Raw genomic sequence first — 56,042 nt, forward strand, 5'->3', positions numbered from 1 at the left:
GAGCAGCTCGTCGGTGTGGAGCGCCCCCTTCATGATGGCGTCGACATGGCGGCCGGCGGCGAGCTCGGCGGCCCTGGCGGCGGCGGCATGGCTGTGCTCGGTGTCGACGACCTCCCAGCCGGCGATGTCGATTTCCGCCGCGGCCGCCGCCTCGGCGATCCGCGCGGCCGGGCCGACGAGGACGGGGACGATCAGCCCTCCGCGGGCCGCCTCCTGCGCGGCCTCGATCACGTTCGCCCTCACCGGATGGACGATGGCCGTGCGCGCCGGCGGCAGCGTCCGGCAGAGGTCGAGAATGGCGTCGGTCTGTCGGCTCATCGGATCACCCTCGCCCGGCCGGAGGCGCGCTGCGTTTCGGAATCGGCCCGCCCGCAACTTACAGGCGGCGCGCCGCCGGCGCGACAGGAAATTCGCCCGGAGCGACGGCGCCGCACGGCAGGAATGGCACGGACGCGGACGTTGATATATCGTTCCGCGAGAGGCCAGCCCGAGGACGACAAAGAGAGGTTCCCTTGACAGACACGGCAATCGCCGCGCCGACGACGCGCCCGGTCCCGCGCCGGTGGCTGCCGCTGGCGGAGGCGGGCTATCTCCTGCTCGTCTTCGCCTCGCTCGTCTCCTTCGGCGCCGTCTATCCGCTGCCGCTCGCCTCCTGCATCCTGCTTGCCGCCCTGCTCTCGATGGCGGGGCTTGCCGAGAGCGGCCGGCCGGTGCGGACGCGGGCGATCTTCAACGCGGCCGTCGCCCTCCTTCTCGCGCTGACGCTGTGGATCGGGCTGCAGACGCTGCCGATGCCGGTCGCCGATCTCGCCGCGCCGATCTGGCGGGAGCTGCCGGCCTTCGGCATCGCGGACGGGCGCAACAGCATTTCCGTCGCGCCCGCCGAGACGGTGGCCGGATGGCTGCGGCTCGTGCTGCCGTTCCTGGCCTTCCTCGCCGGCCTCCTGATCTTCCGCACGGACGAGCGGGCGCGCGCGGCCTTCGCCCTGTTCGCGCTCGGCGGCGGGCTTCTCGCGACCCTCTGCCTTGCGGAGTTCCTCCTGCTGCCAGGGAGCCTGCTGCTCTCCGAGCGGCAATACGACCAGGGCGGCTTCACCCTCACCTTCGTCAACCGCAACACGGCGGCGACCTGCCTCGGCCTCATCGTGCTGATGCTGCTGGTGCGGACGGGTGAGGAATGGGCGAAGCTCGACCGCAACCGCCTGCTCGCCTGGATCATGAACGGCACCCCGCTCGGGCGGTCCGTGCGGCCATGGCCCCTCCTCCTCCAGCCCGCCCTGCTCGCCGTCGTCCTCGCCGCCCTCGCGCTCACGCGGTCGCGGGCGGGCATCGCCTCCACGGCGGCGGGCGCGGCGGTGCTCGTGGTGCTCCTCGCCTGGTCCGGCGGCGGACCGGCGCCGGCCGGCTTCACGCGGCGGCGGCGCGGCCGCGCCGGCAAGGCGCTGCGCACAATCCTCGCGCTTGCCGCCGTCCTCCTCGCCGTCGCCTTCCTCGCGCCGCAGACGATTTTCCGGGCGGAGGTGCAGGGCGGCGACGACGGGCGCTTCTGCATCCTGGATGGGCTGTTCGCCGCCGCACGCGACAATCTCCTCACCGGCGGCGGCTTCGGCGCCTTCGCCTTCGTCTTCAGCCCCTACCGCGACCCGGTCTGCGGCACCGCCAATGTCTGGGACAAGGCGCACAATCTCTATCTCGAGGGGCTCATCGGGCTCGGCATCCCGTTCGTTCCCCTGCTCCTCGCCGCCCTCTGGGCGCTGGCATGGGCCTACGGCACGGGCCTTCGGCAGCGGCGCAGCCTGCGCGCCTATCCGGCGGCAGGCCTTGCCGGTCTCGTGCTGGTGCTCTCGCACAGCGCGCTGGACTTCCCGCTCCAGGTGCCGGGCATGGCCGTCTTCTACGCGATGTTCGCCGCACTGACGGTGACGCTCTCGCTCGGCCGGCGACAGCTGCCGGAGGCGCCCGGCCCGATCCGGCGGGTCCCCGCCTCGGGGGCGGCTCTCGTCGCGATCGCGCTGCTCGGCACGGTGCTTGCCGCCTTCGACGCCCGGGATGCCGCGGCCGGTGCCGCCGTGCGCCGCTTCGCCCGCGCGCTCGATGCCGGCCGCCAGGTCGACGATGCGGCGCTCGCCGCGCTCATCGCCGGGCACATGCCGGCCGACCGGCTGACGGGCTGCAAGGCCGCGGTGCTGCGTCCGTCGCTCACGGTGCTGCTGGCGGCCCTCGACCGGACCGACCGCGACCGGGCCTACGAGGACTGGGCGGCGCGGCTCGCAGCGGCGGAGGAACAGGTGCGCCACGGGCTTTCCTGCATGCCGGCGGACGGCAATCTCTGGCTGCGCCTGGCGATGCTGCGGCAGGCCGGCGGCGAAGTGGCCGCCGAGCAGGCGCGCCTGATGGCGCTTTCCCAGCAGCTCAATCCGTCCGAGGGCCGCCTGCTCACCGGCCGTCTCGCCCATTGGAACCGGCTGTCGGCCGCGACCGTGGCGCTGGCGCGGGAAGAGGCGGCGGCGGACCTGCGCAACGGGCTCGTCTACCTTCCGCCGCCGGAGCTGCAGGCCGTCCTGGCTACACAATCGCAGGCGATGGCCGATCTCCTCCGGGAAACGCTGCCGCTCATTCCCGAGGAACGCCGCAAGGCGCTCGGTCCGCTCGGCGGATAGGGGTCAAGTCCCGGTCCCGCCGGTCATCTCGTTGAGGATCGTGCGCGCGATGATGCGGGCGTCGAGGGCAAGCGAGAAGGTGCGGATGTACTCGACGTCGCAGGCGATGCGGCGGGCGGCCTTCCATGGATTGTCGGTCGGGCCGCGCAGCCCGCGGCACTGGGCGAGGCCCGTGAGGCCGGGGCGCATCAGATGGCGGTAGCCGTAGCCGACGACGAGATCCTCATAGGGCCGCCCGGCCGCGAGCATGTGGGGCACGTGAGGCCGCGGGCCGACCAGCGACAGGTCGCCCCGCAACACGTTCCAGAGCTGCGGCAGCTCGTCGAGATTGGTCTTGCGCAGGATGCGGCCAAGCCCGGTGACGCGGCTGTCGGCATCGACGGTCTGGACGAGGCCGCTCGGATCGCAGCGGTCCACATACATCGTGCGGAACTTCAGGATGTCGAAGGGAACGCCGCCGCGGCCGATGCGGCGCTGGCGGAAGAGCGCCGGCCCGTCGCTTCCGATGCGGACCAGCACAGCGACGACGAAGAGGAACGGCAGCAGCAGGGTGAGCCCCGTCCCCGCAACGGCGATGTCGAACGCCCGCTTGACGGCGCGCTGAACCCGGCGCGGCGCGCCGGCGGGCGGCGAGATGACGAAGGCGCGCGCCGGCGCCGGTTCCTTGCCGGCGACCGATCCTGCGGCATCCGGCAGCCGCCGGGCGCGCGCGCCGGGGCGCCATCCTTCCGGTTCCAACGGTCCGGGATCGGAAAGAATGTCTTCCATGACGACGGCTGCCTCAAGTACTGCAAACAAAAGATCGGCGACGTTTTACTGGATCTGACAAGAGTCAAGGATATCTATATTTTGCCCGCGCATCCGGCTGCGGGCTTCAGTCGTTAAACCTTTATTAGCCATAATAGGGGAAACTGCAAGCAGGACGGAAGAAATTCGCGCTTTGGGGGCGAAATTGCAGCCTCTGCGGGATTTTTCGCGGCTCTCCGGAATTGAGGCAGGAACCGTTCAGCAAAGAGGCCGTTTTGTGGCGAAGATTCCTCGTCATGAAACCGATATAAAAATCCGTATTGCGTCGCGTGTTTATTCCGCATTTTGCTGGCTGGATTCACCAGTTCAGGAACTTCTCATGCGTCATGGTCTTTGAGTTCTTGCTTGGCAAACGGATTCTTGCCATATTTCATGAGCGGTGACCTGCTCTCCGGCGACTGTTAATTCATTCGTAGTTTAAGGTTTGGCGGGGACGTTTTTATGTTTACGAATTTGAAGTTAGGGCTTGGATTTACGCTCGTCGCCGCGATATTGTCGGGATGTGCGGCGACGCCGCGTGCGGGACCCGACGACCGGGCAATAGAAGCCAACGCCTATGTCAAGGTGAGCGCCAAGGACCGCCAGGTCGGCATCGACTATGCGCTCGTCGACATCAACGCGAGCGTGCTTGCCTATTTCGGCAAGGAGGAGGCCGCAAGCTTCGGCGGTTTCGGCGGCGGCCGCGGCGGCCCGCCGACCCTGCCGCTCGGCGTCGGCGACGTCGTGGCGATCTCCGTCTTCGAGGCGCAGTCGGGCGGCCTGTTCATTCCGGCCGACGCCGGCAGCCGCCCCGGCAACTTCATCACGCTTCCCGAGCAGACGATCGACCGGGCCGGCACGATCAGCGTTCCCTATGCGGGCCGCGTGCGCGCCGCCGGCCGCTCGGTCGACGAGGTGCAGCAGGAGATCGAGGATCTCCTCGCCAACCGCGCCATCGAGCCGCAGGTGGTCATCACCACGGTCAAGAGCCGGTCGAGCCAGGTGGCGGTGCTCGGCGACGTCCGCGCGCCGGCGAAGTTCGAGCTGAGCCCCGCCGGCGACCGCATCCTCGACATGATCTCGCAGGCCGGCGGCCTGAGCGCGCCCGGCATCGAGACCTATGTGACGCTGCAGCGGCGCGGCAAGACCGCGACGGTGCTCTACGACCACCTCGCCAACACGCCGGCGGAAAACATCTACGTGGCGCCGGGCGACACGATCTTCGTCAATCGCGAGCGCCGCACCTATCTCGCCTTCGGCGCGACGGGCCTCAGCGGCCGCTTCGACTTCGAGGAGTCCGGCCTGACGCTCGGCGAGGCGCTCGGCAAGGCGGGCGGCCTGCTCGACGGCCGCGCCGATCCGGCGCAGGTCATGCTCTACCGCACCGTCTCCAGGGACGCGCTCGCCAAGCTCGGCGTCGATACGCGGAAGTTCGCGTCGAACGAGGTGCCGGTGATCTTCAGGGCGAACCTGCGCGACCCGGCGACCTTCTTCGCGGTGCAGAAGTTCGCGATGCACGACAAGGACATCATCTACGTCTCGAACTCGGACTCGGTCGAGCTGCTGAAGTTTCTGAACCTGGTCAATTCCGTCTCCTCGACGGCGGCCGGCGTCAGCGGAGACGTGGTGGACACGCGCAACGCGCTGAGGGCGCTGTGAGGACAACGGCGGCGGGGCCTCCCCCGCCGCCTCCTGCATGAAGAACAACGAAGAACGCGAAACAGGAGACGAAACATGTCTGACGGAATGTTCGCAGTAAAACTCGGAAGATTCGTCGCCGGCGTTGCCGGTGCAACCGTCGTGATGTCCGGCATCGCCATCGCGCAGGACGATCCGGCGGCAGCAACGCCCCCCGCAAGCGCCGCCGAGACGGCCTGCTTCAGCGGCCCGGCCAGGTTGTCCGACGCGGAGATACAGGCGTTCCTCGCCACGCCCGCCTCGCTGCTTGCCGAATTCCCGAGCGGCGGCCTGCCGCTCTCCACCCGCGTGCGCTCGCTCGCCGGCTCCGACGCGGCCGCGCTCGACCCGATCCTCGGCCTCGTCGCCACCGCGACGTCGAGCCAGGTCTCGGCGATCGGCGCGGGCCTCGCGCGGGCCGCGCGCGCCTGCCAGACCGTGAACCCGGAATATGCCGCGACGATCCAGGAGAAGGTCGCCTCGCTCGGCATCGACGCGCTCGAGGTCGCCTTCGAGGCGGCGCTGAAGGAGGTCCAGACCGCGGCGATCGGCGCCGTGGCGGGTGCCGGCGGCGGCGCCATCGGCGGCGGCGGGGCGATCGGCGGCGGCGGCTCGGCAGGCGGCGGCTCCGGCGGCGCCGGCGGCAGCACGTCGGCCGGCAATTCCAGCGGCAGCTTCTCCGTCGGCGGCGGTGGCGGCAGCTATACGGAAACGGAAAGCGTCAGCCCGAGCGAATAGCCGCGGCGCGTTGCTCTCCTCGCGTCCTTTTCAGCGTTCCGGTGGGGGTGCAATGTTGCAGATGCAGAACCGGTCCGGCGCCATCCGCGCCCAGGACGAATGGCCGGAGGACGACGTTCCCGGCCCATCGATCGACGTCGACCATCTCCTTGCCGCCGCCAGGCGGCAATGGCGGGTGGTGGCGGCCGGCCTGCTTGCCGGCCTCGTGCTCGCCATCCTCTACGTCCTGACGGCGGTTCCCCTCTACACCGCCAGCACGAGCGTGCTCATCGACCGCGAGAACCGCGCGATCGCCGACCAGCTCTCGACGCTCGGGGGCGTCGTCGACGACGAGGCGACGGTGCTGAGCCAGGTCGAGCTCCTGAAATCCGACACGATCAGCCTCGCCGTCGTCGACAGGCTCAAGCTCACCGGGGACGCCGCCTTCAACGCCTCCGGCGGATCGCTCTTCGGCAGCGCCGTCTCGGCGCTCCGCACCCTTGCCGACGCGTCGTCCTGGTTCTCCGCCGAGGCCGAGCCCGCGGGCGAGGACGAGGCCCGGCGGCAGGCGGCCTCCGCCCGCGTGCAGGCCGGCATGACGGTCAGCCGCGTCGGCCGCACCTACGTGCTGGAGATCGCCTACGTCTCGCCCTCGCCGGAGCTTTCCGCGCGCATCGCCCGCGCCATCGCCGACGCCTATCTCACCGACAAGCTCGATTCCAAGTACCAGGCGACGCGCCGGGCCGGCGCCTGGCTGCAGGAGCGCATCGAGGAGCTCCGGCAGAAGTCGCTGGAGACGGACCTCGCCGTCCAGAAGTTCCGCACGGCCAACGGGCTCGTCTCGACCGGCGGCGGCCGGCTCGTCACCGACCAGCAGCTCGCCGAGCTCAACAGCGCCCTCATCGTCGCCCAGGCCGACACGGCCAAGGCACAGGCCAATCTCGACCGCATCCGCGACATCATCGGCAAGGGCCAGACGGACGCGATCGTGACGGACGTGCTCGACAGCTCCGTGTCGAACAAGCTGCGGGAGAAGTATCTCGACGCCTCCAAGCGCGAGGCGGAGATCGCCGACCGGCTCGGGCCGAACCACACGCAGGCGGTCCGCCTGCGCGGCGAGATGCGCGAGTACCAGCGGCTGATGTTCGAGGAGCTCGGCCGCATCGCCGAGAGCTACCAGAGCAATCTCGACGTGGCCAAGAGCCGAGAGAGGAGCCTGACGGAGAGCGTGGCGCAGGCGACGGGCATCAGCGCGTCGGCCAACGAGACGCAGGTGCAGCTGCGCGAGCTGGAGCGCGAGGCGGAGACCTACAAGAACCTCTACCAGACCTTCCTGCAACGCTATCAGGAGGCGATCCAGCAGCAGTCGTTCCCCGTCACGGAGGCCCGCATCATCTCGCATGCCGCCACGCCGACCCGGCCGAGCCATCCGCGCAAGGCGCTGGTGCTGGCCTTCTCGCTCGTGCTGGGCTGCTGCGCCGGCGTCGGCCTCGCCGCCTTCCGCGAGTTCCGCGACCGCTTCTTCCGCACGGGCGACCAGGTGCGCGACGTGCTCGGCCAGGAGTTCCTGGGGATCGCGCCGCTGGTCGACGGCGGAGGCCTCCGCCGCGTCGAGGACGTGGAGGCGGACGGCTTCCACCCGCGCGCCGTGCGCAAGCCGAACGCGATCGTCAACCACGTGATCGACCATCCGCTCTCGGCCTTCGCCGAAACGATGCGCAGCGCCAAGATCGCCGCCGACCTCAGCCTTTCCGACAGGCCGTCCCGGGTGATCGGCGTCGTCTCGGTGCTGCCGGGCGAAGGCAAGTCGACGGTGGCTATCAACTTCGCCGAGCTGCTGGCGAGCCAGGGGGCGAAGGCCCTCCTGATCGACGCGGACCTGCGCAATCCCGGCACGACGCGCGCGATCGGCCGCCATGCCGATGCGGGCCTCGTCGAGGCCGTGATGGAGGGGCGCCCGGTCAGGGATCTCCTGCTGGTGAACCAGAAGACGAAGCTCGCCTTCCTGCCCGCCGTCGTAAAGCGGCGCATCCCGCATTCGTCCGAGCTGCTCGCCTCGATGGGCATGGCGCAGGTGCTGTCGGCGGCCACGCAGCATTTCGACTACGTGATCCTCGACCTGCCGCCGCTCGGCCCGGTCGTCGACGCGCGGGCGATCGCCTCCAAGGTCGACGGGTTCATCTTCGTCGTGGAATGGGGCAAGACCGCCCGCCACGTCGTCCGGCAGACGCTGCGCAACGAGCCGACGATCGCCGAGAAATGCCTCGGCGTCGTCCTCAACAAGGTCGATATCGAAAAGATGAGGCTCTACCGGGAATACGGATCGTCGGAATACTACTATTCCCGCTACTCGGCCTACTACCGGGAGGGTTGAGCCGGGCCGGCAGGGCCGTTCACGACGCGACCGCCACAGCAGCCCTGGCGACGGCCCTGACGACGGGACCGAGCCACAGCGTGGCGCCGACGTGCGAGAACGCGACGGCCCAGGGCAGGAGCCCGATGCCGACGAGGACGGGCAGCGGCCACGACCGGGCGCCTTCCGGCGCCAGGCCGCGGGCGCGCAGGACCAGCAGCAGATAGACGGCCCCCGTCATGTGGAAGGATATCCAGCGTCCCCAGTCGATCGCGACCGGATAGAGGGCGGCGAAGGGAAGGCCGACGGCGGCGAGCAGGAGCGGCAACCGCCGGTCCGTGTCGCGACCGTCGGCGACGTAGACGGCGAAGGGAAGAAGGCACAGGCCGTAGGCGAGGAGCACCTGCGCGAGCCCGCCGGCCGTGACCATCTCCGCGGCCGCGGCCATCTCCTCCCCGAGCCGATGGGTCAGCGCCTCGATCGCGCCGTCGCAGAAATCGGCGGTGAGGCCGCGGTCGAGCAGCGGCCGGCAGACCGGGTCGACCGTCTCCAGCCGCGGCTGGACGATGTTGGACAGGAAGGCGGCAGCGACCGCGAGCAGGAACAGTGCGACGAGGCCCCGCCTTTCCCGCGTGAGCAGGTTGCCCCAGGCGAAATGCAGCGCGACGAGATAGAGCGGCAGGAAGAAGATCAGGCCCTCGTGGGCGGCGATGCCGGCGACGAAGACGAGCGCGGAAGCGATGCGCTGCCACCGCGGCAGGGCCGGGAAGGTGGCGCCGTAGGCGAGGATCGCCAGCGACAGGAAGACGAAGAGCTCCTTGCGCCATGCGCCCTGCCGGTCGGCGTTCCAGAAGACCAGGAAGAAGCCGGCGGAGGCGACGACGAGGAGCAGCTTCGCCGTCACGGTCTGGCGGATGCAGGCCTTCCAGGTGAGCCAGGTCGTCGCGGCGGCAAGGGCGGCCTGCAGCGCGACGGTTGCGAGGAGCGGGCCGACGGCAAGGAGGTCCGCGCCGCGGATGAGGAGCGAGCCGAGCAGGCCGCGCCGGACGAAAATCTGCTCGTCGTTGATCAGCCAGTCCGCCTGTTTCCAGTCGTTGCCGCCGTTCAGGAAATCCCGCGCCAGGACGGCGAGCGCGCCCGCAAGCGTGAACGCGAGCAGCGCGCCCAGCCAGAAAGATGGTGTCGTCACGCGGGAGTGCGGCATGGCGCCCTTCTACAGTTTCGTCTTCTTGAAGATGGGTTCGGGAATGGCGCGGATGATCGCCATGACGAGCCGCCAGACCGGGCGGACATAGATGACGTCCCGCCCCCTGGCGACCGCCCTGAAGATCGCCTCGCCCAGTTCCTGCGGCTCGGCCGTCAGCGCTCCCGGCAGTTTCATCCCTTCGGTCATGCGGGTGCGCACGAAGCCGGGCTTGACCGTCAGCACCTGCACGCCCCTGCCGGCCAGCCGGTTGCGCAGTCCCGAGAGGAACGCGGTGAAGCCGGCCTTGGCGGCGCCGTAGACGTAGTTGGAGGCCCGGCCGCGCTCGCCGGCGACCGACGAGATGCCGACGATCGTTCCAGCACCGCGCGCCTCGAAGCGCTCGGCGACGAGCCCTAGGAAGAGGCCCGGCCCCTCGAAGTTCGAGCGCAGGATGCGTTCCGCATGGGCGGGATCGCGCTCGGCCTGCGTCTGGTCGCCGAGCAGGCCGACGGCCGAGAGCACCACGTCCGGTAGGACGGGCAGCGCGTCGAGGAAGGGCGCGAAGGCGGCGGTATCGAGGATGTCGAGCCGGGCGGCGGCGACCGTGCTGCCGGGCGCGCGCAGTTCGAGGTCCGCGGCCGAAGCCGTCAGCACGTCGAGGTCGCGGCCGACGAGCGTGACGTTCCAGCCGTTGCGGGCGAAGGCGAGCGCCGTCGCCCGGGCGATGTCGGAGCTGCCGCCGACGACGAGGAGGGACTTCTTTTGCATGGGCATGGGCGTTGGTTCCATCGTCTTTGCCCCTAGAGGCCGAGCCGTTCCGATTGCAGGGAGGCGAAGCGGTCCGCGGCGGCCGTCTCCCGGCGCATCCGGCGGAAGGCGGCCGTGCGCGGGTCGGAGGCCTCCAGCGTCGCCGCGCGCATGCGCGAGTCCTTGGCGAGGTAGAAGCGGCCGCCGTGGGCAAGCGTGATGGCGTCGAGCCGATCCAGCAGCGACAGGCTCGCCGCGCCGACGGGAAAATCGAGCGCCAGCGTATAGCCCTCCATCGGGAAGGAGAAGCGGCTTTGCTGCGGGCCCATGCGCTTCAGCACGGCGAGGAAGGAGCCCTGCCCCGCCGCCGAGATCGCCTCCAGCAGCAGGCGCAGCCCCGCCTTCGCGCTGTCGAGCGGCAGCACGCACTGGAACTGCGCGAAGCCGCGCCGGCCGTAGATGCGGTTCCAGCCGAGGACGGCGTCGAGCGGGTAGAAATAGCCGTCCCAGTCGACGAGGCTCTCGCCGGCGCCCCTGCGGCCCTTCGCGTAGTAGAGCGCGTTGAAGGCGCGGACCGAGAAGCGGTTGAGCGCGAGGGCCGGCGCATCGAAGGGCACGCGCCGCTTGCGCTTTTCCGGTACCGTATAGGGCGCGGCGCGGCGCCCGTCGTCGAGCTCGTCGCGCCGGGCGTGTTCGCCAAGCATGACGAGCGAGCGGCCGAGGGCAGGCCCCTTGGCGAGGCAGTCGATCCAGGCGACGGAATAGGTCCAGCCGGCCGATCGCTCGAAGGTGTCGACGGCCTCGTCGAGGCTGCCGGCGGCGATCGTCCGCTGGCGGATCCAGCCGCTTTCCACCGGTGTCAGGCGGAACGCCGCGCGCAGGACGACGCCCGTCAGCCCCATGCCGCCGAGGGTGAAGGCGAAGAGGTCGGGATTTTCCGCGCGCGAGCAGCGCAGCACGCGGCCGTCGGCGACCATCAGGTCGATCCATTCGACGAAGGCGCCGAAGGAGCCGTGCGCGTGGTGGTTCTTACCGTGCACGTCGGCGGCGATCATGCCGCCGACCGTGACGAACTTCGTGCCCGGCGTGACGGCGGGAAACCAGCCGCGCGGCAGGAAGGCCGCGACGATGTCGCCGAGCAGCACGCCCGCCTCGACGGTCAGCAGGCCGGCCGCCGCGTCGAAGGCGATCATCCGGTCGAAGGCGGTCATGTCGACGGTGAGGTGCGGATTGAGCGCGCTGTCGCCATAGGCGCGACCGTTGCCGCGGGCGATCGCACGGCCGGACAGGACGAGCGCGCGCACCGCCGCCTCGTCGCGCGGGCGGCGTACCGTGCAGTCGGCCCTGGGAAAGCGTCCCCAGCCGGATATCTCCATGGCTCAGGCCTCCGCCGCTCTCGGGCCGAACACGAAGCGCCGGTCGAGATTGTACTTGACGACATAGCCGACGGCGAGGCCGAGGACGGCGCCTGCCTCGCGGGCGAGCTCCGTGCCCCAGGCGAGCCAGAAGGCCGTCTCCGTGCCCCAGAAGATCAACGTCGTGACGATGCCCATGGCGGTATAGAGGCCGAACTTGCGCCCGTGTGTCGCAAGCCCTGTCGAGCGGTCGTGGAAGATCCACTTCCTGTCGAGGACGTATTTGACCACGAGGCCCGTCGCGGTGCCGCAGAAGACGGCGAGCGCGAAGCCTGGACCGCCGTCGATCGCGGCGAGCACGAGGCGCTGGGTCAGGAGATTGACGAGGGTCGCGAGGACGGCGAAGGCGGTGTAGCGAAGGACGAGGTCGAGCATCAGACCGTTCCGACGAGGATGACGAACAGCACCAGCGCGCCGCAATAGCGGCTGGTCCTGTCCTTCACCGCGAAGACGATCGGATCGTCGTCCATGCGGCCGCGATGGGCGATCATCACCATGCGGCTCACCCAGTAGAGCAGGATCGGGCAGATGCCCCAGAGATAGACCGGGTGGGCATAGAGCTCGCGGACGTTCGGCGTGTCGAGATAGAGCGCCATGACCAGGACCGCGACATAGCCCGAACCGATCGCCATCATCGACAGGATCAGGTGGTCGTTGCCCTCGTAGCCGCGCCCGGCCGGCTTGCCGCGCCCGGACTTGACGACGTCGACCAGCTCGCCCTGCCGTTTGACCGCGGCGAGCGAGAAGAAGAAGAAGATCGAGAAGGCGAGCAGCCATTCGGAGATCGGCAGGCCGGTCGCCGCCCCGCCGGCGAAGATGCGCAGCGTGTAGAGGCCGGCGAGCGTGCAGATGTCGACCACCGGCTTGCGCTTCAGGCCGAGCGAGTAGGCCAGGGTGACGACGACGTAGAGCGCCATCACGGCGAGGAATTCCAGCCGCCAGACGAACAGCGCGAGGACGAGGCCGCCGCCGAGGAGCCCCGGCACCATCAGCGTGCCGTGATCGAGCGGCAGCGCGCCCGAGGCGAGCGGCCGGTAGCGCTTGCGCGGGTGGCTGCGATCGGCCGACAGGTCGAGCAGGTCGTTCAGCACGTAGACGCCGGAGGCGACGAGGCTGAAGCAGAGGAAGGCGAAGATCGCCGCGATCCAGCTCGAGGGCGACCCTTCGTGCGCGGCGATCAGCGGCAGGAAGACGAGGATGTTCTTCGACCACTGGTGCGGCCGCAGCGCCTCGACATAGGGGCGCAGGCCGCCGCGCGGCACGTCGAGATGCAGCACCTCGCCGCCCTGCGAGCGCACCCGGTCGCGCTCCCTCGGCGACAGCCCGGCAGTGATCGCGCGGCGCGCCGAGCTCCAGACGGGGATGTCGGCGTCGGCATCGCCGATATAGTCGTAGTTGCCGGCGCCGTAGCGCTCGACGAGGAAGCCGGCCTTCTCGCGGCCCTTGAGGTTGCGCACGCCGTCCGAGCCGTAGACCTCGTCGAAGAGACCGAGATGGTCGGCGATGCCCCGCGCCACATGCTGGTCGGTGGCCGTGACGAGGACGGTGCGGCCGCCCTTCTCCCGCCATTTGCGGATATAGTCGAGAACGTCGTGGTTGTAGGTGAGCCTGGCCGGATCGATGGTGACGTAGCGGCTCAGCTGCGCCTTGAACTGCGCCTTGCCCTTCTTGAGGCAGGCAAGCGCCCGCGACAGGTTGCCGAGGTCGCGCGAGGCGCAATCCCAGAAGGATTCATAGAGAACGTCGCTTCGCACGAGGGTCTTGTCGAGATCGACCGCGAGAACGGGAAGACCAGTCATGAAACGCTCCGGCTGCCGCCCCGGCGGCATGCGTGAATTGCATCCTCCTTCAATACATCGCAATCCGTGCAGAAACGTTAATGGTGGCGCCGCAGGCCCCGGAAATCCGTGTCTTTGCGGCTCGGGGGGCTTCGGTCATCGTGCGGGGGATATCAAAGACCATCCCGACCGGGCGGCCGGCGGCAAAGGGCACCCGTCTTCAGCGGGCCAGCTCGAAATGCATGCCGTCGATGCGGTTGCCGCCGAAATGGCCGCCCCAGTAGAAACCCGCCGCATTGGCGGAGGCGACCAGCTCGCGCACGGACCCCTTGCGGCCGCAGAACGCCGGCACCTCGCTGATCCAGTTCCAGGTGGTGTTGATGTCGAAGGCCGACCCGAAGGCATGGTTGGAGAGCTTGCCGGTCTCGGCGCTGCGCCGTTCCGGCTGCGCACCGTTGCCGGGGTTCTCGCCGTAGATGTAGCGCGGGTCGAAGGCGCCGGCGAAGCTGATCACCAGATGCAGGAGGTCGAGGCTCCTCCACTGGTGCAGCAGTTCCTCCAGCGCCTCCTTCGCGTTCCTGTGGATCCGGAAATAGCCGCGATATCCGTCGGCATGGGAGAAGGCGCTGCTCGGGAAGTCGATGATGTTGGCCGTCGTCCAGTCCGCGATCCTGCCGTCGCAGCTTCCCCTGATGACGATCCGCTCCGGGCGGTCGCGATAGGCATTCTGCTTCTGCACGAAGCGGAAGCAGGAGAACCGGGTGTTGCGCCAGTCCGAGCCCGGCGAACCGAGGCCGTCCGGGCGCGCGGGCCATCCCGCGCCCGCCCGTTCGGCATAATAGCCGTCGGCAAGCACGGTGTAGCCCTGCTGCCGCGCGGCCTCCAGCGTCGCCGCGTTCACCTTGCCGTTCGGCGCAAGCTGCTGCTGCAGCTGGAATATCCGGGTCGCCTCCTCCGTCTTCGCGCCGAAGTCCGCATCGATGCGGCCGACCTGGGAAACGCCCCGCCGCAGCAGGAAATACTGCCAGCGCTGCACCTCGGCCGGAATGTTGTTGCCACCGCGAGACAGGGTAAACGGCATCTCTCCCTCCGACCGAAAGCCATACCGGAAGTAGAATACGAATTACGCGGCTTTGCAACTAAAAATACTTTTACCTTGCACACGCAATCAAAGATTGATTGTCCTCTCGGGACGGATCTCCGCTGCGGGATCGGAGCGGCGCGGCGAATGCGGAAAAGATGCGCCGGATCAGAGCGGCGGCTGGACGAAGGCCGGCATGGCGGCGCCTTGCGCCCTGCGGGCAAGATAGAGCCGGGCGGTGTCGAGGGCCTCGCGGATCGTCAGGTCCATGTCGAGATAGCGGTAGGTGCCGAGCCGGCCGACGAAGGTGACCGCCCTCTCCTGCTCCGCGCGCGCGACATAGCGGGCGAGCTGCTCCTTCTCCCGCACCAGGCGGATCGGATAGTAGGGCGTGTCGTCGGGGCCGCATTCGCGCGAGAACTCGCGGTAGCAGACCGACCCCTCGTGCTCCTCCCACGGGGAGAAGTGCTTGTGCTCGGTGATGCGCGTGTAGGGCACGGCGAAGTCGCCGTAGTTCATCACCGCGCAGCCCTGGTAGTCGCCCTCGTAGGTGAAGCGCTCGAAATCGAGCGTGCGGTAGCCGAGGCGGCCGAGCGCGTAGTCGAAATAGCCGTCGAGCGGGCCGGAGTAGAAGACGTGGGCGTAGCCGTCGCCGTCGGCGCGGTGGAAGCGCGTGGCGAGCCGCACGGTGACGTTGGCGTGGTCGAGGATGCGCGCGACCATGTCGGTGTAGCCGTTTTCCGGCATGCCCTGGTATTTGTGGAAGAAATAGTTGTCGTCGTAGTTGAAGCGCACGGGCAGGCGCTTCAGGATGGAGGCCGGCAGCTCCGTCGGCGAGCAGCCCCACTGCTTCTGTGTATAGCCCTTGAAGAAGGCCTCGTAGAGCGCCCTGCCGACGAAGCGGAGCGCCTGCTCCTCGAAGGTCTGCGGATCGGCGATCGACCGGTCGGCCTGCGCCTCGATGAAGGCGCGCGCCTCGTCCGGCCGGAACGCCTTGCCGAAGAACTGGTTGATCGTGTGCAGGTTGACCGGCAGCGAATAGACCTGGCCGCCGCTGGTCGTCTTGACGCGGTTCTTGTAGGGCTGGAACGTCTGGAAACGGTTCACGTAGTCCCAGACTTCCGTGTCGTCGGTGTGGAAGATATGGGGGCCGTAGACATGGACCATGACGCCGGTCTCGGCGTCGCGCTCCGTGTGGCAGTTGCCGGCGACGTGGCCGCGGGCGTCGAGGATCTCGACCCTGTGGCCCGCCTCCGCCAGCGCGCGCCCGATGACGGCGCCGGAAAGCCCCGCGCCGACGATGCCGATCCTGTCCGACGATGCCATGATGCCGGCTACCGTACGCCGGCGGCCGGGGCCGGCCACAGGCGCGTGTCGTGCGGAAGCGGCGAGAAGTCGTGCCACTGGGCGAGCTTCTCGACGTAGCGGCGCCGGTAGGCCGCATCGTCCTCGAACTCGACGTTCGCCTGGATCAGCTCGGCGCCGATCTCGTAGTAGACGTCGAGGTTGCGGAGGTCCGGCACCGGGGTCTCGCCGCGCTCGGCCTCGCCCTGCATCTGCCAGAACAGCTCCTCCAGCCGGCGGGCAAGGCCCGGCATGTCGCGCAGGACGCAGGTCTCGCGCTGGCGCGCGAGCGATTCACGGACGGCCTCAAGGCTCTTGCGGTCGGCCGCGAAGGCGACGGCGCGCTCGACATATTCCTCCGGCGTGGCGCAGATCATCTCCGGAATGCCGGCGGAGACGACGATGCTGGCGCAGAAGCGCGCCGCGAAGCTCTTGCCGGGAACCGTCAGCACCGGCAGGCCCATGGTGATCGCGTCGGCGGCCGTCGAATGCGCACCGTAGGGGAACGTGTCCAGGAACAGGTCGGCGAGCGCGATGCGCGCGAGATGCTTCGGGTTCGGCACCTTGGGCGCGAAGATGATGCGCTCGGGGGCGACGCCGCTCCTGGCCGCCAGCTCGCGCAGCCGCCGGTTGGCCGTCTCGCTCTCGGTCAGCAGCCAGAGCACGCTGCCGGGTGCGCCCGCCAGGATTCGCATCCAGCGCGCAAAGCAGTTCTCGGTGATCTTCTGCATGCCGTTGAAGCAGGCATAGACGAAGGCGCCCTCGGGCAGCCCGGCCTCCGCCCGGCTCGGCCGGGGCGCGATCTCGCGCTTGCGGTCGACCGGCTGGTCGCAGGCGATGCGCAGCACCTTCTCGGTGTAGTAGACCTCGTTTTCCGGCGGCACGATGTAGCCGTCCGTGATCATGTACTGGTGGTAGGGGCTGCACATCGAGCCCGGATAGCCGCAGAAATTGACGACGACCGGCGCCGGGCGATAGGCGAAGATCGCCGTGCGGGCATGCTTGGTGTAGCCGTTGACGTCGACGAGGACGTCGATCCCGTCGTCGAGGATCAGCTTCGCGGCTTCCGCGTCGCCGAACGCGGCGATGTCGCGCCAGCAGTCCACGGCGTTGCGGATGCGCTCCTGGGTCGGGTCGCCGGTGCGCGGCTCGCCGCAGTAGTAGGCGTAGATCTCCACGCTCTTCCTGTCGTGCAGCTCGAGGACCTCGCTGAGCGCGAAGCCGACGGCGTGCTGGCGCAGGTCCGAGGAGACGTATCCGACCCTCAGCCGCTCGCCGGTGCCGGACTTGTGCCGCGCGGGCCGGCGCGGGAAGCCGCCGACGTCGGGCCGGCCCACCAGCGTCCTGTTGTAGCGGTGGGCCTTGGCGAGCTGGAAGATCGGATCGTCGGCATAGCAGCCGAGCGTCAGCGGCGACATCGCGTCGATCAGCTGGCGGGCGGTGACGTGATGCGACGGCGTGACGATCGGCCATTTGCACAGGTGCTGGCGGACAGACAGCCAGTGCTGCGCCGCCTCGGGCTTGGACGGCTGCAATTCAATCGCCTGCCACAGGGCGATCTCCGCCTCCTCCAGCCGGCCGGCGCTTTCCAGCACGCGACCCGTGTGCTGGAGCGCCATCAGGCGATGGCCGAGCTTGTCGGGCGTGATCTCGGCCGTCGCCTCGGTGAACAGCAACCATTGCCGCACGGCCTGGTCGATCTGGCCGCAATCCTCGAAGGCGCGGCCGAGATTGATATGCGCCGGGCCGAAGCCGGCGTCCAGCTTCAGGCAGGCCCGCAGCGCATGGATGGCGCCGACGGCATCGCCCGCCTGGCGCAGCGCGACCGCGTAGTTGAAGCAGGCCATGTGCAGGAGGGGATTGCCCTCGTTGAAGGCGATCCAGGTCTTGTAGAGATCCACGGCCTGCGCAAGCAGCCCGGCGCCCGTCAGGGTCTCGGCGGATTGCAGCAGCTCCGCCAGCGACAGTTTCTGGTTCCGCGCCCGCTGGAACACGTCGACAAGCGGCGACACCTCATCCGAAGCGAATGTGGTCTTTACATTCATGACATCCCTCCGACGCGCGGCACGGGACCGCGATTGCAGGCGCAGCAAAACACCGTCCGCTTATTGCCGGCCTGGCTTGTGCGGGGCTGGCCGCCGCCGGGGATCCGAAACGGGAACGGGCGGTGCCTGCGCACCGCCCGTTCCCGTTGCCGCGGAAGATTGCGGCGCGGCCGGAGCCGCGCCGTTCGTCATCACACGGTGGTGTCGTTGTAGGCCGCGACGACCCAGTTCGTCTGGTCGTCCGTGAGCGACGGGACCCGGCCATTCGTCAGTTCGTCGATCTGGGCGTCGGTCAGGGCCATGAAGTCGTTTTCCTGCAGGCCCTTCAGGGCGGCCGTGCTGATGGCCGCGAACTCGCCGGTCGCGAAGAGGGCGATATCGCCGTCCTCGAGGGCCGCGATCTGGCTCGACGACAGGACGCCGATCTGGGCGCTGGTCAGTGCCGTGACCTGGTCGTCGGTCAGGGCCACGATCTGGGCGGACGTCAGCACCTTGACGAGGTCGGTGCTCAGGCCGCCGACGACGTCCTCGTCCAGCGCCGCGAGGTGCGTGGTGGACAGGGCGGCGAAGGCCTTCGAGTTCAGGGCGTTGACGTCGCCCGTCTCGAGCGTGCCCGCCTGAGCGGCGGTCAGGCCGGCAATGCCGGCCGCGCTGATGGCGGCGAGCTTGTCGGTGGACCAGGCGCCGAAGGCCGTGTCGCTGATGGCGCCGATCTGGGTGCTGCTCAGGACCGCGATCTGGGCCGACGTCAGCGCGCCGGCCTGCGTGTTGTCGAGTGCGGCGACGTTCAGGGCCTGGATCTGCTTGGACGACAGGGCGGCGACCTTGTCGGTGCCCCAGCCGCTGACCTCGTCGGCGGTCAGGATGGCGACCTGGTCGGTGGTGAGCGACTTGATCTGGTCGATCGTCAGCGCACCGCCGCCGGTAGCGTCGAGTGCTGCGATGTTGGCGGTGGACAGGCTGGCGACGGCCTTGCTGTTGAGCGCGCCGAGGTTGGCGGCACCGCTCGTCGAGTCGTTGAAGAGCGCGACGATGTCCTGCGTCTGGAGGCCGGCGGCGCCCGCGGCGGAGAGGCCGGCGATCTGGGCGGAGCTCAGGGCGGCAGCGGCGGCGTCGCCGAGAGCCGTGACCTGCGCCGAGGTCAGCTTGCCGACCTGTGCCGCGTCGAGATGGGCGATGGAGGCGGCGCTGAGCTGCGAAGCGTCCAGTGCCGAAATCTGCTTGGATGTCAGGGCCTTGATCTGGTCCGTCTTGAAGGCGTCCAGTTCGGTGGAGGTGAGCTGGCTGATCAGGCCGGTCGACAGGCCCGAGATCTGACCGGAGGCGAGAGCGACGCCCGCTTCCGTGCTGGTGTTGATCTTCTGGAGCTGACCGAGCGTGAGACCGGCAAGGGCGCCCGTCGACAGGCTGCTGAGCTTCAGCGATTCGATTTCGTCGTTGTCGATCACGGCGAGCTGGCTGGAGGAGAGCGCGGCGACGTGTTCGGTCTTCAGGGCGGCGACGGCGGCGGTGTCGAGATTCTTGACCGACGTGGTGGAAAGCCCCTTGATCTGCGAAACGGACAGGTTCGAGACAAACGTAGCGAGTGACATGAATGTACCCCAAGGTTGAAGTTGGCAGATGTGATCACCCGCCGCTCGTCCGTGAACGCAAGGAGCCTCACCGCAAGAGCCGACAGACCCGTGCGCATGATGCGGCGTCGCCGTCCTCCGTGCCGCAAACGGCATCCTGAGGCCCGGCACCGCCCTTGACCGGCGATAGTGCTAGGTGAAACATGGCTCGCGCGAGCCAGCGCATCGGAATGGCATCATGCATCCAGAGCAACGAACGTCTCTGATCCCCACGCCCTTGAAAGCAATCGTCCCCGCGCCCGGTGCCATCCCGCCTGCATCGGCGTGAAAGCACCCGTGCGCCCATATTTCGCGCGGGACTTTCGCATTCACGAGAAAATTATTCGGGAGCCTTTAATTTAGCGTTAATGCTGCGCCAAATTCTTGTTTTCGTTGCAACAACACGCGCGTGTCCGAACGCGCGAAACGGACGGCACGCAAGCATGCCGTCCGCTCCCGTTTCTCGTCCGAATGCGATGGCGGTCAGGTGCCGAATTCGACGTAGGCCGCGACCACCGCATCGATCTGGCCCCTGCTCATCGCCTGCGCCTGGGCCGTCGTGAGGCTGTTGAGCTGCGCCGAGCTCAGGCCGGCGATGTTGGCCGTCGACAGTCCCGACACGGCCCGCGTGTTGATCGCCGCGATCTCCTCGGTCTTGAAGGTCTGGATGTCCTCCAGCAGCATCGCCGCGATCTGGCGGCTCGTCAGCGCGCCGATCTGCGTCGAATCGAGGAGGTCGATCTGGTCGCTCGTCAGCGCGACGATCTGGTCGCTCGTCAGGGCGGCGATCTGCCCGGTCTTCAGCGCGGCGATCTGGCCGCTCGTCAGGGCGGCGACCGCATCGGCGGAGAGCCGCGACAGCGCCCGCGCATTGATCAGCGCCACCTCGTCGGCCGTGAAGGTCTCCAGGTCCTCGGCCTCCAGGCCGGCGATGCCGGCGGCGGAGAGCGCGGCGACCTGGCTGCTCGTCAGCGCGGCCGCCTGGGCGGTCGAAAGCGCCGCGACCTGGCCGCTCTTCAGCCCGGCGACGAGGCCGGTGGAGAGCGCGGCCGTCTGGGCGGTGGAAAGCGCCGTCACGTCGAGGCCCGCGGCCTGGCGCCCGGTCAGCGCGCCGACCTGGGCCGTGCTCAACGCGCCGACCTGCCCCGGCGCGAGCGCGGCGAGCTGGGCGGTGGAAAGCACCGCGATCTGCGCATCGGTGAGCGCCGCGATCTGCGCGGTGGAGAGGGCGCCGAGAGCGGCGGTGGACAGGCGCGACAGCGCCTGCGTCCTGATGAGCGCGATCTCCGCCGTCGTGAAGGTCCCGATGTCCTCGGCCTCGAGGCCGGCGATGGCGCCTGCCGACAGGGCCACGACCTGGTCGCTCGTCAGCGCGGCCGCCTGGCCGGTGGAAAGGGCGGCGATCTGGTCGCTCTTCAGGCCGGCGATCAGGGCGGTCGACAGGGCGGCCGTCTGCCCGGTGGAAAGCAGGGTGATGTCCAGCCCCGCGGCCTGGCGCGCGGCCAGCGCGCCGATCTGCGCAGTGCTCAGCGCGCCGACCTGCTCCGGCGTCATCGCGGCAAGCTGGGCGGTGGAGAGTGCTGCCACCTGGCCTTCGCTCAGGGCGCCGATCTGGCCCGTGGACAGGGCGACGAGCGCGCCGGTCGACAGACGCGGCAGCGCCTGCGTCTTGATGAGCGCGATCTCCGCCGTCGTGAAGGTCGCGATATCCTCGCCCTCCAGGCCGGCGAGCGCCGTTGCCGAGAGCGCGGCGACCTGGCCGCTCGTCAGCGCCGAGGCCTGGTCGGTCGAGAGCGCTGCGAGCTGATCGCTCTTCAGCGCGGCGACGAAGGCCGTCGACAGGGCCGCCGTCTGCGCCGTCGACAGGACGGCCACGTCGAAGCCCGCGACCTGCCGCGGGCCCAGCGCGGCGACCTGCGCCGTGTCGAACGACCCGAACTGCTCGGGCGTGAGCGCCCCAAGCTGCAGGGTCGAGAGCGCGGCGACCTGCGCCGTCGTCAGCGCGGCGAGCTGTGCGCTGGAAAGCGCCGCGACGGCGTTCGCCGACAGCCGCGACAGCGACTGCGTCTTGATGAGGGCGATCTCCGCCGTCGTGAAGGTCTCGATGTCCTCGGCCTCCAGGCCGGCGATGGCGCCTGCCGACAGGGCCGCGACCTGGCTGCTCGTGAGCGCCGCGGCCTGGTCGGTCGAGAGTGCGGCGAGCTGGTCGCTCTTCAACGCGGCGACGAAGGCGGTCGACAGGGCCGCCGTCTGGGCGGCCGAAAGCGCCGTCACGTCGAAGCCGGCCACCTGCCGGGCGGTCAGTGCGGCGACCTGCGACGTGTTCAGCGCACCGACCTGCTCGGGCGACAGCGCGGCGAGCTGGGCGGTGGAGAGGGAGGCGACCTGCTCGGTGGTGAACGCCGCCACCTGGGCGGTGGAAAGCGCGCCGAGCGTTTCCGGGGTGAGGCCGGTCAGCGACCTCGTGGCGATCGCCGCGATCTCGGCGGCCGTGAAGGTCGCGACATTCTCCGGCGCCATCGCCCGCAGCGCCACCGCCGACAGGGCGGCGATCTGGCCACTCGTGAGCGCGGCGGCCTGCTCGGCCGAGAGTGCCGCGGCCTGGCCGCTCTTGAGCGCGCCGACGAGGCTCGTCGAGAGCGCGGCGGTCTGGGCGGTCGAAAGCAGGGTCACGTCGAGGCCGGAGGCCTGGCGCACGCCGAGCGCGCCGACCTGCGCGGTGTTCATCGCGGCGAAGTGATCGGCCGAGAGGGCGGCGGTCTGGCCGGGCGACAGGGCGGCGATCTGGGCGGTGGAAAGCGCGCCCACCTGGCCGGCGGAAAGGGCGGCGACCGCATCGGTCGACAGGCCCGGCAGCGCATCGGGACGGATCGCCGCGATCTCGTCGGTGGTGAAGGTCGCGATGTCCTCGGGCGAGAGCGCCCGGAGCTCGTTGAGGCCGAGAACGGCGATCTGCCCGCTCGTGAAGGCGGCGATCTGGTCGGATTCGAGCGCGCCGATCTGCTTCGAATAGAGCGCGGCCACCTGCCCGGTGGACAGCACCTGGATCTGCTGCGAGGACAGGACGGCGAGCTGGTCGGCCGTCAGGCCGACGATCGCGCTCGGCGAGACGGCGCCGATCTGCTGTGCGTTCAGCGAATTGACATATTGCGCGCCGATGGCGGCGACCTGGCGCGCGTTCAGCGCGCCAATCTGCTCCGCGCTGAGGGCGGCCACGTCCTGCGCGGTCCAGTCCTGGATCGAGGCCGGCGAGAGGGCCCGGATCTGGCTGACGGACAGCGTGGGAACGATCGATGTCATGGGCCTACCTTCCAATTCGCAAAGTCATTTCCTGACACCGGGAACGCATAAGGCTAAGGGCCTCTTCGTTCCCCGCAATGCCATGTCGGCGGCAATACGCGAGCACAGGTCGGAAAAGATTGAAAATACATGGCTCTGGCGAGCCGGCGCGCTGGAAGGACATCATGCATCCGGAGCCGGCGGGCGGCTTCGGATTCCTGCGCCGAGGCGAGGCCCGTCCTGGAACAGGATCGCCGGTGTCGCTCCGGCGCGGCATGTCCTTCGGCAGGGTTCTCCCGATGGGCAAAGAGTTAGTCAGGGGTCGTTAATTTTCGGTTAAAGCCGGCGCTCCGCACCGCCCCTGCCCTCGCCCTGCGGCCCTCACTCGAACAGCTCGGGATGGGCCGCCTCGATCTGCGGCAGGTCGGCGAGGATGCCGTTGAGATGGCCGCGCATGGCGCCGGCCGCGGCCTCGGCGTCCCTGGCGTCGATCGCCGCGATGATCGCCTCGTGCTCGCCGATCAGCTTCGTCATCGAATCCGGGTGGCGGAGCTGCAGGTTGCAGACCCGGTCCATGTGCGCCTTGATGTCGGATATGGCGTTCCAGGCGAGCCCGCAGCCCGCCCCCTCGGCGATGGCGATGTGGAACTGCTCATCCTCGCGGCGGAAGGCGTTGTGGTCGTGCGCCTCCATCGCCGCCTTCTGCCGGGTGAGGATCGCGTCGATGCGCCGCCGCGTCCAGGAATCGAAGCTCTCGCTCGCCCGCCGCGCCACCGCCACCTCGATCGCCTCGCGCACGAAGCGCGCCTCCGTCATCTGCCGCGCCGAGATGCGCACCACCACCGTGCCGCGGTTCGGGCGGATTTCGACCAGCTTCGACTTGCCGAGCGCGATCAGCGCCTCGCGCACCGGCTGGCGCGACACGCCCATGCGGGTGGCGATCTCCTGCTCGGAGAGGCGCGTGCCGGGGGCGAGCTCCAGCCGGATGATCTGCTCGCGAAGGTCACGCTCGACCTGTGCCGCCGCCGTCTCGCCGGTGTCCATCTTCAGGGATTCAAGGTTCATCTCTTTCGCCGCCGTCATGCGTTGACATCCGCTTCGAACCACCATACAGTACCATACATCTTAAGCGCAACAGAAATCCGGCGGCCCGAAAAGCCGGATGAACGACAGGGAGGGGCCGGCACCCGCGTGCCCGGCCGAGGAAAGATATTGCTGCCAAACTTCATCGCACCCGATTCCAACGATCCCCGGCTCGGCATTAAATCCCGCTACCGGATGCTTGTCGATGGCAAGTCCGTCGATGCGGCCTCCGGCAGGACGATCGACCGCGTCAGCCCCGGCCATGCCGGCATGGTGGTGGGCACCTGGCCGGACGCCTCGGCCGACGACGTGCGCGCCGCCGTCGCCGCCGCGCGCCGCGCCTTCGACACCGGCCCGTGGCCGCGCATGTCGGGGGCGGAGCGCTCCCGCCTGATGTTCAAGGTGGCGGACCTCATCCTTTCCCATCAGGAGGAGCTGGCGCTCGCCGAGAGCCTGGAAGTCGGCAAGCCGATCGCGCAGGCGCGCGGCGAGATCGGCTTCTGCGCCGACCTCTGGTCCTATGCGGCCGGGCAGGCCCGCGCGCTGGAAGGCCAGAGCCACAACAATATCGGCGACGACCGCCTCGGCCTCGTGCTGCGCGAGCCGGTCGGCGTCGTCGGCATCATCACGCCGTGGAACTTCCCCTTCATCATCGCCTCCGAGCGCGTGCCGTGGGCGATCGGCGCCGGCTGCACCGTGGTGCTGAAGCCCTCCGAGTTCACCTCCGGCACCTCGATCCGCATGGCCGAGCTCGCCCGCGAGGCCGGCATTCCCGACGGCGTCTTCAACGTCGTCACCGGCTACGGCGATCCGGCCGGCCAGGTGCTGGCCGAGGACCCGGGCACGGACATGGTCGCCTTCACCGGTTCCGTGCGCGTCGGCACGAAGCTCGGCGAGATCGCCGCGCGCAGCGTCAAGCGCGTCGGGCTGGAGCTCGGCGGCAAGGGCCCGCAGATCGTCTTCGCCGACGCCGACCTCGACGCGGCCGCCGACGGCATCGCCTACGGCGTCTACCACAATGCCGGCCAGTGCTGCATCTCCGGCAGCCGCCTCCTGGTCGAGGAGAGCATCCGCGACGCGCTGATGGAGCGCCTTCTCGACATCTCGCGCAGGGTAACCTTCGGCGACCCGCTGAACGAACGCACCAAGATCGGCGCGATGATCTCGGAAGCCCATGCCGAGAAGGTGCATTCCTACGTGGAAGCCGGTGTCGCCGCAGGCGCGAAGCTGCTTCTCGGCGGCGAGCGGATCGGCCGCGACGCCGGCCTCTACTATGCGCCGACGGTCTTTGCCGGCGTGACGCCGGACATGTCCATCGCTCGCGAGGAGATCTTCGGGCCGGTGCTGTCGACGCTGACCTTCAGGACGGCGGACGAGGCGGTCGCGCTCGCCAATGCCAGCGAATACGGGCTTTCGGCCTGCGTCTGGTCCACCAATCTCGAAAACGCGCTGCAGAGCATCCGCCGCATCCGCGCCGGCCGCTGCTGGATCAACAGCGTCATCGACGGCACGCCGGAGCTGCCGATCGGCGGCTACAAGAAGAGCGGGCTGGGCCGGGAGCTCGGCCGCTACGGCTTCGACGAATATTCGCAGTTCAAGGGCGTCCACGTGACGCTCGGGCGCCCGGCGCCCTGGTTCGCATAAGGAAGGCCGCGTCCCGCGGCGCTTCAAGGAGGGAAATCCCGGCTGGCGCGATCTTTGGTCGGAGCCCGCCAGCCGGGACCTGGGTCTTTCGACCCGCATTGCACATCCAAAGGGAGGATACGCAAATGAAGTTGACCAGGTTGAGAACCGCGGCTGTCGCCGCGGGCCTTGCCACCATGCTCGGCTCGACGGCGCTCGCCGCCGACGTCAAGGCGACGATGATCATCTACCTGGACCCCAGTGTCCAGTTCTTTAATCCGGTGGTGAAGGGGGCGCAAGACGCCGCCGCGCAGTTCGGCGTCGATCTCGACGTGCAATATGCCAACAACGACCCGGTGCGCCAGAACGACCTGATCGAGAGCGCGACGGCCAGCGGCGTCGACGGCATCGCCGTCGCCATCTCCTCGTCCGACGCCTTCGACGACAGCATCTGCGCCGCCGTCAAGGCCGGCATCGTCGTCATCGGCTTCAACAACGACGACCTGGAAGGCGCCAAGGGCAATTGCCGCCAGGCCTATGTCGGCATGGACGAGTTCGCCTCCGGCTACGAGCTTGGCAACCGCATGATCAAGGAGTTCGGGCTGAAGGAAGGCGACGTCGTCTTCAATCCGCGCGAGATCCCCGAGGCGAGCTTCGCCGTCGCCCGCGGCGGCGGCATCGAGAAGGCGATGGGCGAGAACGGCATCAAGGTCGAGACGGTGCGTGCCGGCCTCGATCCGGCCGAGGCACAGAACATCATCGCCCAGTTCCTGATCGCCAATCCGGGCGTCAAGGCCCTGTTCGGCACCGGCTCGGTCACGTCGACCGTCGGCGCGGGCGCGATCAAGGACGCCGGCGTCGACATCCCGTTCGGCGGCTTCGACCTCGCGGTCGAGATCGTCAACGCGGTCGAGTCCGGCGCGATGTTCGCCACCATGGACCAGCAGCCCTACCTGCAGGGCTACTACCCCATCGCCCAGATCGCGCTGGCCAAGAAATACGGCCTGACCCCCACCGACATCGACACGGGACAGGGCGCCTTCCTCGACAAGTCGCGCATCGGCACGCTGAAGCCGCTGATCGGCACCTATCGCTAACCGCCTCCGGCGGGGAACCGGCCGCACATGTCGGTTCCCCTCCCCCAACGATCGAGTGCCAGACCGTGACCCCCATCCCCGCAGACACCGCCGCGCCGCGCTCGCGGACGCAAAAGCAATCGCTCCCGAGGCAGATCATGGCGATGCCCGCCGGCGCGATCTTCCTCGTCTTCATGGCGCTGCAGATCGCCTGCATCGCCGGCGCCCTCATCTACCCCAACGAATTCCGCTATCTCTCGCCGCAGAACCTGACGATCCTGATGAAGGCGATCCCCGTGCTCGGCTGCCTGGCGCTCGGCGCCGGCGTCTTGATGATCGCCGGCGAGTTCGATCTCTCCATCGGCTCCGTCTACACCTTCACGGCCGTGCTGATGGCGAGCCTCGTCAATGCCGGCATGAGCGCCTTCCTCGCGGCCCCGCTCGGCATCCTCGCCGGCATCCTGATCGGCCTCCTCAACGGCACGATCACGCTGCGCTTCGGCCTGCCCTCCTTCATCGTCACGCTCGGCGGGCTCCTGTTCTGGCGCGGCGCGGTGCTGCTCTACAACGGCGCGGTGCAGGTGCGCTTCGATCCGGAACCCGCCTTCTCCGCCCTTTTCTCGGGCACGGTCCTCGGCATCAACGCCGCCTTCCTCTGGATCATCCTCTTCGTCGTCGGCTTCCATTTCCTGCTGCACGGCCACCGCTTCGGCAACCACGTCTTCGCCACCGGCGGCAACCGGGGGGCCGCGACCGCGATCGGCATCAACACCGACCGGGTGAAGCTCACCGCCTTCGCGATCGCCGGCGGCATGGCGGCCATGGCCGGGATCCTCGCCACCGCCCGCGTCGGCAGCGTGCAGCCGGGCCAAGGCGCCGGCCTCGAGCTGCAGGCGATCGCCGCCTGCGTCATCGGCGGACTGTCGCTGCGCGGCGGGCGCGGCTCGATCGTCGGCATCTTCCTCGGCGTGCTGCTCATCCACACCATCACCGACGTGCTGCTGCTCCTGCGCGCCCCCGGCTTCTACCTCGACATGTTCATCGCCACGCTGATCGTGCTCGCGGCCATCTTCAACCATCTCATCGAACGGCGGGGGATCGCGTGATGGCGCCGCTTCTCGAACTGCACAACGTCTCCAAGAGCTTCGGCGCCCTCACCGCCCTGCGCGACCTCAGCTTCCATATCGGCGAGGGCGAGGTGGTGGGCCTGCTCGGCGACAACGGCGCCGGCAAGTCGACGACCGTCAACCTGATCTCCGGCATCCACAAGCCGACGCAAGGCCACCTCAGCATCGACGGCCGCAAGACCACCTTCACTTGCCGCTCGGATTCCGCCGAGGCCGGCATCGAGACGATCTACCAGCACACTGCGCTGGTCGATTCCCTCTCCATCACCCGCAACATCTTCATGGGGCGGGAGCTGACGGACGCCTTCGGGTTCCTGCGCCAGCGCGAGATGCGCGAGATCGCCATGGAGGTGCTGCAGAACGCCGTGCACATCTCCGGCATCGACTCACCCGACACGCTGGTCGGCAACCTCTCCGGCGGGCAGAAGCAGGCGGTCGCCATCGCCCGCGCCGTCTATTTCAAGAAGCGCATCCTGCTGCTCGACGAGCCGACCTCGGCGCTGTCCGTGCGCGAGACGGAGGCGCTCTTGAACCAGGTGCTCAAGCTCAAGGCGGAGAACGTCTCCAGCGTGCTGGTGACGCACAATCTCTACCACGCCTACCAGGTCTGCGACCGGTTCGTGATCATGAGCCACGGCACCAAGGTCTTCGACGTCGACAAGGCCGACACGACGATCAGCCAGCTCACCGAATATGTCGTGCTGACGTGACCCATTCCAGAAAGAGGCAAATACCGTGACCATTTCCGTGACAACCCGCCAGGTCGTCGGGCCGCAGGACGCCGCAAGGCGCGACACCCAGGGCCTGCGCGACGGCTTCCTGATCGAGGACCTGTTCCGCCCGGGCGCAATCAACCTCACCTACAGCCATCTCGACCGGATGATCGTCGGCGGCATCGCCCCGGTCTCCGGGACGCTGATCATCGACCGCGTCGCCGAGACCGGCACCGACCGCTTCCTCGAACGGCGCGAGGCGGCGATCGTCAATATCGGCGGGCCGGGCACCGTCACCGCCGGCGGCACGGACCATCCGCTCGGCTACGAGGAGGCGCTCTATGTCGGCATGGGCGAAGGCGCGCTCGGCTTTTCGAGCGCCGATCCGGCCGAGCCCGCCCTCTTCTATCTCCTCAGCGCCCCCGCGCACCGGTCCTGCCCGACCGTGCGCATCACCCGCGACATGGCGAAGAAGGTCCGCACCGGCTCGGCGGAGGAATCGAACGCCCGCACGATCCAGCAATATGTGCACCCGGAGGTCTGCGAGAGCTGCCAGCTCCTCCTCGGCATCACCATGTTCGAGCCCGGTTCGGTGTGGAACACCATGCCGGCGCACGTGCATGACCGGCGCATGGAGGTCTATCTCTATTTCGGCATGCAGGAGGCAACGCGGATCTTCCACTTCATGGGCGAGCCGGGCGAGACGCGCCACCTCGTGCTCAAGAACCACGACGCGGTGCTGTCGCCGGGCTGGTCGATCCATTCCGGCGCCGGCACCGGCCGCTATTCCTTCATCTGGGCGATGGCCGGCGACAACATGAGCTTCACCGACATGGACAAGGTGCCGATGGACGCGCTCAGATGACCCTCTTCGATCTTTCCGGCCGCACGGCCATCGTCACCGGCGCCAATACCGGCATCGGCCGCGCCATCGCCGTCGGGCTGGCGCAGGCCGGCGCCGACATCGTCGCCGTCGGCCGCTCCGCGATGACGGAGACGGAGGCGGAGGTGCGCGCGGCCGGCCGCGGCTTCCTCGCCCTTGCCGCCGACCTCTCCGAGGCGGGCGCCGCCGGCGACGTCGTCGCCCGGGCGCTCGCGGCGGGCGCAAGGCCGGACATCCTCGTCAACAATGCCGGCATCATCCGCCGCGCCGACACGCTGGACTTCACGGAGGATGACTGGGACGCGGTGCTCGACACCGACCTGAAATCCGTCTTCTTCCTCTGCCAGGCCTTCGCCCGCGCGGCGATCGCCGCCGAACGGCGGGCGAAGATCGTCAACATCGCCTCGCTGCTCTCCTTCCAGGGCGGCATCCGCGTGCCGTCCTACACGGCCGCCAAGAGCGGCCTTGCCGGCCTGACGAAGCTCATGGCGAACGAGTGGGCGGCCCGCGGCATCAACGTCAACGCCATCGCCCCCGGCTATGTCGAGACCAACAACACCGTCGCGCTTCGCGCCGATCCGGAGCGCAACGCCGACATCCTGAAACGCATTCCGGCGGGGCGCTGGGCGCGGCCGGACGACATGGTCGGCGCCGCGATCTTCCTCGCCGCCCCGGCGTCGGACTACGTGCACGGAACCATCCTGCCGGTCGACGGCGGCTGGCTCGCCCGCTGAAAGGAAACACCATGCAGCCCTTCCACACCCTGCCCGAGGACCTCGTCTGGACGGAGGTTGCGCCCGGCAACCGCCGCGCGGTGCTGAGCCACCGTCCGGAAATGATGCTCGTCGCCTTCCGCTTCGAGAAGGGCGCCGTCGGCGCGCTGCATTCGCATCCGCATACGCAGGTGAGCTACGTCGCCGAGGGCAGCTTCGACGTCACCGTCGACGGCACGACGACCCGCCTCGGCCCCGGCAGCAGCTTCATCGTCGCCCCGGACCTCGTCCACGGCGTCGTCGCGCTGACGGACGGCCTGCTGGTCGACACCTTCACGCCGCGCCGCGACGATTTCCTGTGAGGTCGCCGCCTATTTCTTTCCACGTTTGTAGGTGAACGGCCAGACCGGGGCGGCGTCCTCGTCCGGCAGCTCGCCCATGGAGGCGGGCACGCAGGCGCCGATCGCCGTCAGCGCGCCGTCCACGCTGCGCTGGAAGGGATGGACGGAGACGCCGAGGTCGATGCGGTAGAGCTCGTTCTGCTCCGCATGGCGGGCGAGGAAGACGTCCCCGCCGCCAGCCTGCCGGTCGAGCCTGCCCGTATAGGTGATGAACCGGTCGCCGCCGTCGGCATGCTCCTGCAGGTCCCCGGTCTCGGTGTCGATCCAGAACAGAACGGGATTGCCCAGTTCCCTGTCGGCCGCCGATATCGTCAGCGGCCCCGGCGTTCCGATCTCCTCCGCGACCGCGACGGGCGCGCAGACCAGGGTCGCGGCGTGAAGCGGCGACGCCAGGGCGAGGCCCAGAAACATCCCTGTTGCAAAGACGATGCGAGACATGCCGGCTCCCCCCAAGCGTTCGCCGCCGCCGGAGAATGCGGCGGCTTCGCGCAGCTTATCAGGAAGCCGTACGGCGGCAACGGTCAAGCGGCGCCCGCCGGGTCTCCGCCGGGCATGAGCGCCGGATCGACCGCCTGCTTCCGCTCGGTGCGGTCCTCGACGCCGGCCCCGTCCTTGCGGACCCGCTTGCTTTCGTCGGCCTCCGGATGCGTTCCGTCCGAAACGCTGCCGGGATGCGGATCCTCGACATCGGGATCGGGCGTTTCCGACGGCGAAAGCCTGCCGGACCTGTCGCTCGGGCGTGAATTCATGGCGCGTTCCTCCTTTCCGGGCGAATGCGCGCACGGCCGGAATGTTCCCGGCCGGCAGGACGGCTATGGCATCGACGGAGGATAGCGGGCGTCCGGAACGCTTCCCCGATCGGCAAGCATGGCGATGGCCGTCGTAACGAGACGAGGAGGCCGGACAGGTGGATCAGGGTTCGATGATCCCGCACGAGCATGGATCGACGGCGCGACCTCGGACGGCCGGCACGATTGCGGAAGGAACGCCGGACACCCGGCAATCGTAAACGTGAAGTAAATCCACTTCGTTAAACTTTATTTAAAGTCAATTCGGTAAGATTTGACTTCGCGACAAAGGTGCGTTTCCGCTGCCGTCAACAATGGCACGCGTATCCATTCGACATGCGCCGGAGACGTGAGGTTACGTCCCCGGCATAAAGCCAGTACGGAACTTTCATGACTGCTTTGCATGAAATCAATACGAATTCCGACGGCCGTCAACTGGCGGGCATGAGGCCGCCGCGCATCGCCGTCCTGATCCCCTGCTACAACGAGGCAGCCACCATCGCATCGGTCGTGACGGATTTCCGTCTCACGCTGCCGCAGGCGACGGTCTATGTCTACGACAACAATTCGAAGGACGGCACCGCGGAGATCGCGAGAGAGGCCGGCGCCGTGGTGCGTTCCGAAACGCGCCAGGGCAAGGGCCACGTGGTGCGGCGCATGTTCGCCGACATCGAGGCCGACGTCTATGTGCTGGTCGACGGGGACGACACCTATTCGGCGCCGGCGGCGGCCAGGGCGATCGACGGCGTGCTTTCGGACGGCGTGGACTTCGTCAACATCGCCCGGGTCTCGACGGCGGCCGAGGCCTACCGTCCCGGCCACCGGCTCGGCAACGCGGTCCTGACGGACATGGTGCGCTTCTTCTTCGGCCGCCAGTCGACCGACATGCTCTCCGGCTACAAGGTCCTGTCGCGCCGCTTCGTCAAGTCGTTCCCGGCGATGTCCAGCGGCTTCGAGACCGAGACGGAGCTCACCGTCCACGCACTCGAGATGCGCATGCCGATGGCGGAGATCTCCGCGCCCTACAAGGAGCGTCCGCCGGGATCTGTCAGCAAGCTCAACACCTTCCGCGACGGCTGGCGGATCCTGATGCTCATCGCCCGCCTCATCAAGGACGAACGGCCGCTGGCCTTCTTCTCGATGATCGGCCTGGCGCTCCTCGTCTGCGCCGTCGGCATATCGGTGCCGGTCTTCGTCACCTATTTCGAGACCGGCCTCGTGCCGCGGCTTCCGACCGCCGTGCTCTCCGTCGGCCTGGTCGTCACCGGCTGCCTCTCCATCTTCGCCGGCCTGATCCTCGACGTCGTGACCAAGTCGCGCCAGGAGATGAAGCGCATGGCCTATCTCTCGCTCACGCCGCGGCCGTGAGCGGCGGGCGGCCTCGCGCCGTCAGCGAACGATGAGCACCGGAACCTTGGCGTTCTCCGCCACCTCCGCCGCCTGGCTGCCGAGCATGACGCGCGACAGGCCGGTGTGGCCGTGGGACGACATAACGATCAGGGTGCAGCCCTTCTTCTCGGCGATCTCCAGCAGGGCCCCGGCAACCAGCCTGCGAGGGACGTGGATCGTCTCGATCGGCACGCCGAGCGCCTCGGCCTTCTCGCGGATCGGCCCCAGGATCCGTTGCGCGATGAGCGCCTGCGACGTGTCGAAGGCCTCGATTTCGGCTTCGCTCGGCGACCAGAGGTCGAACGCGAAGGCAAACTGCCCGCCGAGCGGCTCCGTCACCGTCACGGCCGTGACCTTGCTTCCGTGTTTTCTCGCCAGTTCCAGCCCGTGATCGACGCCCGCCTGCGCGGTGGCCGATCCGTCGCTGGAAACAAGGATACGCTCGTACATGATGATGCCCCTCCGCAACGACCGCAGGAGACCATTCCGGCCGGACACGCGCAAGACGCACCTTGTCGCAAGGCGCGACCGCCACTTCGCGCGGCAGGGCGATCACGCCCGGCCCTCAGGTCGGGTCGTCGGCCGCCGGCTTTCGGCCGGCCCGAGACCGCCGCGATGCGGCGGATCAAAGGATGAAATCGCCCTTGGCGAAGGCGATCGAAGCGTCGAACCTGATTACGAAATCCGCCTTTCCGTCGCCGTTCACGTCGCCATGCACGAACGTGTCGCCGGATTTCTTCTCGTAGCGCAGTTCCCCTGCCTTCTTGTGGAACGTCTCGGTGCCGATGAACTTGAAGGCCTGGTTGCCGCCGGACGTCGCATCGGCGTCGATCGCCTTCAGGTCGATCCTGTCGCCCTGCTTTCGCGAGAAGTCGTAGACCGTGTCGCGGCCGGAGGCGGTCGAATCCTTGACCGACTTGAAGAGGAAGACATCCTTTCCGCTGCCGCCGTAAAGCTTGTCGGCTCCCGCACCGCCGTAGAGCCTGTCGTTGCCGGCGTCGCCCTTCAGCAGATCCTTGCCGCTGCCGCCATGGAGCTTGTCGCTGCCGGCTCCGCCGTAGAGGCGGTCGTTCCCCTTCCCGCCGTCGAGGACATTGGCCGCGGCATTTCCGTACAGCCTGTCGGAGAACGAGGAGCCGACTAGGTTTTCGATCAAACTGTAGGCATCGCCCTTCGCGTCGCCCGTGTTCAGGCGGGATTTCGCGAGGGATACGATCACGCCGGCCTTGGCGGTGGCATAGGAAGCCGTGTCCGACCCCGCGCCACCATGGAACCTGTCGGCACCCGCGCCGCCGAGAAAGACGTCGTTGCCGGCATCACCATACAGCTTGTCGGCGTTCGCCCCGCCATAAAGAAGGTCGTTTCCGGCGCCGGCATGGACGACGTTTCCCTTGCCCTGGGCATAGATCCTGTCGGCGCCGGAAGAACCGAGGACGGTGACGTTGCTTGCCGCCACCTTGAAAACCTCGATGTTCCTGAAATTCACAAGGGCGTGGCTGTCGTTCTTGATCGTCACCGTCCTCGTCGCCAGATTCAGGACGATGCCGGTGTACCACGATCCCGTTATGAACAGCGTGTCCGCCGCGCCCGCGCCGCCGTCCATGTAATCGGTGTCCAGCGTGGCCGTCTGCTTCAGGTCGAGAACGAGGGTGTCGTTGCCCGCCCCGCCGTAGAGATAGTCGTTGTCGTAGCCGCCGACGAGCCGATCCCGTCCACTGTTGCCGATCAGGACATCGTCGCCGACGTCGCCGGAGATCGTGTGGTCTCCGGTGCCGGCCAGGATCACGTCATTCGCCCCGAGCCCCAGCACGATGGCGTCGTAGGCGTTTCGTCCGTGGATCGTGTCGTCCATGACGACCTCGACGGCATTCTCGACCGACGGGGCATCGCGATTGATGACATAGGACGTATGCCGCATCGCATCCAGCAAGATCGGCGGGACGCCCTGGACCTTGGCCATATCAAGGATCATGTTCTTGACGACCGCTTCTCCCATCAGCCCCATCTGGTCGGGAGAAATCTGTCCGTTCATGCCCTTCTCGACGACGTCGACGAGGGAGGAAACGCCTTTCTGCAGGGCTTTGTGAAGGCCGTAGGTGGTTATTACATTGGCGGCGAGACTGAAGCCGTTGGCGGATGCATAGGCCGAAACCAGCGTTTCGAAGCTTGCGCTCAGTTGCTCCGTGACGATATCGGCGGTCGAGCGTTGCAGAAGGTCGACGGGTATCTGGCTGATGTCGTCGACGACGATCGAGACATATTTTCTCGGGCTCCAGTTATAGGATTCGAACCCCGGCACGGATTCCGAAACATCTTTCTTCGAAAGATGGACGGCGGCAATGGACACCTCGTAGTAGTCGTAGCCGTTGTTGGGATCGTAGGACCATCCGGAATAATATGGAACCGAGGTTTCGTTCGGATCGAATATCGTCCCCCAGCGGTATGCGACAACCTTCCCGGCCAGATACAACTTCTCGAAGCTATCAGACTGACGCGACTGGGCCTCGGTCTTGTTGTACGACAGTTCCACCCAAACCAAGGTCGACATACCGCCTCCGGCATCTGGAAAAATTGTCTCAAGCACATAACAAAATTAAGGGTTGTGCACAATTGCCTGGCGTGCCGTCCGAGCGGGATACGCCTGGGTGCGGAAGCGGCTCAGGCGGAGCCGTCTTTCCGGACGATGGCCCTGTGGAACAGTTCGATGACGACGTCGGCGTATTTCTGCGCGGATATCCCGCGTCGACGGTATTTCCCGTGCTTCACGTACCAGTCCTGCAGCAGCGGCTTGAGCAGGGCCGCGGTCAGGCCGACGTCATCGATGTGGAAGCATCCCTTGTCCACGCCATCCTGGAGAACCGAAGCGAAGATCTTCTCGGTCGCCAGTTCCCCGTCGAGCGCGATGTCGCGTTCCTCCTGCGCGAAGAAACGGGCCTCCATGTAGGAGAAGGCGAACCAGGCGTGCATCCTGTCCGTCACGTCGATATGGGTTCGGATGAGCCAGTCCAGATGGCGGTGCGGGTCGGCGGCGACGTCCTCCGGGGCATCGGTCAGAAACTCGACGATCGTGCTCGACACCTCGGTGACCATCATGCGGAGCAGCGAGTTCTTGGAATCGAAATACGCATAGAGCCCTCCCATGGACATGCCCGCCTCCGCAGCGAGCTCCCGCAGGCTGGTCGCGTGAAATCCCTGCCGGCGCGCGAGGGACAGCGTCGCCTCGACGATCCTGATCAGCTTCGGCAGCGCCATGCGCTCCTTCTGCACGCGGATGATGGCGGCGTTGCGTTCGATCATGCGGCGGCAGATTTCGGCCGTGTCGAGCGTGCGCGGCGTCAGGGCTGGCATGTCGGCCTCCTTTAAAAAAATCGAGCGATCGATTTAAATATTGACTGTGCGCGAGAATAGAAGCGATACTCGCAAAAGGAAAGAGAGGGCGGGCGATCGGGACGCTTCCAGGAAGCGGCATCGCTTCCCGCGCCATCGGGGACATGGACTCATGGATTTCACGATCGACCCTCGCACCGAAGAGTTTCGCCGCCGCATCGCGGATTTCGTCGAAACCCGGATCATGCCGCTGGAGCAGGCCCCGTCGGCGTTCGACGCGCATGAGAACATAAGCCTCGATTCCCTGGCCGACCTGCGGGCTGGATCAAGGGCGGAGGGACTGTGGTGCCTTCAGCTGAAGCCCGAGAACGGCGGCCAGGGCCTCGGCCGCGCCGGCATGGCGGTGTGCTACGAGGAAATGAACCGCTCCATCTTCGGGCCGGTCGTGTTCAACGCGGCCGCACCGGACGACGGCAACATGATGGTGCTGGAGATGGCGGCGACCCCGAAGCAAAGGGAACGCTGGCTCATGCCCATCGTCGAGGGCAAGGTACGGTCGTCCTTCGCGATGACCGAGCCGCATCCGGGCGGCGGTTCCGATCCGTCGATGATGCTGACCACGGCGGAGAGACGGGGCGACCGCTACGTGGTGCGCGGGCGCAAGTGGTTCATCACCGGGGCGGCCGAGGCGCAGCACTTCATCCTCCTGGCCCGCACGTCGGACGATCCGCGGAAGGGATTGACCGCGTTCCTGTTCGACCGCGACCAGCCCGGCTGGCGCATAGACCGGAGGATTCCGATCATGGGACCGGAGGAGCACGGGGGGCATTGCGAGCTCGTGTTCGAGGGGCTGGAGATCCCCGCCGAGAACGTCCTGCTGGAGGAGGGCGACGGCCTGAAGCTGACGCAGATGCGGCTGGGGCCGGCGCGGCTGACGCATTGCATGCGCTGGCTGGGACTGTCGAAGCGCTGTGTCGAGATAGCGCGCACCTACGCCGCCGAGCGCTTCGCCTTCGGCAGCCGGCTGTCGAAGCGCGAATCCATCCAGATGATGCTGGGCGACCTCGCCATGAAGATCGAGATCGGGCGGCTTCTGGTGATGAAGGCGGCATGGGAGCTCGATCGCGGCGGCTACGCGCAGAAGGAGGTGTCGATGGCCAAGGTGCACGTCGCCAACCTGCTGCACCAGGCCTCCGACACGGCAATCCAGATCTGCGGCGCGCGCGGCTACTCGAAGGACACGGTGCTCGAGTGGATCTATCGCTATGCCCGGCAGGCGCGGCTCGTCGACGGCGCGGACGAAGTGCACAAGATGGTCCTGAACCGCAGGCTCGAGAGCGAGGGGGCCGGCTTCTGGCGCTGGCAGGTTGCGGGCTGAAGACGAACGGGAGGGGGGCGACCATGCATCTGGAACCGCATCTGGCTCCGCGGCCGGCCAACCATCCGCCGCTCACGCCGGTCGAATTCCTTGTCAGGTCGGTCGAGGTCCACGGCGACAGGGAGGCCGTGGCCTGGGGCGACACGACGTGGACGTACCGTGCGTTCGCGCGGATGGTCGACCGTTTCGCGCGTTTCCTCCGCACGGCGGGGATCCGTGCCGGCGATGTGGTCTCCGTCATGGCCGCCAATCGCCCGGAGATGCTCGCCGCGCATTATGCCGTGCCCATGCTGGGTGCCGTTCTCAACACGATCAACACCCGTCTCGATGCCGATGCCGTCGGCTATATCCTCGGCCATTGCGAAAGCAGGATCCTGATTAGCGATGCCGAATGCCTCGCGGTCGCGTCGCAGGCCGTGCCGCACGGCGTGGCGCTTCATGTCCTTTCCTGCCCGCGTGGCGAGACGTCCGGCGGCAATGCGCTCGATCTTCTGGCGGAGGACGGCATCGCCCCCGCTCTGGACCTCGGCGCGATCGCGGATGAATGGCAGCCGCTCTGCGTCAACTACACGTCCGGAACCACGGGACGTCCCAAGGGCGTCGTGTACACCCACCGGGGCGCCTATCTCAATGCCGTCGGCAACGTGCTTGCCCTGGGGCTGACGACGCGGTCGAAGTACCTGTGGACCCTGCCGATGTTTCACTGCAACGGCTGGTGCCATACCTGGGCGGTCACGGCGGCCGGCGGGCTGCACGTCTGCATCGACCGGCCCGACCCGGCGCTGGTTTTTGCGGCAACCGAGGCGCACGGCATTACCCACCTCGCCTGCGCGCCGGTCGTTCTCTACATGCTGCTCAACCATCCGGCGCGCGAGATGCGCAATCCCGCCAACCGCGTCAGGGTGGCGACCGGCGGGGCCGCGCCCACGGAAACCCTGATCGAGCAGCTCGGCGCGCTGGGATTCGACCTCGTCCATCTCTACGGCCTGACCGAATCCTACGGCCCGGCGACGGTGTGCGACCTCACGGAGGAAGAGCGTGCCAGGCCGGCCGCCGAGATCGCGCGCGCGCTGGCGCGGCAGGGGATGCGCCATGCGACGGCCAGCCGGGCCCGCGTTGTCGATGCGGCCGGCAACGACGTTCCGGCGGACGGAAGGACGATGGGGGAGATCGTCCTTGTCGGAAACACGCTGATGGCGGGCTACCATCGCGATGCCGACGCGACGGCGCAGGCCTTCCGCGACGGCGTCTTCCATACCGGCGACCTTGCCGTCCGTCATCCCGACGGAAACATCGAAATCCGCGATCGCTCGAAGGACATCATCATCTCCGGCGGGGAGAACATCTCCAGCCTCGAGGTCGAGAACGTCCTTCACCGCCATCCCGCCGTCCTGCTTGCGGCCGTCGTCGCGATGCCGCACGACAAGTGGGGCGAGACGCCCGTCGCCTTCATCGAGCTCCGCAAAGACGTGATGGTGGACGAGACCGAGCTGCGCGCGTTCTGCCGCCTGCATCTCGCCGGCTACAAGACGCCGTCGCGCTTCTTCTTCTCGGAGATCCCGAAGACGGCGACGGGGAAGATCCAGAAGTTCGCGTTGCGGGAACGGGCCCGCTCCATGGAGATCCGGGGCAAGTAAGGGCCGGGGCGGCAACGGCCGCCGACCTCACCCGTTCCGGCGCGAATGGATTCCGTTCAGGATCGTGTCCATGAAGATCGAGCCGATCTGCTCGGGGGTCGCGGAGCCGTCCGGCTGGAGCCAGAGATAGGAGTAGTTGTGCATGCCCAGCACGCCCTTCACCAGCAGCCTCGACGTCTCCTGGAACTCGCCGGCGGCCGTGCCCTGCTCTATGACGGAGAGCCAGATATCCTCGTAGACGCCGCGGCGGGCGAGGACCTGATCCCTTCGCTCGCCCTGAAGGGACCGGATCTCGGCGAAGAAGACGGTCCAGCCGTCCCTGTGCTCGGCTATGTTCCTCATGAGGTTGTGGCTGAGCTTGTAGAGCAGCTCCGTGTGGGTCGCCTTCTCCTTCAGGATGTTCTGGCCGTCCTCGATCAGCTTTTCCAGGTAGAATAGGCTGATGTCGAGCAGAAGGTCCTCCTTGCTCTTGATGTGGTAGTAGAGAGCGCCACGCCCCATCGACACTTCCTCGCACAGGTCCTGGATCCCGGTCGCATGGAATCCACGCTGCGACCATAGCCTTTCAGCCGCTTCGCGAATTTCCCGCTTGGGATCCTTTCTGCGCGTGAAGGTCTCGACGCGCTTCGGCGCCGTCGCATTCGAAGTGCTGTCTTGCGTCACCTGCCTGCTCCCGTGTCGTTCGTCCGAAGAGGACTTTTATCCATTGACAAGATTTGGAGACAGATGCAAGTTTGTATTGACCGATCAGTCCAAAACGCCAATGCGGGCATGGATTGTCGGGGGACGTGGAGGAGACGTCGATGGGGGTTTCATTCGTCACGGGGGCCGCTTCCGGCATCGGCGCCGAGATCGCGCGGCGCCTGGCCGGCTCGGGACCGGTCTGCCTGCTTGATCGCAACCTGGCCGGTGCCGTCGAGGTCGCCTCGGCGATCGCGTCCGCCGGCGGCGAGGCTCTCGCCCTTGAAGGCGACGTCGGCAACTCGGCGGACCTCGCGCGCGCCGTTCACGCCGCGGTGTCGCGTTTCGGCCGCCTGGACGTGGCGGTGGCGAGTGCGGGCGTGGACACCTACGGCGGATTTCTGACGGCAAGCGAGGTCGACTGGGACCGGGTGATGACGGTCAACGCCAAGGGCGTTTTCCTGACCGCGCAGGCCACTCTCCCGAGCCTGATCGAGACGGGCGCGGGGCGCTTCATCGCGATCGCCTCGGACGCCGGACTGGTCGGCTGCCCCGGGTTCTCGGTCTACTGCGCGTCGAAGCATGCGGTGATCGGCCTTGTCCGATCGCTGGCATGCGAATTCGGCGGGCGCGGCCTGCGCGCAAACTGCGTCTGCCCCGCCTTCGTGGAGACACCCATGTCGGCGGCCTTCGCCGCGAACGCATCCGGGCCCGAAGCCGAATACTGGCACGGCGTCGTGCCGCTGAAGCGCTTTGCCCTGCCGTCCGAGATCGCCGGCGTCGTCGACTACCTGGCTTCGCCGGCGGCGAGCTACGTGAACGGCGTCGCCTATGCGGTCGACGGGGGCGCGACCGCCGAACTCCATCGAAGCGCCGCCTAGGTTCTTGGACGTTCGCAATTCACCGGACCGCCGGTCCGAAAATGGGAGGGAACCATGAAATCGAGCTCAACGAAATACAGCATGCCGCTTGCCCGGGCGCTCGCCTTGGGCTGCGTCCTCGCGGTGCCTGCATCCGCCCAGGAAAGCACGATCACCTATGTGACCTACGGCGGCGTCGCCGCCGATGCGCAGAAGAGCGCCATCGTCGAGCCGTTCATCGAGGCGACGGGCATCAACGTGGTGATGGACGCCCCCAGCGACTACGCGAAGGCCGAAATCCAGGTGAAGTCCGGCCAGGTGACGTGGGACGTCCTGACGGCCGAGCCCTTCTTCATCGAGAAGCAGTGCGGCGTGCTGTTCGAGCCGATCGACACGACGATCGTCGATACGAGCGGGTTCGAGGCGTCGGACTACTCCACGTGCTTCGTCCCGTCCTACAAGGCCTCGTACTTCCTCGCCTACAACAAGGACATGGTCGGCGACAACCCGCCGCAGAACTGGGCCGACTTCTTCGATCTGCAGAAATATCCGGGCAAGCGGGCGCTGCACAACTACGCGACGAGCGGCGCCCTCGAAGCCGCCCTTCTCGCCGACGGCGTGAAGCGCGACGAACTCTATCCCCTGGACCTCCCCCGCGCGATCAGGAAGCTCGACAGCATCAAGGACAGCATCGTCTTCTACAACACCGGCTCGGAACAGCAGCAGCTCATGGAGGCGGAAACGCCGGTCATGGTCCAGGCTTGGGCCAGCCGCTTCCTCGAAGCCACGCGCAACGGCGCGCCCTATGTGCCGCAATGGGCGGACAATCTCGGATACACGGATTCCCTCGCCGTCCTCAAGGGCTCGAAGAACAAAGACGCGGCGATGAAGTTCATCGCCTATGCGACGAGCGCCGAGGCCCAGACCCGTCTCGACGAGCTGCTGCCCTACGGCCCGGTGACCCGCGACGCCAAGCCGAAGCTTCCTCCGGACATGGAAGCGCTGCTCGTGACCAATCCCGACATCGCCGAGAAGACGATCGCCACGAGCACCGCCTATTACGCGGAGCATTTCAACGACGCCGTCGACGCCTGGAACGACTGGCTCAACAAGTAGGCGCCGATCTCGTGGACGTCGCGCGGCATATGGGACGGAACGGACATGCTCAATGACACCAGGCTCAGATGGCTTATCCTTTTCGTCCCAGTTGCCGTGCTCGGCGTCTTCTTCTGGTACGGCGTGGCGGACTCGCTCTGGAAAAGCTTCGCTTCTCCCGAGATCGGGCTGCAGAACTACGCGGCGTTCCTGCAATCGCCCGCCGAGATGGCGGTGCTGAGGAGAACGTTCCTCGTTTCGATCGGCGTCACCGCGGTGTGCCTGGCCTTCGGCTATCCCTACGCATATCTGATGACGGTCACGACGGCACGCCTCAGGACCCTGCTCATGGTCGTCGTGCTCATCCCCTTCTGGACGAGCATGATGGTGCGGACCTACGCCTGGGTCGCCCTGCTCCAGAACAACGGCCCCCTCGACCGCGTCTTCAAGAGCCTCGGAATCGGCGGGCTGGCGCTGATCGGCACGCCCGGTGCCATAATGATCGGCATCACGCAGATCCTCATGCCCTTCATGATCATGTCGCTCTACGCGAACATGGTGCGCATCGACCGGCGCCTGCTCGACGCGGCGGACAGCCTGGGCGCAAGCCCGGCGGTCGCCTTCGTCAAGGTCTTCGTGCCGATGACGGTTCCCGGTGTCGTCGCCGGCTGCACGCTGGTCTTCGTTCTTTCCCTCGGCTTCTATCTGGCGCCGGTGCTGCTGGGCTCTCCCCAGCATGCGATGCTGTCGCAACTGATCGTGCAGCAGGTCAGCCAGCTTCTCGACTTCGGCCGGGCCGGGGCCATGGCCGGCGTGCTCCTGGCGCTTGCGCTCTCCGTCGTCGCGCTCGGCGCCGTCCTTGCACGCCCGGCGATCGAGCGCGGCTATGGGGAGAACACGTGATGCGCGGAGGCATTCCCCGTTCTCCCGGCAGGATTTTCGCCTGGGGCATGGCCGGGCTCGTCATGCTGTGGCTGACCGCGCCGGTTCTCGTGCTGCTTCCGCTGAGCTTCAGCGGGCGGAGATCCTTCCGTTTCCCGCCGGATACGTGGTCGCTTCGCTGGTACGAGAACTTCTTCACGGATTCGACGTGGCATGCCAGCCTGCTGACCTCGCTCAAGGTCGGCCTGCTGTCCACCGCGGCGAGCATGATCCTCGGAACCATGGCGGCCTTCGCGCTTCACAAGCTGTATTTTTCCGGCAAGGCCTTCGTCACCGGCTTCCTGCTTGCGCCGATGATCTTCCCGGGGGTGGTCAGCGCGATCGCCATATTCGGCGTCTATCTGACATGGCACATTTCCGGGACGCTGACGGGCTTCGTCGCCGCGCACACGGTCCTTTCCCTGCCCTTCGTGATCGTGTCGGTCCGCAGCGCGCTTCGCATCTTCGACTGGGAGCTGGAGAAGGCCGCCGCGTCTCTCGGCGCATCGCCTTTCGAGACCTTCAGGCTGGTGACCCTGCCGCTGATCCTGCCCGGCGTTCTCATCGGCGGACTTTTCGCCTTCGTCATCTCGTTCGACGAGGTGGTGGTGTCCCTGTTCCTGCAGACGCCCTTCGTGCGGACGCTTCCCGTGCAGATGTATCTGAGCGTCACCGAGAGCATAGACCCGACGGTCGCGGCCGCCTCGACGATCATCGTGATCGTGACCGTGGCGTCGATACTGATCTCCATGCTCTTCTGGCAAAAGCGAAAGACAAGCGATGCATAACCCATCTCAATCGGGCGCCAGCCTGGAGATAAGCGATCTGTCGAAGGCCTACGGCAGCTTCAAGGCGCTCGATGCCGTCAGCCTGACGGCCAGGCAGGGCGAGTTCCTGTCGCTGCTCGGGCCGAGCGGTTCCGGCAAGACGACGACATTGAACATGATCGCCGGCTTCACCAGCCCGACTTCGGGTGAGATCCGCGTGGACGGGCGGGAAATCTCCACGCTGCCGCCCTATCGCCGCGATATCGGGATCGTGTTCCAGCACTACGCCCTTTTCCCGCACCTGACCGCGGCGCAGAACATAGCGTTCCCCCTGCAACGGCGCGGGATGCCCAGGCGCGACGTCGCCGTCCGGGTCGCCGAAGCGCTGGAGATGGTCAAGCTCGACGGCTACGGCGACCGATATCCCCGACAGCTGTCCGGCGGGCAGCAGCAGCGCGTGGCCTTCGCGCGCGCCGTGGTCTTCAAGCCGAAACTGCTGCTGATGGACGAGCCGCTCGGCGCACTCGACAAGAAATTGCGCGAGGACCTTCAAGGCGAGATCCGGCGCATTCACCGCAGCCTCGGAATCACCTTCGTCTTCGTCACCCACGATCAGGAAGAGGCGCTCGCCCTGTCCGACAGGATCGCCGTCTTCAACCACGGAAGGATCGAGCAGATCGGCACCAGCCGGGAACTCTACGAAACGCCCGCAACCGAGTTCGTCGCACGCTTCATCGGTGAAGCCAACATTTTCTCCGGGACGCTCGTTCGCGGCGATGCCGGCCTCGCGCTCGACACGCCCGTCGGGCTGCTTCCGGTCGAAACGCGGCTTCCCGCGGGCCGACAGGCCAGCCTCGTGGTCCGGCCCGAGCGGCTGGAGATCGGCAAGGCGCCCCACGCCGGGTCCGATCCTCACGTCCCCGCCACGGTTCGGGACGTAGTCTATCTCGGCTCGAACCGCCGGATCGAGATCGTCTTCGACGACGGGCGGACCGGGATCATCCGCGGTTCCGGGCGCGGGACCGACGTCGGTGCGGGCGAGCGGATCGACATCCGCTGGTCCATCGCCGACGGCTATGTCGTGCCCTTTTCTTCCAGCCAGACGGGTGACGGCCATGGTTCATGAATTTGCCGGGCGCGCCGCCATCGTAACCGGCGCAGCGTCGGGGATAGGCCTGGCGACGGCCTCGCTGCTGATGGAACGCGGAATGGCGGTCGCCCTGTTCGACCGCGACAAGGACGCGCTGGAGGAAAGGCTGGCCGCCTTCCTGCAGGCGGGCAACACGGCGATTGCCGTATCCGGCGACGCCGCCGATCCAGACGATGTCCGCAACCTCGTGCGAAGGACCACGGGCGCCTTCGGGCGGCTCGATGTGGCTATCGCCAATGCCGGCATCGATACGGTCGGGCTGGTCCACGAATTGAGCGACGAGGACTGGGCGCGCGGCCTGGCGGTCAACGTCACCGGCGTCTTCCTCCTCGCCAAGCACGGCATACCGCGGATGATCGAGGCCGGGGGCGGCTCGTTCATCGCGGTCGCCTCGGCGGCGGGCCTGAAGGCGCTCGCCGGCAACGCCGCCTACGCCGCCGCCAAGCACGCCGTCGTCGGGCTCGTCAAGACGATGGCCGTCGACTACGCCGCCTACGGCCTGCGCAGCAACGCCGTTTGCCCCGGCTTCGTCGAAACCGAAATGGTTCAACGCTATCTGGCGTCGGCGCCCCGGGGCGAACGCGAACGCCGCCTCTCGAAGATCGCCGCGGGGCGCTTCGCGAGGCCGGACGAGGTTGCCGCCGCGATCGCCCACCTTGCCTCTAGGGAAGCCTCGTACGTGAACGGTGCCGCCCTGATGGTCGACGGCGGGGCCTACGCGGGCTATCTGCCGCCGGCTTATCGGGCGTCCCCCTGACACATTCGTATCGGCATCGAGATCACAGCCAAGCAAAGGAGAGCTGACGTGGCCAGTTTCGTCAAAACACAGGAAGAGATCGACCGCATCCGGAAGATCATCTATCCGACGCACTTCCAGTATGAGGCGCTCGTCGTCGCGTTCGAGGTGCCCGAGGACTTTCTCAGAAGCATCCTGCCGCCCTGCTTTGCGCCGTCGAAGACATCCCGCATCGCCAAGGCGCAGGTATCCCGCTGGCAGAGCCTGAGATCCGGGTTCGACTGCGCCGTGGTGGACTTGCCGGCCCGCCACGGCGATTTCGAGGGCTGGTATCATCTCACCCACCTCATCAGCGGCGACATGCCGGTCACGGTCGGACGCGAGATGTGGGGCGAGGCCAAGAAGCGCGGCGACATGTCGTTGACGGTCGACGGCCGCAGGGCCCACGGCTACGGCGAACGCAACGGAGTCCGGCTGATCGAGATCGAGGCGGAGCTCGACGACGATACGGGGCCCGTGGAGAACCCGCAGAACCGCCTCGAACTCAAGGCATTCATCTCCTCGGACGGACAGGGCCTGCAATACGACCCGATCGTCCTGCGGCTGGAGCAGAACGAATATATCGACAAGCTGCGTCCCGGCAGGGGAACCCTGACCTTCCGCAGTTCGGAGGCCGACCCGACGGGAACCATCCCGATCTCCAGGATCGTGTCCGTCCAGCATGAAGTCGGGAGCTCGGCGATGGGCACGCTCGGAGAGTTCCCGGTCTCGGAAGGCCGCGAAGCCTATATCCCGTATGTCTGGGGCCGCTCCTACGACATCGACCAGACGCACAAGTTCGAGGATACGAAGATCCTGTCCCGGTCGGGCTCGTTCACCGCCGGCTAATCCCGGCGCCGCAATCCGGAGGCGCCCTCCTAGCACCGCCTCTCGACAATTGCCGAACACAGACGTGGCGGCCGGCCTCGCCGGCCGTCCGATGCGGTTTCAGGTTCGAGGACGGCAGCTCTCGCCGATCGGACCGTGAAGAATTCGGGGTATATCTTGATGGACAACGGCAATGTCCGAAGCCTGTCCGGACTGCGGGCGCTGGTAACGGGCGCATCCGGCGGACTCGGCTTCCATTTCGCTCAACTGCTCGCACGCGAGGGCGCTGCGGTGACGCTCGCCGCCCGCAGGCTCGACCTGCTGGAACGCAACCGGGATGCGATCGTCCAGGCGAACGGTACGGCCGATATCGTGGAAGTCGACGTCGCCGATGCGGCGTCGGTCGAATCCGTGTTCGAGAACGACAGGGTCTTCGAGATCGTCGTGAACAATGCGGGCATCAGCCGGACCGCCAGCGCCTTCGAGATCACGGACGCCGACTGGGACGACGTCATGGACACCAATCTCAAAGGCGCCTTCATGGTCGCCCGTCATGCGGCGTCGGCGCTGCGAAAGCACGGGAAGGCCGGCAGCATCGTCAACGTCGCCTCGATCCTGGGCCTGCGGGTGGCGGGCGCCGTTGCCGCCTACGGCGCCTCCAAGGCGGGCCTCATCCACCTGACGAAGTCCCTGTCGCTCGAATGGGCAAGGTTCGATATCCGCGTGAACACGCTATGTCCGGGCTACATCGAAACGGACCTCAATCGGAGCTTCTTCGCCAGTCCCGCCGGCAAGGCCCTCATACAGCGCATCCCGCAAAAACGCCTGGGGCGCCCCGAGGACCTGGACGGGGCGATGCTGCTGCTGTGCTCGGATGCCGGCAGATACATCACGGGCTCCTCCATCGTGGTCGACGGCGGGCACCTGGTGTCCTCGCTTTAGGGATCGCGGCGCGTTGCAGGAGTCCGGAGCATGACGAGCGCGAAGAACCTGGATTTTCCGCCGGAACGGCTGGAAGCCTTCCTGCGGGCGCATTTCGGCGCTGGCACGCTGAGCGTCGAGCGGATCGGAGGAGGACAATCGAACCCGACATACTTCGTCGACTTCGGCGACCATCGCCTGGTGCTGCGCAAGCAGCCGCCCGGCAAGATCCTGCGCGGCGCGCACGCTATCGACCGGGAATATCGCGTGATGCAGGCTTTCGGGGCGACGGACGTGCCGGTCCCGGAAATGGTTCTGTTCTCCGCGGACCCCGGCATCCTGGGGACGCCGTTCTTTCTGATGGAGCGGGTCGACGGCCGTATCTTTTCGGATTGCTCGCTCCCGGACATGGCGCCGGCAGAGCGCCGCGCGATCTACCGTTCCATGGCGGAAGCGCTCGCGAAGATGCACCGCCATCGCCCTTCGGAGATCGGGCTGGCCGACTTCGGCCGGCCGGGCGACTACTTCGCGCGCCAGGTTCATCGCTGGACGAGCCAGCTGAAAATATCCAGCTATGCGGACGACAGGGTTCTCCTGGCTCTTGCCGGCCGGATCGCATCGCTGCTGCCGCCGGACGACGGCCTGGTCTCCATTGCGCATGGCGACTTCAGGCTCGGCAACCTCCTGTTCCATCCGACCGAGCCGCGCGTCGTCGCCATCCTCGACTGGGAGCTTTCGACGATCGGCCATCCGTTGGCGGACCTCGGTTTCGCAGCCATGCCGTGGTTCACGGCGCCGAACGAATATGGCGGGATCCTGGGTTGCGAACGTGACGGGATCCCGCAGGTCGACGAATTCTTCGGCTTCTATCGTGCCGTGCTGCCCGACGTTCCGCGGCCTTTGCCCTTTCACATCGCCTTCGCGCTTTTCCGCTTCGCGGTGATCTTCGTCGGCATCGGCGACCGCGCCGCCGCCGGAAACGCCGCCGATCCGGACGCGGCGTCTTACGCTCCCCTGGCCAAGCGCTTCGCCATCCGCGCCAACGAGGTTCTCGACCGGGCGCCGGGCGCATTTTAGACGAGCTCAACGGGCTTTCGTCACGGAACCAACATCCGCCGCACGGACCGGTATCCGAGCATCCTGCCCGGCGAAGCGTTTATTTCCTGGATAAAAATGGTGCCCGGAGGCGGATTTGAACCACCGACACGCGGATTTTCAATCCGCTGCTCTACCAACTGAGCTATCCGGGCATCCCGTGGGGCGGTTGTGTTCGCCCCGGAAGCGAGCGGGGTTATAGCATCTTGCGGGAATGTGTCCAGTCCCAACGGCGGTTTTTTGCGGGAAAAATCGTCGTCTCGCAAGAGGCGGAAAAGATTGCGTTTTTGGGCGCGCGCCCTGCCTACGCGTCGTCCTCTTCGGCTTTTGCCTCGTCGTCGGCGACGGGGATGGCGTAGGAGCCGGAGAGCCAGCGGTTGAGGTCGACGTCGCGGCAGCGGGGCGAGCAGAAGGGATAGTGCTCGCGCGCCGAGGGGCGGCGGCAGATCGGGCACGGCACCGCCTTGCGCAGGGGCGCCACGGTCGCGGCCGGCTTGTCGTCCTTCTCCGCCATGGCCTCAGGCCTCCGGCCAGCCGGCGTGCACGTCGAAGCCCTCGCCCGACAGCAGCGCCAGCGTCTCGTAGAGCGGCAGGCCGACGACGTTCGTGTAGGAGCCGACGAGCTTGACGACGAAGCTGCCGGCGATGCCCTGGATGCCGTAGCCGCCCGCCTTGCCGCGCCACTGGCCGGAGGCGAGATAGGCCTCGATGTCGAAGCTCGACAGGCGCTTGAAGCGCACCTTGGTGTCGACCACCTTCTGGCGCACGGTGCGGTCCGGCGTGATCAGGCACACGCCGGTGAAGACGCGGTGGCTGCGGCCGGAGAGCAGGTGGAGCGCGCTGGACGCCTCCTCCAGCATCTCCGTCTTCGGCAGGATGCGGCGGCCGACCGAGACCACGGTGTCGGCGGCGAGGATGTAGCTGCCGGAAAAGGCGGGGTCGCCCTTGATGGCGGCCAACGCGGCCTGCGCCTTGCCGGTCGACAGCCGCCGCGCCAGCGAACGGGGATGCTCGGCGCGCTTCGGCGTCTCGTCGATGTCCATGGGCATCAGGCGCGCGGGCTCGATGCCGGCCTGCGCGAGCAGTTCCACGCGACGCGGCGAGCCGGATGCCAGGATGAGCTTGTCGTTGAGCGCCATGGGAACTCTCGGGGGAACTCCGGGATGCGCGAGGCCGCCCGAGGATTACTTGAAGCGGTAGGTGATGCGGCCCTTGGTGAGGTCGTAGGGCGTCATCTCGACGAGGACCTTGTCGCCGGCGAGAACGCGGATGCGGTTCTTGCGCATGCGGCCCGCGGTATGGGCGATGATCTCGTGCTCGTTTTCGAGCTTGACGCGGAAGGTCGCGTTCGGAAGCAGTTCCGTCACGACGCCGGGAAATTCGAGGACTTCTTCTTTTGCCATCTTGTGGTGATATTCCTGTGGGGTGGATTCGGGGAGGCCGGATTGCCCGCCTCGAAAATTTGCCGGAAACTACACAATCCCCGGTCCTTTGTGAACACCGAAGCGCCGGGTTTCTGCATTTCGCGGCGCGGAGGCGCGCAGGCCCTCAGCCGGCGGGCACGAGCCGCTCGGCAATCAGCCCTTTCAACTGCTCGCGGATGTCGCGATAGGCCGACAGGATCTGCTCGCGCGTGCCGGTCGCCGCCGTCGGATCCGGCGTCGGCCAGTAGATCACGTCGACGGCCATGGAGCGCGTGAGCTCCAGCGCCGCGTGATGCGCCTCCGGCGCCAGCGTGACGATGAGGTCGAAATAGTCGTCCTCGAGCTGGTCGAGCGAATGCGGCACGTGGCGGCCGAGCGAGAGCCCCACCTCGTCGAGCACCGCGTCGACGAAGGGGTCGCGCTCGCCGGGGCGCACGCCGGCGGAGGCGACATAGGTGCCGGCCGGCAGCATGCTGCGGGCGAGCACCTCGGCGATCGGCGAGCGCACGGCGTTGAGCCGGCACATGAAGAGGATCGAACCCGGGGCGCGTGCCTTCTTCGCGTCTGAGCCGGAGGAAGCGCCCGCCATCGGCTACCCGCGCCAGTAGAGCACGCAGACGAGCGTGAAGAGGCGCCGCGCCGTGTCGAAATCGAAGCGGATCTTCCCCGACAGCCGATCCATCAGCGTCTGCGAGCCCTCGTTGTGGATGCCGCGCCGGCCCATGTCGATCGCCTCGATCTGGCTCGGCGTCGCCGAGCGGATCGCCTGGTAGTAGCTCTCGCAGATCAGGAAATAGTCCTTGACGATGCGGCGGAAGGGGGTGAGCGAGAGGATGTGGGTCGCCACCTCCTCGCCCGCCTCGGTGCGGATCGCGAAGACGAGCTTGGAATCGATCAGCGACAGCTTGAGCCGGTAGGGGCCGCCGGCATGGCCGATCGGCTCGAAGGTGTTCTCCTCGATGAGGTCGAAGATGGCGACCGCGCGCTCGTGCTCCACGTCCGGCGTGGCGCGGCCGATCGTGTCGTCCAGCACCACGTCGCAGAGGCGGAAGCGGTCCCTTGCGGCCATCGCCTATCCTTCCGGATTGAGGCGGACGGCGACGGAGCGCGCATGCGCGCCGAGCCCCTCGGCTTCGGCAAGGGTGATCGCCGCGGGACCGAGCGCGCGCAGCTGCTCCGGCCCGAGCCGGAGGATCGAGGTGCGCTTCATGTAGTCGAGCACCGAGAGTCCGGAGGAGAAGCGGGCGGAGCGGGCGGTGGGCAGCACGTGATTCGAGCCGCCGACATAGTCGCCGATCACCTCGGGCGTATGGCGGCCGACGAAGATCGCCCCGGCATTGCGGATCTCGGGCATCAGCGCGTCCGGGTCGGCGGTGGCGATCTCGACGTGCTCGGCGGCGATGCGGTTCGCCAGCGGCACGGCCTTCTTGAGGTCCGGCACGAGGATGACCGCGCCGAAATCGCGCCAGCTCGCGGCCGCCGTCTCGGAGCGCGCCAGCGTCTTCAGCTGCCGCTCGACGGCCGCCTCGACGGCATCGGCGAGCGCCGGACTGTCGGTGACGAGGATCGACTGGGCGCCGACGTCGTGCTCGGCCTGGGCGAGGAGGTCGGCCGCGAGCCAGTCCGGATCGTTCTCGCCGTCGGCGATGACGAGCACCTCGGAGGGGCCGGCGATCATGTCGATGCCGACGGTGCCGAAGACCTGGCGCTTGGCGGCGGCGACGAAGGCGTTGCCGGGGCCGGTGATCTTGGCGACGGGGGCGATCGTCGCCGTGCCGTAGGCGAGTGCCGCCACCGCCTGCGCGCCGCCGATGCGGTAGATCTCGTCGACGCCGGCAATCCGCGCCGCAGCGAGCACGGCCGGGTTGACCGCGCCGTCCTTGGCCGGCACGACCATGACGAGGCGCGGCACGCCGGCGACCTTGGCCGGCACCGCGTTCATCAGCACCGAGCTCGGATAGCTCGCGGTGCCGCCCGGCACGTAGAGGCCGACGGCGTCGATCGCCGTCCAGCGCGAGCCCAGCCCGACGCCGATCTCGTCCTCGTAGATGTCGTCCTTCGGCCGCTGGCGGGCGTGGTGCTTCTCGATGCGGCGGGCGGCGAGTTCGAGTGCTGCGATGATGTCGGGATCGACGGCCTTAAGCGCCGCATCGAGCTCCTCCGGCGCGACGCGCATCGGCGTTGCGGCGAAATCGAGGTTGTCGAAGCGCTTCGTATAGTCGGCGAGCGCTTCGTCGCCGCGGGCGCGCACGTCGTCGATGATCGCGCGGACGGTGGCGTTGACGTCCTCGGAGACCTCGCGCTTGGTGGTCAGGAAGGCGGAGAAGCGCGCCTCGAAATCGTCGCTCCGATAGTCCAGTCTGATCGCCAAGTCGTCCGTTCCCGTCCTCGGCCGGCGCGGGGGCGCGCCGGGCATTGCCTCACGCCGCCGGATGGCGGGGTTTCAAGCTGGTTTCCCATGCTCCGCCGGTATCTGCAAGCTGAACTTCGACGCATTCCACATCGAGCGCCACCGAGGCCTCGCCGGACATCAGGAGCTCGACCGTGCCCTCCGGCCCCTCGCCCTTCGGCGTGAAGCGGAGCGCCAGGAGCGAGAGGACGGCGTCGCCCTTGCGGCGGTCGATGCCGATCGAGCGCACCGCCTCGACGCGCTTGAAGGCGAGGACCGCGCGGCGGCGCTCGAAGCGCTTTCCGCGCCCGTCCGCCGTTTCCCAGACGAAGCGGTTGACGACGACGGAGAAGACACGCCGGCGCGCGTCGTAGGAGAGCCCCTCGGTCTTGAAGACCGCGTCCTGCACATGGGCGGAGACGACGGCGAGGTCTTCCGCGTCGAGGGCGAGCAGTTTCAGGCTGTCCATTGTCGTGTCCTTCCGGGATTTTCCCCACGAGATAGGACGGCGGGCGGCGGACTGCAACCGCCGCCTGCAAGCGATCTCAGTCGCTGACGCGCTCGACCGTGGCGCCGCAGCGCGTCAGCTTCTCCTCCAGCCGCTCGAAGCCGCGGTCGAGGTGGTAGACGCGCGAGACCATGGTCTCGCCCTCGGCCGCAAGCCCCGCTATCACCAGCGAGACGGAGGCGCGCAGGTCCGTCGCCATGACGGGCGCGCCGCGCAGCCGCTCGACGCCCTCGATCTTCGCGGTCTGGCCGGAGAGCGAGATCTTCGCCCCGAGCCGGGCGAGCTCCTGCACGTGCATGAAGCGGTTCTCGAAGATCGTCTCGGTGATGTGGGAGATGCCCGTCGACTTGGTCATCAGGCCCATGAACTGGGCCTGCAGGTCGGTCGGGAAGCCCGGATAGGGATCGGTGACGATGTCGACCGGCTTGATGCCGCCGCCGTTTCGCACGACGCGGATGCCGGTCTCGGTGCTGGTCACCTCCGCGCCGGAGCGGCGGATCGCCTCCAGCGCCGTCTCGAGCAGGCCCGCTTCCGTGCCCTCCAGCACCACGTCGCCGCCGGTCATGGCGACGGCCATGGCGTAGGTGCCGGTCTCGATGCGGTCCGGCAGCACGCGGTGGCGGGCGCCGGAAAGCTGGTCGACGCCCTCGACGGTGACGGTGGAGGTGCCGGCGCCGGTGATCTTCGCGCCCATGGCGTTGAGGCACTTGGCGAGATCCTGCACCTCCGGCTCGCGCGCGGCGTTGCCGATGACGGTCGTACCCCTCGCCAGCGTCGCGGCCATCATCAGGACATGCGTGGCGCCGACGGAGACCTTCGGGAAGGTGTAGCGCGCGCCGACGAGCCCGCCCGCGGGCGCCGTCGCCTCGATATAGCCGCCGTCGATCTCGATCCTCGCGCCGAGCGCCGTCAGCGCCTCGATGAAGAGGTCGACGGGGCGCGTGCCGATGGCGCAGCCGCCCGGCAGCGAGACGCGCGCCCTGCCCTCGCGGGCGAGAAGCGGCCCGATCACCCAGAAGCTCGCCCGCATCTTCGAGACGAGCTCGTAGGGCGCTGTCGTGTCGACGATGTTGCGCGAGGTGAAATGGATCGTGCGCGAATAGCCCTCGCTCTGGCGCTCGCGGCGGCCGTTCACCGAGATGTCGGCGCCGTGGTTGCCGAGGATGCGGATCAACTGCTCCACGTCGGCAAGATGCGGCACGTTCTCGAGCGTCAGCGTGTCGTCGGTCAGAAGCGACGCGATCATCAGCGGCAGCGCGGCGTTCTTGGCGCCGGAAATCGGGATGATGCCCCTGAGTTCGCTGCCGCCTACAATCCTGATACGATCCATGTGCGATTACGGGCCGCGCCCGCCTTTCTCGAAGAAGTCCGGCTTTCGGAAGATGGCGGCCTCTTTAGAGCATCGCCGCGGAAAAATGAAGTGCACCGCCGGACGGGCCGTGCCGCCGCCGCAAACCGTCCCCCGACAGCCTTCGCGATGAAGACGGAACCGTCTAACCGCCCGATTCGTCTTTTTTTGCGGCAGGCAGGCCGGACGTCTCGTCGGCGGCCCCCGCGCGGCGCGCCCGCGCCTGCTGCTTGCGCCGCTGCAGGTTCTCGCGCAGCGTCTTCGCGAGCCGCTCGGCGCGGATCTCCGCCTCGCTCCTCGCCGCGCCCCGCCCGGCGCCACCCTTCTTGCCATCGCCTTCGTCCATGTCCTCTCCATAGCGAAAATCGCCCGGCGAAAAAACGGCGCGCCCGCAGATTTGTTGCGATAATCCCGCATTGGCCGCTTGCGCTGCCCGGTGACCTGTGGCAATAGGCCCTCGCCTCACGCGAAAGCATCCGATGCTTCGCCGGATGCTGCTATAGCTCAGGGGTAGAGCACTCCCTTGGTAAGGGAGAGGCCGAGAGTTCAAATCTCTCTAGCAGCACCATTCCTTCCCCTTGATATCGCCATTCGACAGCGGCACGGCCTGGCAGGGCCTTTGGTTGCCGCTCGAAAGCCTTCGCCGGCAATTGGCGGAGCGGGCAGCGCCGTGATCGCGTCGGGTCCGGCATGCCGACGAAGGCTTCCAGGCGGTCGAAGGGGGCGTCAACGATCAAGGAGCCGGATGGTCCTGTCGTCCGCCTTTCCCTCGAAATATCGCGCCAGCGCCTGCCGGAACACGGCCCCGTCCGCGCCTGCGGCCTCGCCGAAGAGCGTCATCGAGGAGCGGAACTTCAGGTCGTCGGGCGATCCGAAGATCTCGTGGGCGGAGCGGGCCTGAAGGCCGAGCACCGCCCGGGTCGCCAGAACCAGCCGTTCCGAAAGGACGGGATGCGCGAGATAGGCCCGCGCTTCGTCGAGAGAGGAAATCCCGTAAAAATTCGCCGTCGGCGACCGGCCAAGCGCGCGAAGCTGCGGAAAGACGAACCACATCCAGTGGGTTTTCTTCCGCCCCGCCCGCAGCTCCGCGAGCACGGTGTCGAAGACGGGATCCTGGGCCTCGACAAAGCGAGCCAGTTCGAAGGGATCATCCTCTGCCATCTCTCGCCTCCGGCGTTCACGCATCCTGACATCGTCGGTTCCACGTCGCCAGCGGGGGACCCGAACCGCGACGAAGACCTTGCGCCGGCGGGAAGGATGCGCCCTCCGCCCCGAGAAGCGCCTCAGGAGGGCGGCCGCCGGGCGTCGTGGCGGTCCTGGATCGGCAGGTTGACAATCGCCGTCAGACCGCTCGCATCGAACTTCAGTTCCGCCGATCCGCCCAGATGCCGTGCGGTGCCGACGATCAGCTCCGTTCCATAGCCGCGACGCGACGGGGGCCGGAGCGGCGGCCCGTTCTCCTCCCGCCACTCGCAGACGAGCATGTCCCGCTCGCCCTTGGAGGCTGCCATGCGCCACGATACCCGCACGTCTCCTTGCGGAACGGAAAGAGCGCCGTATTTCAGGGCGTTCGTCGCAAGCTCGTGGAAGATCATGCTGACCGGCAGCACCCGGGAGGACGGCAGTTCCACGGCGGGACCGGCCTCCAGGCGGACGCGCTCGGCACCGGCGACGATGACGGCGCTTTCGAGCAGCGCCGCGAAATCCGTATTCTCCCTGCTCGGCGCAAGCTCCTGCGCCCTCAGCGCCGCATCCAGGCGTCCGAGGAACACGCCGCGATATTCCTCGGCGGTGCGCTCCTCCGTCTCGGTCTGCATGGCGATCGCCCGCACGACCGAAAGCAGGTTCTTCATGCGATGCCGGGTTTCCGAGAGGATGAGGTTCCTCTCCATCTCCTGCCGGTTGCTTTCGGTGACGTCGTCGAAGAGCACGAGAATGCTCGTGCTGTTGTTGTCTGGATGCACGAGGCGCCGCGCGTCCACGAGGAAGGTGCGCCGGCCGAGCGTGGGGAAATCGTGGGTGACCTCGTAGCCGGCGACGGATGCCGCCTTGGGGATGATATCCGCGATCAGCCTGCGCAGGTCCGGAATGTCCCACTCCCCGTTGCCGAGCGAAAACAGGCTGTTGCCGAGGACCGCATCCCGCTCGACCCCGAAGGTGTGGATGAAGGCGTTGCTGGCGTTTATGACGCAGAAATTCTGGTCGAGCACGACGAGGGGCTGCGTCAGCGTGTCGACGATCCCCTGTGCCTGCACATGGCCGCTGCGCAGCAGGCGATACAAGTCTTCCAGGATCATTGCATCCGCCTTTCTGCAGCGGACCGAACGCGGCCGCAGGGTCGCATCCGTCGCGACCCTTTCCTTCTTAGACCGGCTTTGCCTCTTCCGCCACCGCATTGGACGCAAAGCGCCATCCGCGGGAGGAACAAACGTCGGCATTGCCGGTTGAAGGAGGCGCCGGCGTC

At 67.6% G+C, this 56,042-nt stretch carries 53 protein-coding genes and 2 tRNA genes (1 of these 55 only partly in view); 24 read left to right on the forward strand and 31 right to left on the reverse strand.

The window, feature by feature from the left end:
- Positions 1-318: the beginning of a bifunctional enoyl-CoA hydratase/phosphate acetyltransferase gene (locus tag NNZ72_RS00280; protein WP_257310917.1), read on the reverse strand. 612 nt of this gene lie to the left of the window's left edge; only the first 318 of its 930 coding nucleotides appear in the window; its start codon is at positions 316-318; its stop codon lies beyond the left edge, outside the window.
- Between the two features lie 194 nt (positions 319-512).
- On the opposite strand from NNZ72_RS00280, the gene NNZ72_RS00285 reads away from it, so the two are divergent.
- Positions 513-2,660, forward strand: coding sequence for an O-antigen ligase family protein (locus tag NNZ72_RS00285; RefSeq protein WP_257310920.1), 2,148 nt, complete (start codon positions 513-515; stop codon positions 2,658-2,660).
- Between the two features lie 3 nt (positions 2,661-2,663).
- Here the strand turns inward: NNZ72_RS00285 and NNZ72_RS00290 are convergent, their stop codons facing one another.
- Entirely contained in the window at positions 2,664-3,428 is a 765-nt protein-coding gene (locus NNZ72_RS00290) for a sugar transferase (RefSeq protein ID WP_257310922.1), read from the reverse strand.
- 480 nt (positions 3,429-3,908) lie between these two features.
- Here NNZ72_RS00290 and NNZ72_RS00295 point away from each other — a divergent pair, with 480 nt between their 5' ends.
- The 3 genes from NNZ72_RS00295 (at position 3,909) to NNZ72_RS00305 (ending at position 8,214) form a co-directional block, all read left to right on the forward strand.
- Positions 3,909-5,105 carry a polysaccharide biosynthesis/export family protein gene (locus NNZ72_RS00295; protein ID WP_257310924.1) on the forward strand — a complete coding sequence of 399 codons (1,197 nt, stop codon included), beginning with the start codon at positions 3,909-3,911 and terminating at the stop codon, positions 5,103-5,105.
- A 75-nt stretch (positions 5,106-5,180) separates the two neighbouring features.
- On the forward strand, positions 5,181-5,861 hold the full coding sequence (locus NNZ72_RS00300; RefSeq protein WP_257310926.1) for a hypothetical protein: 681 nt from the start codon (positions 5,181-5,183) through the stop codon (positions 5,859-5,861).
- A 61-nt stretch (positions 5,862-5,922) separates the two neighbouring features.
- Complete coding sequence (locus tag NNZ72_RS00305) at positions 5,923-8,214, forward strand: polysaccharide biosynthesis tyrosine autokinase (RefSeq protein ID WP_257310929.1); 2,292 nt, start codon at positions 5,923-5,925, stop codon at positions 8,212-8,214.
- A 19-nt stretch (positions 8,215-8,233) separates the two neighbouring features.
- Here NNZ72_RS00305 and NNZ72_RS00310 read toward each other — a convergent pair whose 3' ends face one another.
- The 11 genes from NNZ72_RS00310 to NNZ72_RS00365 form a co-directional block, all read right to left on the reverse strand.
- A complete protein-coding gene (locus tag NNZ72_RS00310) occupies positions 8,234-9,397 on the reverse strand; it encodes a hypothetical protein (RefSeq protein ID WP_257310932.1) in 1,164 nt (387 codons plus the stop codon).
- Positions 9,398-9,406: 9 nt separating this feature from the next.
- Entirely contained in the window at positions 9,407-10,147 is a 741-nt protein-coding gene (locus NNZ72_RS00315; RefSeq protein ID WP_257311624.1) for an SDR family oxidoreductase, read from the reverse strand.
- Positions 10,148-10,179: 32 nt separating this feature from the next.
- Positions 10,180-11,502, reverse strand: coding sequence for an FAD-binding oxidoreductase (locus NNZ72_RS00320; RefSeq protein ID WP_257310935.1), 1,323 nt, complete (start codon positions 11,500-11,502; stop codon positions 10,180-10,182).
- A gap of 3 nt (positions 11,503-11,505) precedes the next feature.
- A complete protein-coding gene (locus NNZ72_RS00325; RefSeq protein WP_257310937.1) occupies positions 11,506-11,916 on the reverse strand; it encodes a GtrA family protein in 411 nt (136 codons plus the stop codon).
- Complete coding sequence (locus NNZ72_RS00330; protein ID WP_257310940.1) at positions 11,916-13,340, reverse strand: UbiA family prenyltransferase; 1,425 nt, start codon at positions 13,338-13,340, stop codon at positions 11,916-11,918. The genes NNZ72_RS00325 and NNZ72_RS00330 overlap by 1 nt, the downstream gene beginning before the upstream one ends.
- 199 nt (positions 13,341-13,539) lie before the next feature.
- Positions 13,540-14,400: a M15 family metallopeptidase gene (locus tag NNZ72_RS00335; RefSeq protein ID WP_257310943.1), complete on the reverse strand. Its 861-nt coding sequence runs from the start codon at positions 14,398-14,400 to the stop codon at positions 13,540-13,542.
- 168 nt (positions 14,401-14,568) lie between these two features.
- Positions 14,569-15,726, reverse strand: coding sequence for a UDP-galactopyranose/dTDP-fucopyranose mutase family protein (locus NNZ72_RS00340; protein WP_257310946.1), 1,158 nt, complete (start codon positions 15,724-15,726; stop codon positions 14,569-14,571).
- Positions 15,727-15,734: 8 nt separating this feature from the next.
- The gene (locus tag NNZ72_RS00345) at positions 15,735-17,789 is read right to left on the reverse strand and encodes an O-linked N-acetylglucosamine transferase, SPINDLY family protein (protein WP_257310948.1); all 2,055 of its coding nucleotides are present in this window, start codon (positions 17,787-17,789) and stop codon (positions 15,735-15,737) included.
- A gap of 191 nt (positions 17,790-17,980) precedes the next feature.
- Positions 17,981-19,381, reverse strand: coding sequence for a hypothetical protein (locus tag NNZ72_RS00350; protein ID WP_257310951.1), 1,401 nt, complete (start codon positions 19,379-19,381; stop codon positions 17,981-17,983).
- 501 nt (positions 19,382-19,882) lie between these two features.
- Entirely contained in the window at positions 19,883-22,699 is a 2,817-nt protein-coding gene (locus NNZ72_RS00355) for a hypothetical protein (protein WP_306766134.1), read from the reverse strand.
- A 360-nt stretch (positions 22,700-23,059) separates the two neighbouring features.
- Positions 23,060-23,761, reverse strand: coding sequence for a GntR family transcriptional regulator (locus NNZ72_RS00365; RefSeq protein ID WP_257310953.1), 702 nt, complete (start codon positions 23,759-23,761; stop codon positions 23,060-23,062).
- A gap of 129 nt (positions 23,762-23,890) precedes the next feature.
- Between NNZ72_RS00365 and NNZ72_RS00370 the strand changes: the two genes are divergently transcribed.
- From NNZ72_RS00370 to NNZ72_RS00400, 7 genes are all read left to right on the forward strand, one after another.
- Positions 23,891-25,405, forward strand: a complete 1,515-nt coding sequence (locus NNZ72_RS00370) for an aldehyde dehydrogenase family protein (protein ID WP_257310955.1) — start codon at positions 23,891-23,893, stop codon at positions 25,403-25,405.
- 125 nt (positions 25,406-25,530) lie between these two features.
- Positions 25,531-26,481 carry a sugar ABC transporter substrate-binding protein gene (locus NNZ72_RS00375; RefSeq protein ID WP_257310958.1) on the forward strand — a complete coding sequence of 317 codons (951 nt, stop codon included), beginning with the start codon at positions 25,531-25,533 and terminating at the stop codon, positions 26,479-26,481.
- 65 nt (positions 26,482-26,546) lie between these two features.
- A complete protein-coding gene (locus NNZ72_RS00380) occupies positions 26,547-27,566 on the forward strand; it encodes an ABC transporter permease (RefSeq protein WP_257310960.1) in 1,020 nt (339 codons plus the stop codon).
- Positions 27,566-28,297: an ATP-binding cassette domain-containing protein gene (locus NNZ72_RS00385; RefSeq protein ID WP_257310962.1), complete on the forward strand. Its 732-nt coding sequence runs from the start codon at positions 27,566-27,568 to the stop codon at positions 28,295-28,297. The genes NNZ72_RS00380 and NNZ72_RS00385 overlap by 1 nt, the downstream gene beginning before the upstream one ends.
- A 25-nt stretch (positions 28,298-28,322) precedes the next feature.
- Positions 28,323-29,165: a 5-dehydro-4-deoxy-D-glucuronate isomerase gene (kduI, locus tag NNZ72_RS00390; RefSeq protein ID WP_257310966.1), complete on the forward strand. Its 843-nt coding sequence runs from the start codon at positions 28,323-28,325 to the stop codon at positions 29,163-29,165.
- Entirely contained in the window at positions 29,162-29,917 is a 756-nt protein-coding gene (gene kduD / locus NNZ72_RS00395) for a 2-dehydro-3-deoxy-D-gluconate 5-dehydrogenase KduD (RefSeq protein WP_257310969.1), read from the forward strand. Before kduI ends, kduD begins: the two co-directional genes overlap by 4 nt.
- An 11-nt stretch (positions 29,918-29,928) precedes the next feature.
- Positions 29,929-30,258 carry a cupin domain-containing protein gene (locus NNZ72_RS00400; RefSeq protein WP_257310971.1) on the forward strand — a complete coding sequence of 110 codons (330 nt, stop codon included), beginning with the start codon at positions 29,929-29,931 and terminating at the stop codon, positions 30,256-30,258.
- 9 nt (positions 30,259-30,267) lie between these two features.
- On the opposite strand, the gene NNZ72_RS00405 is transcribed toward NNZ72_RS00400, so the two are convergent.
- Both NNZ72_RS00405 and NNZ72_RS00410 read right to left on the reverse strand, forming a co-directional pair.
- Entirely contained in the window at positions 30,268-30,735 is a 468-nt protein-coding gene (locus tag NNZ72_RS00405; protein WP_257310973.1) for a hypothetical protein, read from the reverse strand.
- Between the two features lie 83 nt (positions 30,736-30,818).
- On the reverse strand, positions 30,819-31,046 hold the full coding sequence (locus NNZ72_RS00410; protein WP_257310975.1) for a hypothetical protein: 228 nt from the start codon (positions 31,044-31,046) through the stop codon (positions 30,819-30,821).
- A 429-nt stretch (positions 31,047-31,475) separates the two neighbouring features.
- Here NNZ72_RS00410 and NNZ72_RS00415 point away from each other — a divergent pair, with 429 nt between their 5' ends.
- On the forward strand, positions 31,476-32,453 hold the full coding sequence (locus NNZ72_RS00415; protein ID WP_371747664.1) for a glycosyltransferase family 2 protein: 978 nt from the start codon (positions 31,476-31,478) through the stop codon (positions 32,451-32,453).
- A gap of 21 nt (positions 32,454-32,474) precedes the next feature.
- Here NNZ72_RS00415 and NNZ72_RS00420 read toward each other — a convergent pair whose 3' ends face one another.
- From NNZ72_RS00420 to NNZ72_RS00435, 3 genes are all read right to left on the reverse strand, one after another.
- The gene (locus tag NNZ72_RS00420) at positions 32,475-32,924 is read right to left on the reverse strand and encodes a universal stress protein (protein ID WP_257310977.1); all 450 of its coding nucleotides are present in this window, start codon (positions 32,922-32,924) and stop codon (positions 32,475-32,477) included.
- A gap of 175 nt (positions 32,925-33,099) precedes the next feature.
- A complete protein-coding gene (locus NNZ72_RS25410) occupies positions 33,100-35,022 on the reverse strand; it encodes a calcium-binding protein (RefSeq protein ID WP_306766136.1) in 1,923 nt (640 codons plus the stop codon).
- Positions 35,023-35,132: 110 nt separating this feature from the next.
- Complete coding sequence (locus NNZ72_RS00435; RefSeq protein WP_257310979.1) at positions 35,133-35,822, reverse strand: TetR/AcrR family transcriptional regulator; 690 nt, start codon at positions 35,820-35,822, stop codon at positions 35,133-35,135.
- Positions 35,823-35,973: 151 nt separating this feature from the next.
- On the opposite strand from NNZ72_RS00435, the gene NNZ72_RS00440 reads away from it, so the two are divergent.
- Together NNZ72_RS00440 and NNZ72_RS00445 are read left to right on the forward strand one after the other, a co-directional pair.
- Complete coding sequence (locus NNZ72_RS00440; protein ID WP_257310980.1) at positions 35,974-37,179, forward strand: acyl-CoA dehydrogenase family protein; 1,206 nt, start codon at positions 35,974-35,976, stop codon at positions 37,177-37,179.
- A gap of 23 nt (positions 37,180-37,202) precedes the next feature.
- Positions 37,203-38,816, forward strand: coding sequence for an AMP-binding protein (locus NNZ72_RS00445; protein WP_257310982.1), 1,614 nt, complete (start codon positions 37,203-37,205; stop codon positions 38,814-38,816).
- A 27-nt stretch (positions 38,817-38,843) separates the two neighbouring features.
- Here NNZ72_RS00445 and NNZ72_RS00450 read toward each other — a convergent pair whose 3' ends face one another.
- The gene (locus NNZ72_RS00450; RefSeq protein WP_257310985.1) at positions 38,844-39,479 is read right to left on the reverse strand and encodes a TetR/AcrR family transcriptional regulator; all 636 of its coding nucleotides are present in this window, start codon (positions 39,477-39,479) and stop codon (positions 38,844-38,846) included.
- Positions 39,480-39,619: 140 nt separating this feature from the next.
- Here NNZ72_RS00450 and NNZ72_RS00455 point away from each other — a divergent pair, with 140 nt between their 5' ends.
- The 9 genes from NNZ72_RS00455 (at position 39,620) to NNZ72_RS00495 (ending at position 47,891) form a co-directional block, all read left to right on the forward strand.
- On the forward strand, positions 39,620-40,378 hold the full coding sequence (locus NNZ72_RS00455) for an SDR family NAD(P)-dependent oxidoreductase (RefSeq protein ID WP_257310987.1): 759 nt from the start codon (positions 39,620-39,622) through the stop codon (positions 40,376-40,378).
- 54 nt (positions 40,379-40,432) lie between these two features.
- Entirely contained in the window at positions 40,433-41,473 is a 1,041-nt protein-coding gene (locus NNZ72_RS00460; protein ID WP_257310989.1) for a polyamine ABC transporter substrate-binding protein, read from the forward strand.
- A gap of 45 nt (positions 41,474-41,518) precedes the next feature.
- A complete protein-coding gene (locus tag NNZ72_RS00465) occupies positions 41,519-42,355 on the forward strand; it encodes an ABC transporter permease (protein WP_257310991.1) in 837 nt (278 codons plus the stop codon).
- A complete protein-coding gene (locus tag NNZ72_RS00470; protein ID WP_257310994.1) occupies positions 42,355-43,161 on the forward strand; it encodes an ABC transporter permease in 807 nt (268 codons plus the stop codon). The genes NNZ72_RS00465 and NNZ72_RS00470 overlap by 1 nt, the downstream gene beginning before the upstream one ends.
- Positions 43,154-44,266, forward strand: coding sequence for an ABC transporter ATP-binding protein (locus tag NNZ72_RS00475; RefSeq protein WP_257310996.1), 1,113 nt, complete (start codon positions 43,154-43,156; stop codon positions 44,264-44,266). Before NNZ72_RS00470 ends, NNZ72_RS00475 begins: the two co-directional genes overlap by 8 nt.
- Positions 44,256-45,047: an SDR family NAD(P)-dependent oxidoreductase gene (locus NNZ72_RS00480; protein WP_257310999.1), complete on the forward strand. Its 792-nt coding sequence runs from the start codon at positions 44,256-44,258 to the stop codon at positions 45,045-45,047. The genes NNZ72_RS00475 and NNZ72_RS00480 overlap by 11 nt, the downstream gene beginning before the upstream one ends.
- Positions 45,048-45,095: 48 nt before the next feature.
- A complete protein-coding gene (locus tag NNZ72_RS00485) occupies positions 45,096-45,914 on the forward strand; it encodes an acetoacetate decarboxylase family protein (RefSeq protein WP_257311002.1) in 819 nt (272 codons plus the stop codon).
- 159 nt (positions 45,915-46,073) lie between these two features.
- Positions 46,074-46,835: an SDR family NAD(P)-dependent oxidoreductase gene (locus NNZ72_RS00490; protein WP_257311005.1), complete on the forward strand. Its 762-nt coding sequence runs from the start codon at positions 46,074-46,076 to the stop codon at positions 46,833-46,835.
- Between the two features lie 30 nt (positions 46,836-46,865).
- The gene (locus tag NNZ72_RS00495; protein WP_257311007.1) at positions 46,866-47,891 is read left to right on the forward strand and encodes a phosphotransferase family protein; all 1,026 of its coding nucleotides are present in this window, start codon (positions 46,866-46,868) and stop codon (positions 47,889-47,891) included.
- Positions 47,892-47,988: 97 nt separating this feature from the next.
- On the opposite strand, the gene NNZ72_RS00500 is transcribed toward NNZ72_RS00495, so the two are convergent.
- From NNZ72_RS00500 to NNZ72_RS00545, 10 genes are all read right to left on the reverse strand, one after another.
- Positions 47,989-48,064 (reverse strand) — tRNA-Phe (locus tag NNZ72_RS00500).
- Positions 48,065-48,213: 149 nt separating this feature from the next.
- Positions 48,214-48,423: a DNA gyrase inhibitor YacG gene (yacG, locus tag NNZ72_RS00505; protein ID WP_257311010.1), complete on the reverse strand. Its 210-nt coding sequence runs from the start codon at positions 48,421-48,423 to the stop codon at positions 48,214-48,216.
- A gap of 4 nt (positions 48,424-48,427) precedes the next feature.
- Entirely contained in the window at positions 48,428-49,048 is a 621-nt protein-coding gene (locus NNZ72_RS00510; protein ID WP_257311012.1) for a Maf-like protein, read from the reverse strand.
- A gap of 45 nt (positions 49,049-49,093) precedes the next feature.
- Positions 49,094-49,312, reverse strand: a complete 219-nt coding sequence (gene infA, locus NNZ72_RS00515) for a translation initiation factor IF-1 (protein WP_004435948.1) — start codon at positions 49,310-49,312, stop codon at positions 49,094-49,096.
- A 145-nt stretch (positions 49,313-49,457) separates the two neighbouring features.
- Positions 49,458-49,922 carry an arsenate-mycothiol transferase ArsC gene (locus NNZ72_RS00520; RefSeq protein WP_257311106.1) on the reverse strand — a complete coding sequence of 155 codons (465 nt, stop codon included), beginning with the start codon at positions 49,920-49,922 and terminating at the stop codon, positions 49,458-49,460.
- A gap of 3 nt (positions 49,923-49,925) precedes the next feature.
- The gene (locus NNZ72_RS00525; protein WP_257311108.1) at positions 49,926-50,402 is read right to left on the reverse strand and encodes a UPF0262 family protein; all 477 of its coding nucleotides are present in this window, start codon (positions 50,400-50,402) and stop codon (positions 49,926-49,928) included.
- Between the two features lie 3 nt (positions 50,403-50,405).
- Positions 50,406-51,704, reverse strand: coding sequence for a histidinol dehydrogenase (gene hisD, locus NNZ72_RS00530; RefSeq protein WP_257311110.1), 1,299 nt, complete (start codon positions 51,702-51,704; stop codon positions 50,406-50,408).
- 49 nt (positions 51,705-51,753) lie between these two features.
- On the reverse strand, positions 51,754-52,191 hold the full coding sequence (locus tag NNZ72_RS00535; protein WP_257311112.1) for a DUF2948 family protein: 438 nt from the start codon (positions 52,189-52,191) through the stop codon (positions 51,754-51,756).
- Positions 52,192-52,267: 76 nt separating this feature from the next.
- On the reverse strand, positions 52,268-53,560 hold the full coding sequence (gene murA, locus NNZ72_RS00540; protein WP_257311114.1) for a UDP-N-acetylglucosamine 1-carboxyvinyltransferase: 1,293 nt from the start codon (positions 53,558-53,560) through the stop codon (positions 52,268-52,270).
- A gap of 163 nt (positions 53,561-53,723) precedes the next feature.
- Positions 53,724-53,924 carry a hypothetical protein gene (locus tag NNZ72_RS00545; RefSeq protein WP_257311117.1) on the reverse strand — a complete coding sequence of 67 codons (201 nt, stop codon included), beginning with the start codon at positions 53,922-53,924 and terminating at the stop codon, positions 53,724-53,726.
- A 147-nt stretch (positions 53,925-54,071) separates the two neighbouring features.
- On the opposite strand from NNZ72_RS00545, the gene NNZ72_RS00550 reads away from it, so the two are divergent.
- A tRNA-Thr gene (locus tag NNZ72_RS00550) sits at positions 54,072-54,146 on the forward strand.
- Positions 54,147-54,304: 158 nt separating this feature from the next.
- Here the strand turns inward: NNZ72_RS00550 and NNZ72_RS00555 are convergent.
- On the reverse strand, positions 54,305-54,739 hold the full coding sequence (locus NNZ72_RS00555) for a DUF1810 domain-containing protein (RefSeq protein ID WP_257311119.1): 435 nt from the start codon (positions 54,737-54,739) through the stop codon (positions 54,305-54,307).
- 122 nt (positions 54,740-54,861) lie between these two features.
- Positions 54,862-55,875, reverse strand: coding sequence for an HWE histidine kinase domain-containing protein (locus NNZ72_RS00560; RefSeq protein ID WP_257311121.1), 1,014 nt, complete (start codon positions 55,873-55,875; stop codon positions 54,862-54,864).
- Positions 55,876-56,042 lie beyond the last annotated feature (167 nt).

The organism is Shinella pollutisoli, assembly GCF_024609765.1.
Lineage (GTDB): Bacteria > Pseudomonadota > Alphaproteobacteria > Rhizobiales > Rhizobiaceae > Shinella > Shinella pollutisoli.

Coding starts and splice junctions, on each gene's coding strand:
- NNZ72_RS00470 (WP_257310994.1), top strand. CDS start 42,355: ATGCGCGGAGGCATTCCCCGTTCTCCCGGCAGGATTTTCGCCTGGGGC.
- NNZ72_RS00420 (WP_257310977.1), bottom strand. CDS start 32,924: ATGTACGAGCGTATCCTTGTTTCCAGCGACGGATCGGCCACCGCGCAG.
- NNZ72_RS00290 (WP_257310922.1), bottom strand. CDS start 3,428: ATGGAAGACATTCTTTCCGATCCCGGACCGTTGGAACCGGAAGGATGG.
- NNZ72_RS00460 (WP_257310989.1), top strand. CDS start 40,433: ATGAAATCGAGCTCAACGAAATACAGCATGCCGCTTGCCCGGGCGCTC.
- NNZ72_RS25410 (WP_306766136.1), bottom strand. CDS start 35,022: ATGTCGACCTTGGTTTGGGTGGAACTGTCGTACAACAAGACCGAGGCC.
- NNZ72_RS00440 (WP_257310980.1), top strand. CDS start 35,974: ATGGATTTCACGATCGACCCTCGCACCGAAGAGTTTCGCCGCCGCATC.
- NNZ72_RS00555 (WP_257311119.1), bottom strand. CDS start 54,739: ATGGCAGAGGATGATCCCTTCGAACTGGCTCGCTTTGTCGAGGCCCAG.
- NNZ72_RS00295 (WP_257310924.1), top strand. CDS start 3,909: ATGTTTACGAATTTGAAGTTAGGGCTTGGATTTACGCTCGTCGCCGCG.
- NNZ72_RS00410 (WP_257310975.1), bottom strand. CDS start 31,046: ATGAATTCACGCCCGAGCGACAGGTCCGGCAGGCTTTCGCCGTCGGAA.
- NNZ72_RS00325 (WP_257310937.1), bottom strand. CDS start 11,916: ATGCTCGACCTCGTCCTTCGCTACACCGCCTTCGCCGTCCTCGCGACC.
- NNZ72_RS00560 (WP_257311121.1), bottom strand. CDS start 55,875: ATGATCCTGGAAGACTTGTATCGCCTGCTGCGCAGCGGCCATGTGCAG.
- NNZ72_RS00385 (WP_257310962.1), top strand. CDS start 27,566: ATGGCGCCGCTTCTCGAACTGCACAACGTCTCCAAGAGCTTCGGCGCC.
- NNZ72_RS00465 (WP_257310991.1), top strand. CDS start 41,519: ATGCTCAATGACACCAGGCTCAGATGGCTTATCCTTTTCGTCCCAGTT.
- NNZ72_RS00340 (WP_257310946.1), bottom strand. CDS start 15,726: ATGGCATCGTCGGACAGGATCGGCATCGTCGGCGCGGGGCTTTCCGGC.
- NNZ72_RS00330 (WP_257310940.1), bottom strand. CDS start 13,340: ATGACTGGTCTTCCCGTTCTCGCGGTCGATCTCGACAAGACCCTCGTG.
- NNZ72_RS00520 (WP_257311106.1), bottom strand. CDS start 49,922: ATGGCGGGCGCTTCCTCCGGCTCAGACGCGAAGAAGGCACGCGCCCCG.
- kduD (WP_257310969.1), top strand. CDS start 29,162: ATGACCCTCTTCGATCTTTCCGGCCGCACGGCCATCGTCACCGGCGCC.
- NNZ72_RS00525 (WP_257311108.1), bottom strand. CDS start 50,402: ATGGCCGCAAGGGACCGCTTCCGCCTCTGCGACGTGGTGCTGGACGAC.
- murA (WP_257311114.1), bottom strand. CDS start 53,560: ATGGATCGTATCAGGATTGTAGGCGGCAGCGAACTCAGGGGCATCATC.
- NNZ72_RS00315 (WP_257311624.1), bottom strand. CDS start 10,147: ATGCAAAAGAAGTCCCTCCTCGTCGTCGGCGGCAGCTCCGACATCGCC.
- NNZ72_RS00355 (WP_306766134.1), bottom strand. CDS start 22,699: ATGACATCGATCGTTCCCACGCTGTCCGTCAGCCAGATCCGGGCCCTC.
- yacG (WP_257311010.1), bottom strand. CDS start 48,423: ATGGCGGAGAAGGACGACAAGCCGGCCGCGACCGTGGCGCCCCTGCGC.
- NNZ72_RS00350 (WP_257310951.1), bottom strand. CDS start 19,381: ATGTCACTCGCTACGTTTGTCTCGAACCTGTCCGTTTCGCAGATCAAG.
- infA (WP_004435948.1), bottom strand. CDS start 49,312: ATGGCAAAAGAAGAAGTCCTCGAATTTCCCGGCGTCGTGACGGAACTG.
- NNZ72_RS00415 (WP_371747664.1), top strand. CDS start 31,476: ATGACTGCTTTGCATGAAATCAATACGAATTCCGACGGCCGTCAACTG.
- NNZ72_RS00535 (WP_257311112.1), bottom strand. CDS start 52,191: ATGGACAGCCTGAAACTGCTCGCCCTCGACGCGGAAGACCTCGCCGTC.
- NNZ72_RS00435 (WP_257310979.1), bottom strand. CDS start 35,822: ATGCCAGCCCTGACGCCGCGCACGCTCGACACGGCCGAAATCTGCCGC.
- NNZ72_RS00365 (WP_257310953.1), bottom strand. CDS start 23,761: ATGACGGCGGCGAAAGAGATGAACCTTGAATCCCTGAAGATGGACACC.
- NNZ72_RS00455 (WP_257310987.1), top strand. CDS start 39,620: ATGGGGGTTTCATTCGTCACGGGGGCCGCTTCCGGCATCGGCGCCGAG.
- NNZ72_RS00345 (WP_257310948.1), bottom strand. CDS start 17,789: ATGAATGTAAAGACCACATTCGCTTCGGATGAGGTGTCGCCGCTTGTC.
- NNZ72_RS00310 (WP_257310932.1), bottom strand. CDS start 9,397: ATGCCGCACTCCCGCGTGACGACACCATCTTTCTGGCTGGGCGCGCTG.
- NNZ72_RS00480 (WP_257310999.1), top strand. CDS start 44,256: ATGGTTCATGAATTTGCCGGGCGCGCCGCCATCGTAACCGGCGCAGCG.
- NNZ72_RS00375 (WP_257310958.1), top strand. CDS start 25,531: ATGAAGTTGACCAGGTTGAGAACCGCGGCTGTCGCCGCGGGCCTTGCC.
- NNZ72_RS00305 (WP_257310929.1), top strand. CDS start 5,923: ATGCAGAACCGGTCCGGCGCCATCCGCGCCCAGGACGAATGGCCGGAG.
- NNZ72_RS00545 (WP_257311117.1), bottom strand. CDS start 53,924: ATGGACGAAGGCGATGGCAAGAAGGGTGGCGCCGGGCGGGGCGCGGCG.
- NNZ72_RS00475 (WP_257310996.1), top strand. CDS start 43,154: ATGCATAACCCATCTCAATCGGGCGCCAGCCTGGAGATAAGCGATCTG.
- NNZ72_RS00405 (WP_257310973.1), bottom strand. CDS start 30,735: ATGTCTCGCATCGTCTTTGCAACAGGGATGTTTCTGGGCCTCGCCCTG.
- NNZ72_RS00335 (WP_257310943.1), bottom strand. CDS start 14,400: ATGCCGTTTACCCTGTCTCGCGGTGGCAACAACATTCCGGCCGAGGTG.
- NNZ72_RS00400 (WP_257310971.1), top strand. CDS start 29,929: ATGCAGCCCTTCCACACCCTGCCCGAGGACCTCGTCTGGACGGAGGTT.
- NNZ72_RS00300 (WP_257310926.1), top strand. CDS start 5,181: ATGTCTGACGGAATGTTCGCAGTAAAACTCGGAAGATTCGTCGCCGGC.
- NNZ72_RS00320 (WP_257310935.1), bottom strand. CDS start 11,502: ATGGAGATATCCGGCTGGGGACGCTTTCCCAGGGCCGACTGCACGGTA.
- NNZ72_RS00510 (WP_257311012.1), bottom strand. CDS start 49,048: ATGGCGCTCAACGACAAGCTCATCCTGGCATCCGGCTCGCCGCGTCGC.
- NNZ72_RS00445 (WP_257310982.1), top strand. CDS start 37,203: ATGCATCTGGAACCGCATCTGGCTCCGCGGCCGGCCAACCATCCGCCG.
- NNZ72_RS00495 (WP_257311007.1), top strand. CDS start 46,866: ATGACGAGCGCGAAGAACCTGGATTTTCCGCCGGAACGGCTGGAAGCC.
- NNZ72_RS00490 (WP_257311005.1), top strand. CDS start 46,074: ATGGACAACGGCAATGTCCGAAGCCTGTCCGGACTGCGGGCGCTGGTA.